General features: G+C 72.5%; 47 protein-coding genes. 33 read left to right on the top strand and 14 right to left on the bottom strand.

Annotated elements, in window-relative coordinates:
* Positions 1 to 374 precede the first annotated feature (374 nt).
* Entirely contained in the window at positions 375 to 3521 is a 3147-nt protein-coding gene (ileS, locus tag ABZU46_RS15030; protein WP_354857890.1) for an isoleucine--tRNA ligase, read from the top strand.
* Between the two features lie 98 nt (positions 3522 to 3619).
* Positions 3620 to 4309 (top strand): lysophospholipid acyltransferase family protein, encoded by a 690-nt coding sequence (locus tag ABZU46_RS15035; RefSeq protein ID WP_354857892.1) that lies wholly within the window; start codon positions 3620 to 3622, stop codon positions 4307 to 4309.
* Positions 4310 to 4730: 421 nt separating this feature from the next.
* Here the strand turns inward: ABZU46_RS15035 and ABZU46_RS15040 are convergent, their stop codons facing one another.
* Positions 4731 to 6140 carry a hypothetical protein gene (locus ABZU46_RS15040; protein ID WP_354857895.1) on the bottom strand — a complete coding sequence of 470 codons (1410 nt, stop codon included), beginning with the start codon at positions 6138 to 6140 and terminating at the stop codon, positions 4731 to 4733.
* A 155-nt stretch (positions 6141 to 6295) separates the two neighbouring features.
* Between ABZU46_RS15040 and ABZU46_RS15045 the strand changes: the two genes are divergently transcribed.
* The 8 genes from ABZU46_RS15045 to ABZU46_RS15080 all read left to right on the top strand — a co-directional run bounded on the left by ABZU46_RS15045 (position 6296) and on the right by ABZU46_RS15080 (position 15809).
* Entirely contained in the window at positions 6296 to 8272 is a 1977-nt protein-coding gene (locus ABZU46_RS15045; protein WP_354857897.1) for a TIGR03960 family B12-binding radical SAM protein, read from the top strand.
* 178 nt (positions 8273 to 8450) lie between these two features.
* On the top strand, positions 8451 to 9170 hold the full coding sequence (locus tag ABZU46_RS15050) for a TIGR03936 family radical SAM-associated protein (protein WP_354857991.1): 720 nt from the start codon (positions 8451 to 8453) through the stop codon (positions 9168 to 9170).
* Between the two features lie 131 nt (positions 9171 to 9301).
* Positions 9302 to 12340, top strand: coding sequence for an Rne/Rng family ribonuclease (locus ABZU46_RS15055; RefSeq protein WP_354857900.1), 3039 nt, complete (start codon positions 9302 to 9304; stop codon positions 12338 to 12340).
* Between the two features lie 118 nt (positions 12341 to 12458).
* On the top strand, positions 12459 to 12971 hold the full coding sequence (locus tag ABZU46_RS15060; RefSeq protein WP_354857902.1) for a hypothetical protein: 513 nt from the start codon (positions 12459 to 12461) through the stop codon (positions 12969 to 12971).
* Between the two features lie 166 nt (positions 12972 to 13137).
* The gene (rplU, locus tag ABZU46_RS15065) at positions 13138 to 13452 is read left to right on the top strand and encodes a 50S ribosomal protein L21 (RefSeq protein ID WP_007464063.1); all 315 of its coding nucleotides are present in this window, start codon (positions 13138 to 13140) and stop codon (positions 13450 to 13452) included.
* 11 nt (positions 13453 to 13463) lie between these two features.
* Positions 13464 to 13718 carry a 50S ribosomal protein L27 gene (gene rpmA, locus ABZU46_RS15070; protein WP_007464062.1) on the top strand — a complete coding sequence of 85 codons (255 nt, stop codon included), beginning with the start codon at positions 13464 to 13466 and terminating at the stop codon, positions 13716 to 13718.
* Positions 13719 to 13813: 95 nt separating this feature from the next.
* Positions 13814 to 15289 carry a GTPase ObgE gene (gene obgE, locus ABZU46_RS15075; protein ID WP_354857905.1) on the top strand — a complete coding sequence of 492 codons (1476 nt, stop codon included), beginning with the start codon at positions 13814 to 13816 and terminating at the stop codon, positions 15287 to 15289.
* Positions 15290 to 15359: 70 nt separating this feature from the next.
* Positions 15360 to 15809, top strand: coding sequence for a GNAT family N-acetyltransferase (locus tag ABZU46_RS15080; RefSeq protein ID WP_354857907.1), 450 nt, complete (start codon positions 15360 to 15362; stop codon positions 15807 to 15809).
* Between the two features lie 52 nt (positions 15810 to 15861).
* Here ABZU46_RS15080 and ABZU46_RS15085 read toward each other — a convergent pair whose 3' ends face one another.
* Positions 15862 to 16353, bottom strand: coding sequence for a DUF4383 domain-containing protein (locus ABZU46_RS15085; RefSeq protein ID WP_354857909.1), 492 nt, complete (start codon positions 16351 to 16353; stop codon positions 15862 to 15864).
* Positions 16354 to 16585: 232 nt separating this feature from the next.
* On the opposite strand from ABZU46_RS15085, the gene ABZU46_RS15090 reads away from it, so the two are divergent.
* From ABZU46_RS15090 to ABZU46_RS15100, 3 genes are read left to right on the top strand one after another with little or no spacing between them, the layout of a single operon-like run.
* Positions 16586 to 17410, top strand: a complete 825-nt coding sequence (locus ABZU46_RS15090) for a hypothetical protein (protein WP_354857912.1) — start codon at positions 16586 to 16588, stop codon at positions 17408 to 17410.
* Between the two features lie 31 nt (positions 17411 to 17441).
* Complete coding sequence (locus ABZU46_RS15095) at positions 17442 to 17909, top strand: phage holin family protein (RefSeq protein WP_354857914.1); 468 nt, start codon at positions 17442 to 17444, stop codon at positions 17907 to 17909.
* Positions 17906 to 18556, top strand: coding sequence for a DUF3618 domain-containing protein (locus ABZU46_RS15100; protein WP_354857917.1), 651 nt, complete (start codon positions 17906 to 17908; stop codon positions 18554 to 18556). Before ABZU46_RS15095 ends, ABZU46_RS15100 begins: the two co-directional genes overlap by 4 nt.
* A 108-nt stretch (positions 18557 to 18664) precedes the next feature.
* Here ABZU46_RS15100 and ABZU46_RS15105 read toward each other — a convergent pair whose 3' ends face one another.
* Both ABZU46_RS15105 and ABZU46_RS15110 read right to left on the bottom strand, forming a co-directional pair.
* Entirely contained in the window at positions 18665 to 19699 is a 1035-nt protein-coding gene (locus ABZU46_RS15105; RefSeq protein ID WP_354857920.1) for a glycosyltransferase family 2 protein, read from the bottom strand.
* Positions 19700 to 19791: 92 nt separating this feature from the next.
* The gene (locus ABZU46_RS15110; protein ID WP_354857922.1) at positions 19792 to 21036 is read right to left on the bottom strand and encodes a cytochrome P450; all 1245 of its coding nucleotides are present in this window, start codon (positions 21034 to 21036) and stop codon (positions 19792 to 19794) included.
* A gap of 218 nt (positions 21037 to 21254) precedes the next feature.
* Here ABZU46_RS15110 and ABZU46_RS15115 point away from each other — a divergent pair, with 218 nt between their 5' ends.
* Positions 21255 to 21644, top strand: coding sequence for a hypothetical protein (locus ABZU46_RS15115; protein ID WP_354857924.1), 390 nt, complete (start codon positions 21255 to 21257; stop codon positions 21642 to 21644).
* Between the two features lie 51 nt (positions 21645 to 21695).
* Here the strand turns inward: ABZU46_RS15115 and ABZU46_RS15120 are convergent, their stop codons facing one another.
* Positions 21696 to 21914, bottom strand: coding sequence for a DUF397 domain-containing protein (locus ABZU46_RS15120; protein ID WP_007464035.1), 219 nt, complete (start codon positions 21912 to 21914; stop codon positions 21696 to 21698).
* 68 nt (positions 21915 to 21982) lie between these two features.
* Here ABZU46_RS15120 and pepN point away from each other — a divergent pair, with 68 nt between their 5' ends.
* Positions 21983 to 24499 carry an aminopeptidase N gene (pepN, locus tag ABZU46_RS15125; protein WP_354857928.1) on the top strand — a complete coding sequence of 839 codons (2517 nt, stop codon included), beginning with the start codon at positions 21983 to 21985 and terminating at the stop codon, positions 24497 to 24499.
* Between the two features lie 92 nt (positions 24500 to 24591).
* Here the strand turns inward: pepN and ABZU46_RS15130 are convergent, their stop codons facing one another.
* On the bottom strand, positions 24592 to 25806 hold the full coding sequence (locus tag ABZU46_RS15130; protein ID WP_354857930.1) for an FAD-dependent monooxygenase: 1215 nt from the start codon (positions 25804 to 25806) through the stop codon (positions 24592 to 24594).
* A gap of 159 nt (positions 25807 to 25965) precedes the next feature.
* Positions 25966 to 26625 (bottom strand): PadR family transcriptional regulator, encoded by a 660-nt coding sequence (locus ABZU46_RS15135; RefSeq protein ID WP_354857933.1) that lies wholly within the window; start codon positions 26623 to 26625, stop codon positions 25966 to 25968.
* Positions 26626 to 26748: 123 nt separating this feature from the next.
* Between ABZU46_RS15135 and nadD the strand changes: the two genes are divergently transcribed.
* From nadD to ABZU46_RS15160, 5 genes are all read left to right on the top strand, one after another.
* Entirely contained in the window at positions 26749 to 27345 is a 597-nt protein-coding gene (gene nadD, locus ABZU46_RS15140) for a nicotinate-nucleotide adenylyltransferase (RefSeq protein ID WP_203178711.1), read from the top strand.
* A gap of 110 nt (positions 27346 to 27455) precedes the next feature.
* Entirely contained in the window at positions 27456 to 27863 is a 408-nt protein-coding gene (gene rsfS, locus ABZU46_RS15145; RefSeq protein ID WP_354857937.1) for a ribosome silencing factor, read from the top strand.
* A complete protein-coding gene (locus ABZU46_RS15150; RefSeq protein WP_354857940.1) occupies positions 27860 to 28489 on the top strand; it encodes a histidine phosphatase family protein in 630 nt (209 codons plus the stop codon). Before rsfS ends, ABZU46_RS15150 begins: the two co-directional genes overlap by 4 nt.
* Positions 28490 to 28561: 72 nt before the next feature.
* Complete coding sequence (locus ABZU46_RS15155) at positions 28562 to 29416, top strand: DegV family protein (protein WP_354857943.1); 855 nt, start codon at positions 28562 to 28564, stop codon at positions 29414 to 29416.
* Between the two features lie 4 nt (positions 29417 to 29420).
* Entirely contained in the window at positions 29421 to 30194 is a 774-nt protein-coding gene (locus ABZU46_RS15160) for an SDR family oxidoreductase (protein WP_354857946.1), read from the top strand.
* A 66-nt stretch (positions 30195 to 30260) separates the two neighbouring features.
* Here ABZU46_RS15160 and ABZU46_RS15165 read toward each other — a convergent pair whose 3' ends face one another.
* On the bottom strand, positions 30261 to 31739 hold the full coding sequence (locus tag ABZU46_RS15165; RefSeq protein ID WP_354857949.1) for an arabinofuranosidase catalytic domain-containing protein: 1479 nt from the start codon (positions 31737 to 31739) through the stop codon (positions 30261 to 30263).
* 395 nt (positions 31740 to 32134) lie between these two features.
* On the opposite strand from ABZU46_RS15165, the gene ABZU46_RS15170 reads away from it, so the two are divergent.
* From ABZU46_RS15170 to ABZU46_RS15185, 4 genes are all read left to right on the top strand, one after another.
* Positions 32135 to 32989 carry a helix-hairpin-helix domain-containing protein gene (locus tag ABZU46_RS15170; RefSeq protein ID WP_354857952.1) on the top strand — a complete coding sequence of 285 codons (855 nt, stop codon included), beginning with the start codon at positions 32135 to 32137 and terminating at the stop codon, positions 32987 to 32989.
* On the top strand, positions 32986 to 35394 hold the full coding sequence (locus tag ABZU46_RS15175; protein WP_354857955.1) for a ComEC/Rec2 family competence protein: 2409 nt from the start codon (positions 32986 to 32988) through the stop codon (positions 35392 to 35394). Before ABZU46_RS15170 ends, ABZU46_RS15175 begins: the two co-directional genes overlap by 4 nt.
* 201 nt (positions 35395 to 35595) lie before the next feature.
* Positions 35596 to 36576, top strand: a complete 981-nt coding sequence (gene holA / locus ABZU46_RS15180) for a DNA polymerase III subunit delta (protein ID WP_354857994.1) — start codon at positions 35596 to 35598, stop codon at positions 36574 to 36576.
* The gene (locus ABZU46_RS15185; RefSeq protein ID WP_354857958.1) at positions 36573 to 36986 is read left to right on the top strand and encodes a hypothetical protein; all 414 of its coding nucleotides are present in this window, start codon (positions 36573 to 36575) and stop codon (positions 36984 to 36986) included. Before holA ends, ABZU46_RS15185 begins: the two co-directional genes overlap by 4 nt.
* A gap of 128 nt (positions 36987 to 37114) precedes the next feature.
* On the opposite strand, the gene rpsT is transcribed toward ABZU46_RS15185, so the two are convergent.
* Positions 37115 to 37381, bottom strand: a complete 267-nt coding sequence (rpsT, locus tag ABZU46_RS15190; protein ID WP_007464006.1) for a 30S ribosomal protein S20 — start codon at positions 37379 to 37381, stop codon at positions 37115 to 37117.
* A gap of 206 nt (positions 37382 to 37587) precedes the next feature.
* On the bottom strand, positions 37588 to 38574 hold the full coding sequence (locus tag ABZU46_RS15195; RefSeq protein WP_354857961.1) for a phosphotransferase: 987 nt from the start codon (positions 38572 to 38574) through the stop codon (positions 37588 to 37590).
* A gap of 61 nt (positions 38575 to 38635) precedes the next feature.
* On the opposite strand from ABZU46_RS15195, the gene ABZU46_RS15200 reads away from it, so the two are divergent.
* The 8 genes from ABZU46_RS15200 (at position 38636) to ABZU46_RS15235 (ending at position 46547) form a co-directional block, all read left to right on the top strand.
* Positions 38636 to 39172, top strand: a complete 537-nt coding sequence (locus ABZU46_RS15200) for a DUF4240 domain-containing protein (protein WP_354857963.1) — start codon at positions 38636 to 38638, stop codon at positions 39170 to 39172.
* A gap of 117 nt (positions 39173 to 39289) precedes the next feature.
* Positions 39290 to 41164 (top strand): translation elongation factor 4, encoded by a 1875-nt coding sequence (lepA, locus tag ABZU46_RS15205; protein ID WP_354857966.1) that lies wholly within the window; start codon positions 39290 to 39292, stop codon positions 41162 to 41164.
* A 365-nt stretch (positions 41165 to 41529) separates the two neighbouring features.
* The gene (locus ABZU46_RS15210; protein ID WP_354857968.1) at positions 41530 to 41814 is read left to right on the top strand and encodes a GlsB/YeaQ/YmgE family stress response membrane protein; all 285 of its coding nucleotides are present in this window, start codon (positions 41530 to 41532) and stop codon (positions 41812 to 41814) included.
* Between the two features lie 394 nt (positions 41815 to 42208).
* The gene (locus ABZU46_RS15215; RefSeq protein ID WP_344360793.1) at positions 42209 to 42493 is read left to right on the top strand and encodes a GlsB/YeaQ/YmgE family stress response membrane protein; all 285 of its coding nucleotides are present in this window, start codon (positions 42209 to 42211) and stop codon (positions 42491 to 42493) included.
* 224 nt (positions 42494 to 42717) lie between these two features.
* Positions 42718 to 44004 carry a sugar ABC transporter substrate-binding protein gene (locus ABZU46_RS15220; protein WP_354857971.1) on the top strand — a complete coding sequence of 429 codons (1287 nt, stop codon included), beginning with the start codon at positions 42718 to 42720 and terminating at the stop codon, positions 44002 to 44004.
* Positions 44001 to 44987: a sugar ABC transporter permease gene (locus ABZU46_RS15225; protein ID WP_354857974.1), complete on the top strand. Its 987-nt coding sequence runs from the start codon at positions 44001 to 44003 to the stop codon at positions 44985 to 44987. Before ABZU46_RS15220 ends, ABZU46_RS15225 begins: the two co-directional genes overlap by 4 nt.
* The gene (locus ABZU46_RS15230; RefSeq protein WP_354857977.1) at positions 44984 to 45814 is read left to right on the top strand and encodes a carbohydrate ABC transporter permease; all 831 of its coding nucleotides are present in this window, start codon (positions 44984 to 44986) and stop codon (positions 45812 to 45814) included. Before ABZU46_RS15225 ends, ABZU46_RS15230 begins: the two co-directional genes overlap by 4 nt.
* A gap of 91 nt (positions 45815 to 45905) precedes the next feature.
* Positions 45906 to 46547 (top strand): MOSC domain-containing protein, encoded by a 642-nt coding sequence (locus ABZU46_RS15235; protein ID WP_354857980.1) that lies wholly within the window; start codon positions 45906 to 45908, stop codon positions 46545 to 46547.
* A gap of 168 nt (positions 46548 to 46715) precedes the next feature.
* On the opposite strand, the gene ABZU46_RS15240 is transcribed toward ABZU46_RS15235, so the two are convergent.
* The 3 genes from ABZU46_RS15240 to ABZU46_RS15250 all read right to left on the bottom strand — a co-directional run bounded on the left by ABZU46_RS15240 (position 46716) and on the right by ABZU46_RS15250 (position 49769).
* A complete protein-coding gene (locus tag ABZU46_RS15240; protein WP_354857982.1) occupies positions 46716 to 47618 on the bottom strand; it encodes a phytanoyl-CoA dioxygenase family protein in 903 nt (300 codons plus the stop codon).
* Between the two features lie 220 nt (positions 47619 to 47838).
* Complete coding sequence (locus tag ABZU46_RS15245; RefSeq protein WP_354857984.1) at positions 47839 to 48699, bottom strand: hypothetical protein; 861 nt, start codon at positions 48697 to 48699, stop codon at positions 47839 to 47841.
* Positions 48700 to 48959: 260 nt separating this feature from the next.
* Entirely contained in the window at positions 48960 to 49769 is an 810-nt protein-coding gene (locus tag ABZU46_RS15250; RefSeq protein WP_354857987.1) for an enoyl-CoA hydratase-related protein, read from the bottom strand.
* 19 nt (positions 49770 to 49788) lie between these two features.
* On the opposite strand from ABZU46_RS15250, the gene hemW reads away from it, so the two are divergent.
* Positions 49789 to 51012, top strand: coding sequence for a radical SAM family heme chaperone HemW (gene hemW / locus ABZU46_RS15255; protein ID WP_354857997.1), 1224 nt, complete (start codon positions 49789 to 49791; stop codon positions 51010 to 51012).
* A 112-nt stretch (positions 51013 to 51124) separates the two neighbouring features.
* Here the strand turns inward: hemW and ABZU46_RS15260 are convergent, their stop codons facing one another.
* The gene (locus ABZU46_RS15260; RefSeq protein WP_354857990.1) at positions 51125 to 51763 is read right to left on the bottom strand and encodes a DUF4870 domain-containing protein; all 639 of its coding nucleotides are present in this window, start codon (positions 51761 to 51763) and stop codon (positions 51125 to 51127) included.
* Between the last annotated feature and the right edge of the window lie 277 nt (positions 51764 to 52040).

The following is a 52040-nucleotide window of genomic DNA, read 5'->3' on the forward strand; positions in this document are numbered from 1 at the left end:
CGTTGACGCAAACCGGTTTGCGTCAGGATTTGGCGCGACGTTGACGCAAACCTCTTGATCAACGGAAGCATCCGCCGGGGTGGGGTGCACGCGGGATTACTCGGCGGCGGAGTGATGGGCGGGTCTTGTATCGTTGAGCACCGTAAGGCGATGACCCGGCCATCACCGGTGAGCCTCCGGAAGAACAGCCGGGCAACCGGCCCAGTAGAACCGGACGGGTGCGGCCCGTCACAGCCGGCAAATGAGCGGGCGGTCGATCCTGACCGCCAAGCGGGGTGGTACCGCGGGCCACCCGGGAGCGCCGTCGTCGGCGTACCCGGAAGGTTCGTCCTCGCAGACCCACGTTGAGTGAGCTGCGAGGAGAGCGACAGGCGATGGCCTATCCGTTGCACGACCCGACCGCCGCCGGTGTGCCGGCGAGCCCGGACCTGCCCGCGGTCGAGCGCCGGGTGCTGGAGCACTGGACGGCCGACAAGACCTTCGAGGCGTCCGTCGAGGCCCGCCCCGCCGGCACCGACGGCAAGAACGAGTACGTCTTCTACGACGGCCCGCCGTTCGCCAACGGCCTGCCGCACTACGGCCACCTCTTCACCGGCTACGTCAAGGACGTGGTGCCGCGCTACCAGACCATGCGCGGTCGGCACGTCGAGCGGCGCTTCGGCTGGGACTGCCACGGCCTGCCCGCCGAGGTGGTGGCCGAGAAGCAGCTCGGCATCACCAGCAAGGCGGAGATCATCGACCTGGGCGTGGCCCGGTTCAACGAGGCCTGCCGTACCTCGGTGCTGGAGTTCACCCAGGACTGGGAGCGGTACATCAACCGGCAGGCCCGCTGGGTCGACTTCGCCAACGACTACAAGACCCTCGACCTGGACTACATGGAAAGCGTCATGTGGGCCTTCAAGACCCTGCACGACAAGGGTCTGATCTACGAGGGTTTCCGGGTGCTGGCGTACTGCTGGCGCTGCGAGACGCCGCTGTCGAACACCGAGACCCGGATGGACGACGTCTACCGGGACCGGCACGACCCCACCCTGTCGGTGTGGTTCGGGCTGACCGCCGACGAGTCCGCGCCGGAACTGGTGCGCGGGCCCGTCAAGCTGGGCGTCTGGACCACCACGCCGTGGACCCTGCCGTCGAACCTGGCGCTCGCCGTCGGCCCCGACATCGAGTACGCGGTGCTGGAACGCGACGGCGAGCGGTTCGTGGTGGGTGCCGCGCGGCTCGGGGCGTACGCCAAGGAGCTGGAGGGGTACGAGCAGGTCGGCACGGTGTACGGCCGGGACCTGGTCGGGCGCCGCTACACACCGCTGTTCGACTTCCTCGTCGAGCAGGCGGGCGAGAACGCCTACCAGGTGCTCGGCGCGGAGTTCGTCACCACCGAGGACGGCACCGGGATCGTGCACCTCGCCCCGGCGTTCGGCGAGGACGACCAGAACGTCTGCAACGCCGCCGGCATCCCCACCATCGTCACGGTGGACGACCACACCCGGTTCACCGCGCTGGTCCCGCCGTACCAGGGTGAGCAGGTCTTCGACGTCAACAAGCCGGTGATCCGCGAGCTGAAGGACCGGGGGGTGGTGCTCAAGCAGGACACCTACACCCACTCGTACCCGCACTGCTGGCGCTGCGACACCCCGCTGGTCTACAAGGCGGTGTCGTCCTGGTTCGTCGCGGTGACGCAGTTCCGGGACCGGATGGTCGAGCTGAACCAGGAGATCAACTGGACGCCCGGCCACATCAAGGACGGCTCGTTCGGCAAGTGGCTGGCCAACGCACGGGACTGGTCGATCAGCCGGAACCGGTTCTGGGGCTCCCCGATCCCGGTGTGGAAGTCCGACGACCCGAACTACCCGCGCCTGGACGTCTACGGCTCCCTCGCGGACATCGAGCGGGACTTCGGCGTACGCCTCACCGACCTGCACCGGCCGGCGGTGGACGACCTGGTCCGCCCGAACCCGGACGACCCGACCGGTCAGTCGATGATGCGCCGGGTGCCGGAGGTGCTGGACTGCTGGTTCGAGTCCGGTTCGATGCCGTTCGCCCAGGTGCACTACCCGTTCGAGAACGCGGACTGGTTCGAGCACCACTACCCAGGTGACTTCATCGTCGAGTACATCGGGCAGACCCGCGGCTGGTTCTACACCATGCACGTGCTGGCCACCGCGCTGTTCGACCGGCCGGCGTTCCGCAACTGCCTGAGCCACGGCATCCTGCTCGGCTCGGACGGGCGCAAGATGTCCAAGAGCCTGCGCAACTACCCGGACGTCTACCACGTCTTCGACGCGTACGGCTCGGACGCGATGCGGTGGATGCTGATGTCCTCGCCGGTGCTGCGCGGCGGTGACATGGCGGTCACCGAGGCGGGCATCCGTGACGCCGTCCGGCAGGTGCTGCTGCCGTTGTGGAACGTCTGGTACTTCTTCTCGCTCTACGCCAACGCGGACGGGTACCAGGCGCGGCGGCGCACCGACTCGACGCACCTGCTCGACAGGTACGTGCTGGCGAAGACCAACGAGCTGGTGTCGACCGTCAGCGCGCAGATGGACGCGTACGACATCTCCGGCGCCTGCGCCACCGTGCGGTCCTACCTGGACGCGCTGACCAACTGGTACGTGCGCCGCTCGCGGGACCGGTTCTGGTCCGGCGATGCCAACGCGTTCGACACCCTGTCGACCGTGCTGGAGACGCTCTGCCGGGTGGTGGCGCCGCTGGCGCCGCTGACCGCGGAGGAGATCTGGCGCGGGCTGACCGGGGAGCGCTCGGTGCACCTGACCGACTGGCCGGAGGCGAGCGAGTTCCCGGCCGACCACGACCTGGTCGCCGCCATGGACAACGTGCGGGCCGTGGCCTCGGCGGCGCTGTCCCTGCGCAAGGCCAAGGGTCTGCGGGTACGGCTGCCGCTGTCGAAGCTGACCGTGGCCTCGCCGGCGGCGGAGCAGCTGCGACCGTTCGCCGATCTGATCGCCGACGAGGTCAACGTGAAGGCGGTGGAGTTCAGCGCCGAGCTGGCCGCGTACTGCGAGCAGGTGTTGACCGTGGTGCCCCGGGCGCTCGGCCCGCGCGTCGGCAAGCAGGTCCAGCAGGTGATCAAGGCGGTCAAGGCGGGCGAGTGGGAGCTGGTCGACGGCGCCCCGGTGGCCGCCGGCATCACCCTGGCCGAGGGCGAGTACGAGCTGCGCCTGGTCGCCGCCGACGCCGAGCACTCCGCGCCGCTGCCCGGCGGCGAGGGCGTGGTCGTGCTGGACACCGAAGTCACCCCGGAGTTGGCCGCCGAGGGCCTGGCCCGCGACGTGGTGCGGGTGGTGCAGCAGGCCCGCCGCGACGCCGACCTGGACGTCTCCGACCGGATCGTGGTGTCGGTGTCGGCGTCCGAGGAGGTGCGCGCGGCGGTGAGCGCGTACGTCGATTTCGTCGCCGGTGAGGTGCTGGCCGACTCGATCGACTTCGCCGAGGGCCTCGACGGTTTCGCCGGCGAGGTGGGCGAGGGCGAGCGGGTTACGGTCGTCGTCCGCCGGGTGTAACGCGCGGGTAGCGGACGCCTCCCCACCTCCGTCCGGGAGGTGTGGAGGCGTCCGCTACCGTGACACCGCCTGCTCGCACCTCATCTGCCGGAGGACCAGTGCCCCTGCTCTACACCATCGGCAAGCTCACCGTGGCGCCCACGCTGCGGTTGGCGTTCCGCCCGACCGTGGAGGGTCTGGAACACGTGCCGGAGACCGGCGGCGCGATCTTCGCCGGCAACCATCTCTCGGTGGCCGACGAGCTGTTCCTCGGCACGGTGGTGCCCCGGCACCTGGCGTTCTGGGCCAAGTCGGAGTACTTCAAGGGCACCGGCGTGAAGGGCGCGTTCTCGAAGTTCGTCCTCACGGGTCTGGGCGCGATCCCGGTCGAGCGGGCCGGTGGGCGGGCCGCGCTGTCCGCGTTCGACGCCGCTATCCCGGCGTTGCAGGGTGGTGACCTGGTGGTGGTCTACCCGGAGGGCACCCGCTCCCCGGACGGCAAGCTCTACCGGGGGCGGACCGGGGCGGCCCGGCTGGCCATCTCCGCCGGTGTGCCGATCATCCCGGTCGGCACGATCGGCACGGACAAGGCTCAGCCGATCGGCGCCCGGGTGCCCCGCCCCGGCAGCGCCAAGATCACCGTCCGGTTCGGCAAGCCGCTGGACTTCACCGGTCGCCCGGACGACCGCGCCTCGCTGCGCCAGATGACCGACGAGCTGATGAGCGAGATCCAGAAGCTCACCGGCCAGGAGTACGTCCCGCGCTACGCCCCGCCGCGCGCCCACCCGGACCCGACCGGCGACGTCTGACCGGCGACGCCTGATCCGCGGGCCGGGGTCGTGTTGCCCCGGGATCTGCGGCGCTTGGCCCGCGCTGACCACGCGATGTGTGGCGCGGCGCCGGGCCTGCGGCGTCTGATCCGCGCTGGGCCGTGGCCTCGGTTCCTTCCCGCGCGTCTGGCCGCGCACGGCGGACCCTTCGTCCGGGGCACTCGCTCCTCGAAGCGGCATTCCTGTGAGTCATAAAGATGACTCACAGGAATGCCGGTCTCCGGCCCGCTTCGTCCGCGTGACGTCACGGGGCGTAACGGGGCCGCCGGTGGTCGCGGTTCCGCTGACCCACTCGGGTCCGCGATCCGCCGCCCGGCCCGGCCCGGCCCCGCGATCCGCCGGCGGCCCGGCCCGCCCCGCCGTCGACGGTGCGGCGTCGCTCCTGTGGCCGGGGCGCGGCTCAGCCCCGCTCGGGCTGAACGATCTGGCCGCGCAAGGTTTTCAGCAGGTCGGCGCTGTCGACGACGGAGAGTCGGGTGAACACTCCGGTGGCGATGCTGCCGTGGTCGACCGAGGTGCACACCACCACGTCGCCGTCGGCCGGCCGGCCAATCGCGCAACGCTCGTGCCGACCCCGTACGCCGGTCTGCACCGTCTCGGGCGACTCCAGCGCGTAGCGCTCCTTGAGCCGCGTGATTTCCGCGTTCGCGTCCGCCTCCGGGTTCAGCCGGAAGCCGGTCCCGCCGAAGACCGTCACCCGCTTGCCGTCCGCCGTGGCGTACACGCCGGCGAAGGTGTCCTCGGCCAGCCAGTTCTCCTGGCGTACCTCGTTCTCCAGCTGTCGGGCCGCCGCGGCGCTGCCGTCGTCCTGACGCAGGCTCAGATCGGCGACCTGCTCGGGCAGCGCGGCGCGGGCCGGGTACTGCGACGAGATCGGCAGGCCGTAGTAGGCGGGACATCCGCAGCAGCAGGCCAGGGTGAGCAGCAGAAGCCACGGCCAGCGACGCCGACGGCGGACCGGGACCGGCACGTACCCCTTCGGGGCCTCCCAGCCCGGCGGTGGCGTCACAGGCGGTGGCGTGGCCGAGCGCCGGCCCCGCCGCTGCTTCGGCACCCGAGCGGGCGGCACCGGCCGCACCGGCGCGGCGGGTCGGCCCGTGCCGGGCTGCGCCGGCAGGGCGGGCCGGGCTGGCGGCGCCGGGTGGGCTGGCGGCGCCGGGTAGGTGGGTCGCGCCGGGTAGGCGGGCGACGTCGGGTGGGCGGGTGACGGCGACACCGGGTGCATCCCCACCGGCGGTGCGGGCGGCCCGGACCACTGCCGGGTCGACGGGGGCGCCGGGTAGTCCAACGTCGGGGGCAGCGGGGGCAGTTCGGCGGAGGGCAGGTCCCAGCCGCCGGTGTCCACCCCGGCCCACGGGTCGACCGGGGTGCGGTGCTCGGGTGGCTGCTCGGGCAGGGGCGGCGGCGGGGTCGGCTCGGCTGACTCACCCCAGGCACGCCTGCGCGGCAGCGGGGGAGGGACCGGCGCGGACCCACTCCACCGCGGCGCGGGGGAGTCCGCGGACGCGGCCGGCTGGGCCGCGGCTTCCTGGGCCGTTGGCTCCGGCTGGGCCGCGGGCTCCTGGGCCGTTGGCTCCGGCTGGGCCGCGGGCTCCTGGGCCGTCGGTTCCGGCTGGGCCGCGGCTTCCTGGGCCGCGGGCTCCTGGGCCGTTGGCTCCTGGGCCGTGGGTTCCGGCTGGTCGGGGGCGGCGGGGTGGTCCGGCGGTACGGGTGGGGAGGTCGACTCGTCGGCGACCGCCGGAGCGTCGTCCGGCTCCGGGCCCGGGGTGCGCCCGTCGGCCGGCCGTGCTCCCGGCTGGGGCTCCGGCATCGCGGCAATCTCCTCTCGCGCCGGTCCGAGGTTAGTACCGCGTCGCCACCGCCGCCGCCCGGGCATCGGGGCGGAGTGCGTGCACAGGTGGTTGGTCGGGCGGCATCGTGGCGTGCGCGCGGTCACCGGCGGGCGGGCGCGTACCCTTGGGCATCATGAGTGCCCCGTCCACGACGCCGCGCGCGGCCGCGACCAATTCCGTCTGGCCCCGGCTCGAGCCGCTGCTCCCTCAGGTCTCCAAGCCCATCCAGTACGTCGGCGGTGAGCTGGGCGCGGTGGTCAAGGACTGGGATGCCGCGACGGTGCGCTGGGCGCTCATGTATCCCGACGCGTACGAGGTGGGCCTGCCCAACCAGGGTGTGCAGATCCTCTACGAGGTGCTCAACGAGCTGCCCGACACCCTCGCCGAGCGGACGTACGCGGTCTGGCCCGACCTGGAGAACCTGATGCGCACGCACGGCGTGCCGCAGTTCACCGTCGACGCGCACCGGCCGGTGCGCGATTTCGACGTCTTCGGCATCTCCTTCTCCACCGAGCTGGGCTACACCAACATGCTCACCGCGATCGACCTGGCCGGCATCCCGATGCTGGCCGCCGACCGCACCGACGCCGACCCGGTGATCGTGGCCGGTGGGCATGCCGCCTTCAACCCGGAGCCGATCGCCGACTTCATCGACGCCGCCGTTCTCGGCGACGGCGAGGAGGCGGTCCTGGAGATCACCGCGATCGTCCGGGAGTGGAAGGCCGAGGGCTCCCCGGGTGGCCGCGACGAGCTGCTGCTGCGGCTGGCCCGCACCGAGAGCGTGTACGTCCCGCGTTTCTACGACGTGGACTACCTCCCGGACGGGCGGATCCAGCGGGTCGTGCCGAACCGGGCAGACGTGCCGTTCCGGGTGCACAAGCGCACAACGATGGACCTGGACGCGTGGCCGTACCCGAAGAAGCCCCTCGTCCCGCTCGCCGAGACGGTGCACGAGCGGTACGCGGTGGAGATCTTCCGGGGCTGCACCCGGGGCTGCCGGTTCTGCCAGGCGGGCATGATCACCCGTCCGGTGCGGGAGCGGTCGATCACCACCGTCGGGCAGATGGTGCGCGAGGGCCTGGAGTTCTCCGGCTTCTCCGAGGTGGGCCTGCTGTCGCTCTCCTCGGCCGACCACTCCGAGATCGGCGACATGTGCTCCGGCCTGGCCGAGCAGTACGCGGGCACCAACGTGTCGCTGTCGCTGCCGTCGACCCGGGTCGACGCGTTCAACATCGACCTCGCGCAGGAGTTGTCCCGCAACGGGCGGCGTACCGGCCTGACCTTCGCCCCGGAGGGCGGGTCGGAGCGGATCCGCAAGGTCATCAACAAGATGGTGTCGAAGGAAGACCTGATCCGGACGGTCGTCACCGCGTACAGCAACGGTTGGCGGCAGGTGAAGCTCTACTTCATGTGCGGCCTGCCCACCGAGACCGACGAGGACGTCCTCGAGATCGCCGACATGGCCCACGAGGTGATCAAGGCCGGTCGGGCCGCGACCGGCTCGAAGGACATCCGCTGCACGGTCTCCATCGGCGGGTTCGTGCCGAAGCCGCACACCCCGTTCCAGTGGGCCGCCATGGAGCGCCCGGAGGTCATCGACCACCGGCTCAAGATCCTCAAGCAGGCCATCAACTCGGACCGCTCGCTGGGCCGGGCCATCGGCTACCGCTACCACGACGGCGAGCCGTCGCTGATCGAGGGCCTGCTCTCCCGGGGTGACCGCCGGGTCGGCTCGGTGATCCGGAAGGTGTGGGAGGACGGCGGCCGGTTCGACGGGTGGAGCGAGCACTTCTCCTACCAGCGCTGGGTGGACGCGGCGGCCGAGACGCTGCCGGCGTTCGGGGTGGATCTCGACTGGTACACCACCCGCCAGCGCGACGAGCTGGAGGTCCTTCCCTGGGACCACCTGGACTCGGGCCTGGACAAGGACTGGCTCTGGCAGGACTGGCAGGATTCGCTGAGCGAGTTCGAGCAGGACGACTGCCGGTGGACCCCGTGCTTCGACTGCGGCGTCTGTCCCTCGATGGACACCGAGATCCAGATCGGCCCCACCGGCAAGAAGCTCCTGCCCCTGACGCCGATCAAGGGCCTGAAAACCCCCACGCCCTGACCCCCGGCCCTCCCGGCCCCGCCCGTCGCCCGCGTCGATCATGAAGTTGTTGCCCGGAACACCGCGTGTCGCCGACAATAACTTCATGATCAACCGGTGCTGAGTTCCGAGGAGCGAGACGATCAGTAAGAAAAACCAGCCGGAGGGTGGGCAGGCGCCGGTCGTTCAGCGCGCCCGCATCCGGTACGCCAAGCGCGGGCCGCTGCGGTTCACCTCGCACCGGGACTTCGCCCGGGCGTTCGAGCGTGCGCTGCGCCGTGCCGCCGTACCGATCGCGTTTTCCCAGGGCTTCACCCCGCACCCGAAGATCTCCTACGCCAGCGCCGCGCCCACCGGGGTGGCGAGCGAGGCGGAGTACCTGGAGATCGGCCTTCAGGCGCCGGTCGAGCCGGAGGCGCTGCGCGCCGCGCTCGACGCCGCGCTCTCACCCGGGCTGGACGTGCTGGAGGTGGTGATCGCCGAGGGCGGCAGCCTGGCGGACCGCATCGAGGCGTCGCACTGGCACATCGAGCTGCCCGAGGTCGACACGGAGACGCTGCGCGCCGCCGTGGACGCCTTCACCGCTGCCGACGAGGTGCTGGTCGAGCGGATGACCAAGCAGGGGCGACGCACCTTCGATGCCCGTGCAGCGGTTATGTCGATCGATGTCCTCTCCCCGACGCAGACGCCTTCCGGGGCGCCGGCCGTACCGTGTGCGATACTCGAACTGGTCGTGCGGCAGGTCACCCCGTCCGTACGGCCCGATGACGTCCTTTCCGGCCTCCGCGTGGTGGCCGACCTGGAGCCGCCGGTCTCGCCGAGGGTGACCCGGCTGGCTCAGGGCACGCTGACCGCGCAGGGTGCGATCGTGGATCCGTTGGATGCGGATCGCGGCGGGGCAGCCATCGTTGGGCACTGACCGACGGTCAGCGCTCTTGCAGGCAGACTTCGGCGGTCGCGCACCACGCGCGCCCGGCGGAAACACTTTTGCGGCGACCCTGCGTGGCAGCGCTCACCCGCGCCCGGGGCAGCCAGAACTGGAGAACGTCCATGCTCGAGAACGAGCCCGAGGGCGGCGAACGGACCGGTTCACAGCCGGCCGGCGACACCGCTGACCAGAGCACCACCACCGACGGCGCCGCCGGCGCCCAGCAGGCGGGCGCGGAGAGCGCCGAGGCTGCCGCACCGCCACGGCGGGCGCGGGCCACCCGGCGTCGGGCCGCCCCGCTCAACCAGCCGGAGCAGGCCGAGGCGCCCGTCGAGGCGTCCGCCAGCGGGTCCGGCGCCGTCGAGTCGCCGCAGGCGGAGGTCTTCGCCCCGGTCTCCGGTGACCTGGACGTCGCCCCGAAGACCCCCCGACGCCGGCGCAAGGCGGCCCCCGTCGAGACGACCGCCGAGGAGCCGCTGGTCGCCGCCAGCGCGGAGCTGGCCTCCCCCGAGGTCGTTCCTCCGGTCAAGGTGACCCGCACCCGGCGCAAGAAGGCAACGCCCGCCGTCGAGGAGCCGCCGGCCGTCGTGGAGCCCGCCGCCGCCGAGGAGCCCGCCGTCGAGGAGCCCTCCGCCGAGGGGGACGCCGCTGAGACGTCGGCGGAGTCCGACCTGCGTCAGGCGGAAGCCGAGCTGAACGAGGCGCAGACCCCGCCGGACGGAACCGGCGCCGAGCAGGCGTTCGGTGACGCGCGGGAGCGCTCCGGCGAGGTGGCGCCCGGTGTCGCCGTGGCGAACGTGGCCGATGAGCCGATCGAGCCTGCCGAGGTCGTCGAGGCCGAGCAGCCGCGCACCCGCCGTCGGCGGGCCGCGCTCTCCGCACCCACAGTGCTGTTCATGGCACCCCAGCCGGACGCCGTGCCGGTGACCCGGCCGGCGGAGCCCGCTCCGGTGGCCGAGGAGCCGGCCGTCGAGGCCGAGCCGTCCCGTCGACGGCGGCGCGGTCGCCGCGACCTCGAGCCGGTGGAGCCGGTCGAGGCCGAGGAGGAGCCGACCGAGGAGGCCGACGAGGCCATCGAGGCGGACGAGGACGACGAGGACAGCGCCGCCGCGCGTCGCCGCCGTCGGCGTGGCCGCCGGGGTCGGGGCCGGGGCAAGGGCGGTGCCGACGACGCCGAGGACGAGGAGTCCGACGAGGCGGCGCAGGCCGACGAGGAGGAGACCGCCGAGGCCGAGGCCGAGGGGGACGAGGACGAGGAGTCCGAGGGCGGGGACGGGTTGACCCGTCGTCGCCGTCGTCGCCGCCGTCGCGGCGCCGGTGACACCGAGGGAGCCGCCGACGACGGTGTGCCCACCGTGGTCAAGATCCGCGAGCCGCGTCGCACGGTCGACGAGGTCCAGGGCGTGTCCGGCTCGACCCGGCTGGAGGCCAAGCGCCAGCGTCGCCGGGACGGCCGGGAGCAGCGGCGTACGCGGCCGCCGATCCTCAGCGAGTCGGAGTTCCTGGCCCGCCGGGAGGCGGTCGATCGGGTCATGGCGGTCCGGCAGCGTGGTGACCGCACCCAGATCGCCGTCCTGGAGGACGGTGTGCTGGTCGAGCACTACGTCACCCGTAACTCCTCGGGCACCATGGCCGGCAACGTCTACCTGGGCAAGGTGCAGAACGTGCTGCCCAGCATGGAGGCGGCGTTCGTCGACGTCGGCCGGGGCCGCAACGCGGTGCTGTACGCCGGCGAGGTCAACTGGGACACCTCCGGCCTGGAGGGGCGTGCCCGCTCGATCGAGCAGGCGCTGCGCTCCGGCGACTCGGTGCTGGTCCAGGTCACCAAGGACCCGATCGGGCACAAGGGCGCCCGGCTGACCAGCCACATCGCCCTCTCCGGCCGGCACCTGGTCTACGTGCCCAACGGCAACGCGTCCGGGATCAGCCGCAAGCTGCCGGACACCGAGCGCAAGCGGCTGCGCGACGTGCTCAAGAAGCTGGTCCCGGACGGCGCGGGCGTGATCGTCCGCACCGCCGCCGAGGGCGCCAGCGAGGACGAGCTGGCCCGCGACGTCAAGCGGCTCCAGGCGCAGTGGGAGGACATCCAGGCCAAGGCCGCCGAGGGTGGCGCCCCGGCGCTGCTCTACGGGGAGCCGGACCTGGTCATCCGCGTGGTCCGGGACCTGTTCAACGAGGACTTCCGCGAGCTGGTGATCGAGGGCGAGCAGTCGTACGACATCGTCGAGTCGTACCTGTCGCACGTCTCTCCGGACCTGGTCGACCGGGTGCGCCGGCACGTCGGGACGAGCGACGTCTTCGCCGAGTACCGGATCGACGAGCAGATCATCAAGGGCCTGGACCGCAAGGTCTTCCTGCCCTCCGGCGGCTCGCTGGTGATCGACAAGACCGAGGCCATGACGGTCGTCGACGTCAACACCGGTAAGTACACCGGCTCCGGGGGCAACCTGGAGGAGACCGTCACCCGCAACAACCTGGAGGCGGCGGAGGAGATCGTCCGCCAGCTCCGGTTGCGCGACATCGGCGGCATCGTGGTGATCGACTTCATCGACATGGTGCTGGAGTCGAACCGGGAGCTGGTGCTGCGCCGACTCACCGAGTGCCTGGGCCGGGACCGGACCAAGCACCAGGTCACCGAGATCACCTCGCTCGGTCTGGTGCAGATGACCCGTAAGCGGATCGGCGCGGGCCTGCTGGAGGCGTTCAGCGAGACCTGCGAGTGCTGCAAGGGCCGGGGCGTCATCATCCACACCGAGCCGGTGCCGGAGAAGCCGCATACCGGTGGGGCCGCGGAGAAGGTCAAGGCGGTCGCCTCGTCGGCGCCGGCCGCTCCGGCCGTCGAGGCCGGCACCGCGTCGTCCCGCCGCCGGGCGCGCAAGAGCGCCCCGGCCGAGCGCGCGGTGGTCGAGGTCGTCGACACCGACACCAGCGTCGAACCGGACGCCGACTACCAGGACACCATGGGGTACGACCTGTCCCGCTACGAGGCGGAGACCGAGGCGGCGCCGGCGGTGTCCGACAGCCTGCAGGGCGAGTCGGCCCGGCTGGCCGCGGCGGACGACCCGGACGCGCTCGCCGACGGCGACACCGACGAGGAGGCCGGTGGCGCGGGGCGTCGCCGCTCCCGCCGCGGTGGCGCTCGTCGGCGGACCCGCCCCTGACGGCCTGACCGGCCCGGTGTTTGACGAGGTCCCTTTCCCGGCAATGTGACGGGGAGGGACCTCGCCGTTCCGGTCACCCCTGGGCCGGGAGCGGTCGCCCCCCGGTCAGGAGAAGAAGATGCCTCGCCTGCTCGCCGTCACCGTGCTGGGGGCCGTGCTCGCCGTCGGAGCCGCCTGCTCCGCCGACCGGTCGGTCGATGCGGGCCCGACCGGCGCGACCGCCGGGGCTTCCGGCCCGGCCGCCGGGTCCGGAGGCGCTCCCGGCGAATCGACCGGTACGCCGGTGGGTGGCGGTGTCGCGGGCGACAATCGGCAGGTGTGCGCCGAGGCGCAGCAGGCCGGCGCCACCGCCGTCCGGGAGTACGTGGCGGAGCTGGGCCGGATGGTCGCGGCGGTGGGTGCGGGGGACACCGCCACCGCCGATGCGGCCCGCACGAGGGCGCAGACGGCGCTGGCCGGCTGGCGGGCCGCGCTGCGGGAGCAGTCGGCGCGGTCCACCGATCCGCAGCTCAAGACGTTGCTCAGTGACCTCGGCACGGAGGTCGCCGCACTCGGCGCGGACGTCGAGTCGATCGACGAGACCGAGCTGGACCGGCTCCAGCAGCGCCTCGACCAGCTCTGCGCCCGCTGACCAGGGCGGGCCGGTTTGGGGTCCGGGCCGGCAATGGCGTACTCTTGCCTGCGGCCCACCTTTGGTGTGCCGAGTTCCCGTGTGCCCGCGCCGCCGTGCACTGCTACCCGGCGAGCCGCCGCGGGGACGACCGCCAGCAGCCTCAACGACAGGGAGTCCGCCTCCGATGTACGCGATCGTCAAGACCGGCGGCAAGCAGTACAAGGTCGCCGAGGGCGACGTGATCGAGGTCGAGAAGCTCACCGGTGCCCCCGGTGACGCGGTGAAGCTCACCGCGGTGCTCCTCGTCGACGGTGACGACCTGGTGACCGACGCGGCGAAGCTTGCCGAGGTCGCGGTGTCCGGCGAGATCGCCGCGCACACCAAGGGCCCGAAGATCCGGATCCACAAGTTCAAGAACAAGACCGGCTACCACAAGCGCCAGGGTCACCGCCAGCCGTTGACCCAGGTCAAGGTGACCGGCATCTCCAGCGGGAAGTAGGTCGTCCTCCAATGGCTCACAAAAAGGGTGCGTCCAGCTCGCGTAACGGTCGTGACTCCGCGGCCCAGCGACTCGGCGTGAAGCGCTTCGGTGGTCAGGTCGTCAGCGCCGGTGAGATCATCATCCGGCAGCGTGGCACCAAGTTCCACCCCGGTGACCTGGTCGGCCGTGGCGGCGACGACACGCTGTTCGCGCTGTCCGCCGGTGCGGTCCTGTTCGGCACCAAGCGCGGTCGCAAGACCGTCAGCATCGTTCCGCAGCAGTAGCTCTCGGGCTTAAGCGGGCCGCGGACCTCCGGGTCCCGGCCCGCTTAGCCTTTTTCACGAAGTGCGAGGTGGACCTCGCTGGAAGGATTGACGCCGTGGCGACGTTCGTTGACCGGGTCGTCCTGCATCTGCAGGCCGGCGATGGTGGGCACGGTTGTGTCTCGATCCACCGCGAGAAGTTCAAGCCCTTCGGCGGGCCGGACGGCGGCAACGGCGGGCACGGCGGCAGCGTGTCGCTGGTGGTCGACCCGCAGGTGACCACGCTGCTCGACTTCCACTTCCACCCGCACGTCAAGGCCGACAACGGCAAGGGCGGCGCCGGGTCGAACCGGGACGGGGCCAACGGCCACAACCTGGTGCTGAAGGTGCCCAACGGCACGGTGGTCCAGACCACCGACGGCACCGTGCTGGCCGACATGGTCGGCGCCGGCACCACCTTCGAGGTGGCCCGGGGCGGGCGCGGCGGGCGCGGCAACGCCTCGCTGGCCAACGCCAAGCGCAAGGCTCCCGGCTTCGCCGAGCTGGGCGAGCCCGGCGACCAGCTGGACATCGTGCTGGAGCTGAAGAGCGTCGCCGACGTGGGCCTGGTGGGCTTCCCGTCGGCCGGTAAGTCGTCGCTGATCTCGGTGATCTCCGCCGCGAAGCCGAAGATCGCCGACTACCCGTTCACCACCCTGGTGCCCAACCTCGGTGTGGTCCGGATGGACAACCACACCTTCACCGTCGCCGACGTGCCGGGCCTGATCCCGGGCGCGGCCACCGGCAAGGGCCTGGGCCTGGAGTTCCTGCGGCACATCGAGCGCTGCGCGGTGCTGGTGCACGTCATCGACTCGGCGACCCTGGAGCCCGGCCGCGACCCGGTCGCCGACATCGACGCCATCGAGGCCGAGCTGAGCCAGTACGGCGGGCTGACCGACCGCCCACGGCTGGTGGCCGTGAACAAGGTCGACGTGCCGGACGGCCGGGACCTCGCCGAGATCGTCCGCCCGGATCTGGAGGAGCGCGGCTACCGCGTGTTCGAGGTCTCCGCGGCCACCCGGGAGGGGCTCAAGGAGCTGACGTACGCGATGGCCGAGCTGGTCGAGGCGGAGCGCAAGGCGGCGCCGCCGGCCGAGCCGACCCGGATCGTGATCCGGCCGATGGCCGTGGACGACGCCGGCTTCACCATCACGGCCGAGGCCGACGGCTCGTTCACCGTCCGCGGCGTACGCCCGGAGCGGTGGGTCAAGCAGACCAACTTCGACAACGACGAGGCGGTCGGCTACCTCGCCGACCGGCTGGCCCGGCTCGGCGTGGAGGACAAGCTCGCCAAGGCCGGCGCCCAGCCCGGTGACCTGGTCCGGATCGGTGAGCGCGAGTTCGACTGGCAGCCGACGCTGTACGCGGGTGTGGAGTTCGCGCCCGGCAACCGGGGCACCGACGTCCGCCTGGAGGAGAAGTCGAACCGGGCCTCGGCGGCGGAGCGGCTCGCCGCCCGCAAGGCCCGCCGGGTGCGCTCGGCGGACGAGGTGGGCGCGGACTCGTCCGACGACGACGTCGAGGACATCGAGGACGAGGACGACGCCGAGTAGCCCGTTGCTCTCCGTGATCGGGACGACTGCCGGAAACCTGCGCGAAATCCACCCCGCCTAGCGTGGGGTGATGCTGATCGAGTCGCGGCCCGCCACCGATCCCGAGATCGCCGCCCTGGTCGTCGCCCAGCAGCGTGAGCTGCGCGAGGCCGACGGCGGGCTGGACGGGCAGGTCACCGTCGCCCACGACGACATCCGTTACCTGGCGGTGGTGGTGCACGGCCGGGCGGTCGCCTGCGGCGGGCTCCAGTCGCTCGACGCCGTCACCGGCGAGGTCAAGCGGATGTACGTCCGGCCCGCGTACCGGGGCCGGGGCATCGCCCGCCAACTGCTCGCCGCGTTGGAGGAGTGCGCGTTCCGGCAGGGGCACACGGTGGTCTGCCTGGAGACCGGCACGTACCTGCCGGCGGCCATCGGGCTGTACACCTCGTGCGGCTACGAGCCGGTCCCGGTGTACGGGGAGTACGTCGGCAACCCGTACAGCGTCTGTTTCGCCAAGCGGCTCCCGGTCGCGGCCTGACGGCGACGGGTCGCTCGCCCGCGGTGGCGGTCAGGCGCCGTGAATCGGCAGGTCAAGGCCGGTCGATCGGGGTGTCCAGGCGCCCACCGGTGCCCACCTGGTTGGACAGCAACAGCCCGAGCGCGAGCATGCCGAAGCCGAGGGCGAGGTGCAGCCAGTTGTCGGCGTCGTTGACCGGCAGGATGTTCGCTCCGGCCTCGGGGTCGACCGCCTCGATCCCCAGGCCGTACAGCCAGAGGGCCAGGTAGATCGCGCCGCCGCCGGCCAGGAAGAGCCGGGCGCCGGCGACGCTGCGGGCCAGCACCAGGCCCACCAGCCCGAACAGCAGGTGCACCGCGTTGTGCAGGATCGACACCTGGAACAGCCCGAGCAGCTTGGCGTCCGAGTGGTGCCCGGCGAAGGTCAGCTCGCCGTAGTCGGTGGTGATGCCGGGGATGTAGCCGAGGATTCCGATCAGCAGGAAGACCCCGGCCACGACCAGCGCGACCACCTGCACCCGGGGTCGGGAGGCTGCAGGTCGGCCACCTCGCGCGTCTCGTGCCATCCCTGCCCCCTTTTCGTGGATCTGCCGGTCCCGCGAACCTCGCTGTCCGCAGCGGCGACGTGACGCAGCCCGACGATCCTCCATTTTGAAGTCGATCCCACCGGCCGCGCAGAGAAATGCACGAACAGGTATGGAAGCCGAAACGGAGGGTAGGTGAGTTGTCAGCGGCCACTGCGTCACGGCCGCATCCCCCCAGCACAACCGCGACGACTTTCCGAGCGGAAGGGAAATCATGACTTACGAAGTGTCACCCACGTCTTCCACGTACGGGCACGAGTCCACCAACGGCGGCGGCGTCCGCGAGCAGGCCCGCCACGTCGGGTCCGAGGCGGCGCACGCCGGTGGGGCGGTCGCCCAGACCGCGAAGGAGCAGGGCACCGAGGTCGGCCGCGAGGCCGCCCGGCAGGCCCGCAACCTCTACGGCGAGGCCCGCACTCAGCTCGCCAGCCAGACCGGTGAGCAGCAGCGCCGGGCCGCCGGCGGACTGCGGTCGATCGCCGACGAGATGCGCACCATGGCCGAGCAGGGTGGCCAGGCCGGCCCGGTGAGCGAGCTGGCCCGCCAGGCCGCCGACCGGGTGCACGGTGTGGCCGGCTGGCTGGAGGAGCGCCAGCCCGGCGACCTGATCAACGAGGTACGCGACTACGCGCGGCGCAACCCGGGCACCTTCCTGGTCGGCGCGGCGGTGCTCGGCGTGCTGGCCGGCCGCCTGACCCGCGGCATCTCCGACTCCGGCGACCACTCCGGCAACGGCTCCGCGGGCTACCGCGGCAACGGGGCGTACGACCCGGAGCAGACCGCGGTGATCCCCACGCCGCCGCCGGCACCCCGCACGACCGCGGACACCACCCCGGCGGGCGGCTACCTCGACCCGACCCCCGGGACGTACACCGAGCCGACCTCCGGCGGCTACAGCGACCCGACGCCCGGCGGCTACAGCGACCCGACCCGTCCGGACGGCTACACCGAGCCGGCCAGCACCGGTCAGCCGCTGCCGCCGGTGACCCAGACCGACCCGCTGCCGGGCGTGCCGTCCAGCGGCAGCCCCCGCCCGTGAGGCGCCGAGTCATCCGAAGGGAGGCGACGGCATGACCATGCCGACGCAGGGGTCCGGCCTGGACTCCGGTTACCACCCCGACGCGGGTGCCCCGCACACCGCGGCGGAGGTGAAGGGCAGCTCGCTCGGTGACCTGATGCGTCAGGTCACCACCGACCTGTCGACGCTGATGCGCCAGGAGGTCGAGCTGGCCAAGGCCGAGATCCGCCAGGAGGGCAAGAAGGCCGGCAAGGCCGCAGGCCTCTTCGGCGGGGCCGGCTTCGGCGGCTACATGGTGGCGTTGTTCGTCTCCATCGCCGTGTGGCAGTTCCTGGACAACGTCATGGACTCCGGCCTGGCCGCGCTGATCGTGGCCGTCATCTGGGCCGTGGTCGCCGCCGTCCTCTACTCGATGGCCAAGAAGAACGCCCAGCACGTACGCGGGCTCAAGCAGACCAACGACAGCGTGCAGCGGATCCCCGACGCGCTCAAGCCCCACCCGGAGGGAGTCACCCGATGAGCACCGATCCCGACCAGATCCGCCGGGAGATCGAAGCCACCCGCAACAGCCTCAGCTCCGATGTGGACGCGCTGGCGTACAAGGTCAGCCCGAGCCGCATCGTCGACGACCGCAAGCAGCGGGCCCGTTCCGCGCTGCAGAATGTGAGGGACAAGGTCATGGGAACCGCGTCTGACCTCGGCCACGGCACCGGCCACGCCGCCCACTCGGTGGGTGACCGTGCCTCCTCGGCGGCTTCCAGCGTCAGCGACGCCGCGCACTCGGCGGCCTCCTCGGTCAGCGACGCCGCCCACAGCGCGCCCCGGGTCATCCGGCAGAAGTCGCAGGGCAACCCGCTGGCCGCCGGCCTGATCGCCTTCGGGGTCGGCTGGCTGGCCTCCTCGCTGATCCCGGCCTCCCGCCGGGAGCAGCAGGCCGCCGCTCAGGTCAAGGACAAGGTCAGCGAGCACAGCGGCGCCGTGAAGGAGAAGCTTGGCGAGGTGGCCAGCGAGCTCAAGGACGAGCTGCGCGAGCCGGCCCAGCACGCCGCCGAGTCGGTGAAGTCCACCGCCCAGGACGCCGTGCACGCGGTCAAGGACGACGGCCGGTCGGCCGCCCAGGACGTGAAGGACCAGGCCCAGCAGGCCCGCCAGCAGGTCAGTTCCTGAGCCCACCGCAGTCGGCGACAGCTCGCGGTCACCCCGGTGGCCGCGAGCTGTCGCATGTCCACCCGCGCCCCGACGCGGTCACGGTGCAGCGGTGGTGCGGACGCCTGATCAGCGCCCGCGTCGGCCCGGTCGGCGAGCGGCCTGGCGGATACGGGCGTTGCCGTAGCGGACTCCGCCGAGCAGGAGGCGCTGGGCGACCGCCAGCCAGCTGCAGATGCCACGTTCGAGCAGCCAGAGTGGGGCGGCCAGCGAGGTGCTCGGTGGAAAGACGGTCCCGCCGTCGGCGCGGCGGCGGCCCACCTCGGCCACGGCGACGACAGCTGCCGCCGTGCCGAGCAGCAGCCGGGGCCGCCGCGCCGCGACCGCCGCGGCCAGCGCCGGCAGGACCGCGAGCGCGGTCAGCAGGCGGGCCGGCTGGGCCAGATCGTCGTACGCCTGGCGGACCCGCTGGCCCCGGAAGTGCGTCGCGTCCGGCGGCAGCCGGCGTACGTACAGCCAGGGCGGCGCGACCTCGACACCGCCGTACGCGCGTACGGTGCGGATCAGCTCCAGGTTCTCGAAGAGCACGTCCGGGTCGTACCCGCCCATGGCGAGGAACGTGCTGCGGCGCACCGCGAGGGTGCCGGGGTAGTCGTCTCCGAGCGCCCGGTTGAGCAGCGTCCGGCCGGTGTCCCACCAGGCGTGCCAGGGCAGTGGGTCGAAGTAGTTCTGCGGCCGGACCAGGTCGACCCGGCCCAGCAGCCGGTGCACGGCGCGCAGCCCGGCCTCGTCGTACCGGACGTCGTCGTCGGCGATGACCACGTGTTCGTGGTGTGCCGCGTCGACGCCGGTGTGCACCCCGACCACCTTGCCGTTGCGCCCTCGCCCGGCGGGATCGGGCGGCAGGTGCCGGACCAGCCCCTGCCAGGCCGCCGCGTGCCGGGCGAAGAGCTCCGGCGGTGACCCGTCGACGACGAGCACCTCGACGAGGCCGCTCAGCCGGCGCAGGTAGCCGGTCAGCTCGTCCAGACCGCTGTCGGTGTGCCAGCGCAGCGGCAGCACGTACGCCATCGGCAGGACGGCCGGCGGCAGGGTGGTCGGCGGTGTGCCGGTGTTGTCGTGCCCGGCTCGCCGGGCGGCGTCACCGGCGGCCGGGAAGGGCATCGGCGCCTCCTGGGCAGGCGGTCCGCGGCCGGCGGTGGGCGGGCCGCCCGCTGCACGTGCCCGCCCTGCCTCGATCCAAACCGGCGACGGGGTCAGGCGCGGCGGATGTTGGTGAGGGTCAGGCCGCTGGGCGGCAGCGCGGGCATGCGCCGCAGGTCCAGGGTCAGGTCCTGCGGCGGGACCTCGTAGCGCATGCCGCCGGTCAGGTTCGTGACCGCCCGCTTCATCAGGTCGATGGTGATCCACTCGCCGGCGCAGCGGTGCCCGGTGGTGTGGTCGCCGCCGCCCTGCGGGACCAGCTCGAATGGGTCGACACGGCGGCCGGCGAACCGCTCGGGACGGAACAGCTCCGGTTCGGGCCAGAGCGCCGGGTGGTGGTTGGTGCCGTAGAGGTCGAGCAGCACCCGCCGTCCTCGGGGGAAGTGGTGGCCCTCCCAGTCGAACGAGCGCCGGACCCGGGCGGCGGCCATCGGGAAGAACGGGTAGTAGCGACGTACCTCCTGGACGAACTGCTCGGTGGCCTCGTCGTCACCGTGGACCCTCTCCCGCCAGCCGGGATGGTCGCGCAGGGCGAGCGCGGCGAAGACGATGTACCGGTCCACGGCGACCACCGGGCGCAGCAGGTTGAGCAGTTCGACGGCGGCGGCCCGGCGGGGGAGCAGCGCCCCGCGCGCGTCGCGGTGCTCGGCCACGATCTCAAGCGGGCTGCCGGCCGGCGGCGGGTGGATGCCGGTCCGGGCCCGTTCGACGAGGTCGCCGAGCCAGCGTTCGGCGCGACGGCGGGCGAGCAGGCCCCGCCAGTGCCGTGGGCCGACGACCGCCGGGCCCTCGATCATGGCGTGCAGTTCGACGGCGCGGCGGGTGACCTGCGACGTGGCCAGCGGCACCCCGGCCCAGGCGCAGACCGCCCGGGTCAGCAGGCGGCCCAGCTCGTCGTAGAGCGGCACCGGCCCGGCCGCCTCCCAGGCGGGGATCCGCGCCCGCCACTCGTCGTCGAAGAGCTGCCCGAGGCGCTGGATGGCCGTCGGCGTCATGATCGACATGAGCATGGCCTTGCGGTCGGAGTGCTCCGATCCGTCCAGCCCCTGCACGCCACCCCGGCCGGTGAGCGTCCGCTGCACCCGCAGGTGCATCGCGCTGTCGCGCTGGAAGCGCTCGTTGTCGTAGAAGAGCATCGCGGCTGGCCGGCCCCGCAGGCAGATGGTCGGTGCGAGCAGGATGCGAGCCTGGAAGACGTCGCTGCCGTACCGCTCGCAGCGCTCACCGATGAACCGGTAGCCGGCGCGGAGCAGCGCGAGGGTGCTGTCCGGCGTGCGGTCGGCCGGCATGGTCGCCATCGGGTCTCCTCGGGTGCGAGCGGTGGCCGGCGTCGCCGTCGCGCTGCGTCTACCCGTGTTGCCGCCGCTGAATCCCCGCGGCGACAGCGCGTCGGCTGGCCCCTCCCACGGGCGGCGGAACCTGGTTTGCTCAGCTGGTGGGGCCGCCGTGAGCCGGCAGCACCGGTCGGCCGGTGCGGCCCTCGGTGGGCCGATGGCCACGACCACGGGGAGGGCGAATGCACGACAACAGGTCGCCGCACTGGCGGCAACGGCGGGCGGTCGCGGCGACGGGCGCGGGTCGTGCCCTGCGCCCACTGATCGGCCCGCCCGGTCGGCCGTTGCGGCCGCGCCGGTTCTTCACCGTGCACCTGGGCTTCACCGCGCCGGGCGCGGCCGACGCCCGCGAGCAGGCGGTGGCGTACGCGGAGGCGCTGAGCCTGCTTCGCCCGGAGGTGGCCCTCGGTGCGGCGGCCCTGTCACCGGCCGACGCGTGGCACCGGGCCGAGCGGCTGTTCTGTGGCGCGGTCGGCCCGGACGGGGAGCGTTGCGTCGATGTCGCCGAGCATCCCGGCTTCCACCACGCGCCGGGTCCCGGCGGTCTCGGCTGGGGCGACGGTGATGCCTGACCTGGCGTCGCGGGTGGCGGTCGTTCCTCGCCACCCGCGACCGCCGGGCGATCAGTCCAGGTCGAACTCGCCGTCCTGCGCGCCCGCGACGAACGCGTCCCACTCGGCCTGGGTGAAGACGAGCACGGGGCCCTCCGGCTCGGCGGAGTTGCGCATCCCGATCAGATCGTCGACGAACGCGACCTCGACGGCGCTCTCCGAGGTGTCCCCCTCGGCCCGTTGCCAGACGGCCCGGGAGAGGTCGAAATCGCCCTTGGGGTGCTGCGCCATGGTTCTTTCCTCCAGTGCGGGGGCCGTCTGGGGACCGCGTGCCGATCCCCATCGGGCAGGATAAGCGGATGCCGAGCCTGACCCGTGTAGAGGCGACCGCGCGTGGCGCGGCGATTACTGTCGAGTCCTATCAGGTGGACCTCGACCTGACCGGCGACGGGGACCTGTTCCGTTCCCGCGTCGAGATCCGGTTCCGGGCGACCCCCGGCACCGCGACCTTCGCCGAGGTCAAGCCCGCCAACCTCCTCGCGGTACGCCTCAACGACCGCGACGTCGACCCCGGCACGTTGACCGACAACCGACTGCCGCTGGCCGACCTCGCCGAGACGAACACCCTGTTCGTCGAGGCGGAGATGGCGTACTCCAACGCCGGGGAGGGGCTGCACCGCTTCGTCGATCCGGCCGACGGCGAGACCTATCTCTACGCGATGTCGTTCCTCGACAACGCCCAGCGCATCTTCGCCGCGTTCGACCAGCCCGACCTCAAGGCCCCGTTCACCCTCACGGTCACCGCGCCGCCGCAGTGGACCGTCTCCGGCAACGCCGAGGTGGTCGCCAACCCGGCGCCGGGGCGCTGGGAGTTCGCCCCGACCGCGCCGCTGGCGACGTACTTCTTCTCGCTGATCGCCGGGCCGTACCACGTCCGGCGGGCCGAGCACGATGGTGTGCCGCTGGGCCTCTACTGTCGACGGTCGCTCGCCGAGCACCTCGACGCCGACGCCGAGGAGATCTTCACCGTCACCGGGCAGTGCCTGGACCGGTTCCACCAGCTCTTCACCGAGCGCTACCCGTTCGGCAAGTACGACCAGGCGTTCGTCCCCGAGTTCAACGCCGGCGCGATGGAAAATCCGGGCATCGTCACCTTCCGCGACGACTACGTGTTCCGCTCGGCGGTCACCGACACCCAGCGCGAGCTACGGGCCACCACCATCGCCCACGAGATGGCGCACATGTGGTTCGGTGACCTGGTCACCATGCGCTGGTGGGACGACCTGTGGCTCAACGAGTCGTTCGCCGAGTACCTGGGCACCCGGGTCACCGCCGAGGCGACCCGCTTCGACCAGTCGTGGACCACGTTCGCCATGCGCCGCAAGGCCTGGGGGTACGCGGCGGACCAGCGCCCCTCCACCCACCCGGTCGCCCCGCCGGAGGTGGCCGACGCCGACGAGGCCCTGCTCAACTTCGACGGCATCTCGTACGCCAAGGGCGCCTCCGTGCTGCGGCAGCTCGTGGCGTGGCTCGGCGACGAGGCGTTCCTCGCCGGCCTGAACGCGCACTTCGCCGCGCACCGCTTCGGCAACGCCACCCTCGCCGACCTGCTGGCCAGCCTGGGCACGGCCAGCGGCCGGGACCTGTCCGGATGGGCCGAGCTGTGGCTGCGCCAGCCGCAGGTCAACACGCTGCGCGCCGAGGTCGCCGTCGACGCCGACGGCCGCTACACCGAGGTCGCCGTGGTGCAGACCGCGCCCGAGTCGCATGCGGTGCTGCGTCCGCACCGCATCGGCGTGGGCCGGTACGCGGCGGACGGCACGGTGCGGCGCCACGAGGTGGATCTCGACCCGGCCGTTGACGGTGGTCGGACCGTGCTCGGCGCGTTGACCGGCGAGCCGGCGGCCCGGGTGCTGCTGCTCAACGACGGTGACCTCACCTTCGCCAAGGTGCGCCTCGACCCGGCGTCGGCGGACGCCGTCGCGCTGGTCCTGCCGGGCCTGGCCGACCCGCTCACCCGGGCGGTGCTCTGGAGCGAGGCACTGGACGCGGTGACCGACGGAGAGCGACCGGTCAGCGGCCTCGTCGACCTGATGGTCGCGGCGCTGCCGGCCGAGACCGAGGTGATCATCGCGGAGGACGTGCTGACCCTCAGCCGGTCCCTGGTGGACCGCTACCTCGACCCGCTGGCCCGTTCGGCGGCGCTGGCCCGGGTCGCCCTGGCCTGCCGACAGCTGCTGGACGGCGCCACGGCGGGGGAGTCGTTGCAGCTCGCCGCCGCGCGCGGCTGGATCGCCGCGACCACCGACACGGACCTGCTCGTCGGTTGGCTCGCCGGCCGGGACGTACCGCCGGGGCTGAAGGTCGACGCCGAGCTGCGGTGGGCGGTGCTGCGCCGGCTCGTGGTGCTGGGCGCGGCCGGGGAGGCGGAGATCGCCGCCGAGGCGGCCGCCGACGTCAGCTCCACCGGCGCGGAACGGGCCGCCCGCTGCCGGGCCGCTCTGCCCGACCCGGCCGCCAAGCAGGCGGCATGGGAGATCATCGTGCGCGACACCGAGCTGTCCAACCGGCTGCTGGAGGCGACGGCCGAGGGGTTCTGGCAGCCCGAGCAGGCCGACCTGACCGCCGCGTACGTCGAGCGGTACTTCACGGAGATGCCGGCCGCCGCGCGTCGGCGTACCGCGTGGACGGCCGACCGGGTGGCGAAGCTGGCGTTTCCCCACTACGCCGTGGCGCAGCCGACCCGGGAGGCGGCCGCGGCGCTGCTGGCCCGCGACGACCTGACCCCGGGCCTGCGCCGGGTGGTCACCGACACGGACGACGACCTGCGGCGCGCGCTCGTCGCCCGGACGGCGGTGGCCGCCGCCGCAGCCTGAGGCGGGGTCACGGCGGCAGCCTGAGGCTGGGCCGCCGAGACGATCCGGTGCCGGCAGGGCGCGGGGCGGCCTGGCCACCCCGCGCCCTGCGGTCAGCGCAGCGCGGGCTCCGCCGTCACCGGGGCGTCGAAGTCGATGACGTGGCGCTGCTCGTGGGCGATGGTCCGTTCCGGGTCCATCGCCGTGCGCACGAGCAGCGGCATCAGCAGCGGCATCAGCGTCCGCGCGACCGGCCCCGGGGCCTTGGTGTGGTTGATCCGCGCCGCGCGGGCGGCGACCTTCTCGACCCGGGTACGGCGCAGCCGCACGTACGCGTCGAACGCCGACGCCACGTCGGGCAGGTCCCGCAGGCAGCGGGCGAGCTGCACCCCGCTCTCGATGGCGAGCGAGGCGCCCTGCCCGGAGCTGTTCGACGGCGCGTGCGCCGCGTCGCCGACCAGCACCATCCGCCCCCGGTGCCAGTGCGGCACGGGCGGCATGATCTGCAACGACCCGACGACCTGGAGTTCGTCGGCGCTGCTGGTGGCCATCAGCTCCCCGCCCGGGTCGTCGTCGCCGTAGGTGGTGCGCAGCGTGTCCAGCCACTGCTCCGCCGGCACCGTGCGGGCCTCGACGAGGCTCATCGGCCGCTGCTGCGGCAGGTTGGCCCCCCAGCGGGTGCCGCCGCCGGGCTCCGGCCAGTACAGGTAGTAGCCGCGTCGCCCGAACGCGAACGTCATCGTGCCCGCCTCGGCGCTTACCTCGTGCCGGGCGACCGCCTCGAAGCCGAGCAGCCCGGTGAACCGGGGGCCGGGCGCGGCCGGGTCGATGAGCCCACGGACCGTGGACCGGATGCCGTCCGCGCCGACCAGGAGGTCGGCGGTGGCCGTGCTGCCGTCCTCGAAGCGCGCGGTCACGCCGCTGTCGGTCTGCTCGACGGCGACCAGCCGCCGGCCGTACGCGAAGGCGACGCCCTCGGCGACCGCCCGGTCGTGCAGAACCCGGTGTAGCTCGGCCCGGTGCACCACGCGCAGCGGCGGCACTCCGGCCAAGGTGGGCAGGTCGATGCGCCGACGGCCGACGGCCATGACGGTGCGGTCGATCGGGGTGGCGATCGCCGTCACCGCCTCGTCCGCGCCGACCGCCCGCAGGGCCGCCACGCCGTTGGGCGCGAGCGCGAGGGTGCCGCCGATGCCGCCCACCCCGGCGGCGGTCGCCGGGTACGCCTCGTGAACGGTGGCGGTGATGCCGGCGCGGTGTAGCGCGAGCGCCGTCACCGGGCCGGCGATGCCGCCGCCGATGACGATCGCGGTTCGTGCCGTGGTCATGCTCTCTCCCTGGGTGTCGTCGGGTGCGTGCGTGCGAACCGACCTGGGAGGGAACCCGGTTATCCTCATGACTGCCGCTTCGGGCCGGGTGCCTGCTCAGGTGTCGGTTCGAGGTAGGGCTCCGGCGGGGTGTTGGCGCACCCCGCCGGAGCTGTCTTCTCAGTCGGCGTTGTCGGGGTCGCTGCTGGTCCTCTCGGCCAGCTCGATCAGCTCGGCCGGCATCTCGCCGGTCTCGTGGAAGGCCCGCCACGTGTCCAGCCCCGGGTAGCTGCCCGAGGTCAGCTCGGCGAGCAGGGCCCGCAGCCAGGTCGCCTCCGCGGCTCGTATGGCCAGGTCGTACTCCGACTCCACCAGGAACAGCCGGGGGATCTCCCGCAGGTGGGCGTCGAGCGTCTCGCGGTCCCGGCGGAGCGCGTCGTCCAGCCGGTCGAGTCGCTGCCGGAGCAGGTCGGTGGCCTCGTCGGGATGCAGGGCGGCGAGGACGGACAGGCCGGCCCGGAAGCGGGGATGCTCCGGCATCGGCGTGGCGACCAGCTCGCGCGCCCAGTCGACCAGCTCGGCCCGCCCCGCGTCGGTGATCCGGTAGACGGTGCGTTCCGGGCGTCGGCCCTCGCGGACGCTCTCCACCGCGGCGATCAACTGGTGTTTGTCCAGGTTGCGGATGACCGTGTAGAAGGAGCCCCACTTGATCTCCATGTCCTGGTCCTTGCCCCAGGCGCGCAGGGTGCTTGCCATCTCGTAGGGGTGCATGGGCCGCTGGGTGAGGGCGGAGAGCACGGCCAGTGCCAGCAGGTTGCCGACCTTGCGCCGCTTCGGCATGACGTCCCCTTACTCGCCGACAATTACTCGTAGACGAGTATATGCGCGGGATCGGTCGCCTGGCGACCCCCTCGCGCGCCGGGCCGGAGCGGCCGGCCACGATGCCCGGCCTACGATCACGGGGTGGAGGAAGATATCCGGCGGATCGGGATCATGGGCGGCACCTTCGACCCGATCCACCACGGGCACCTCGTCGCGGCCAGTGAGGTGGCGGACCGGTTCGGCCTGGACGAGGTGGTGTTCGTCCCGACCGGGCAGCCATGGCAGAAGGCTGACGAACCGGTCAGCCCCGCCGAGGACCGGTACCTCATGACGGTCATCGCCACCGCCTCCAACCCCCGGTTCCAGGTCAGCCGGGTCGACATCGACCGCAGCGGGCCCACCTACACCGTCGACACCCTGCGCGACCTTCAGGCCGAGTACGGCCCCAAGGTGCAGCTGTTCTTCATCACCGGCGCGGACGCGCTGCAACGCATCCTGTCCTGGAAGGACCTGGACGAGATCTTCGAGCTGGCCCACTTCATCGGGGTGACCCGCCCCGGCTTCCCGCTTACCGACGAGCACCTTCCGGCGGACACGGTCAGCCTGATCCAGGTGCCCGCGATGTCCATCTCGTCGACCGACTGCCGCGCCCGGGTCGCCCGGGGCGAACCGGTCTGGTATCTGGTGCCCGACGGTGTGGTGCAGTACATCGCCAAGCGACGCCTCTATCAGCCCTGATCACGTCCGGTATGCACCGTTCCGTACGTCTAATCGACCAGAACTGACGGGTCGTGACCTCGCCGGGTGTGAGACGCTTGGTGGATCGCACGCCTGATCGAAGGAGAACGGTGACAGTTTCCGAACGCGCGCACGAGCTGGCAATGGCAGCCGCCCAGGCCGCCGCCGACAAGAAGGCGCAGGACATCGCGATCATCGACGTCGGCGACCAGCTCGCCATCACCGACGCGTTCCTGCTCGCCGCCGCCCCCAACGAGCGTCAGGTGCTCGCCATCGTCGACGCCATCGAGGAGCGCCTGCTGGAGCTTCCGGAGAAGGCCAAGCCGATCCGGCGCGAGGGTGAGCGGGGCGGCCGCTGGGTGCTGCTCGACTACGTCGACATCGTGGTGCACGTCCAGCACACCGAGGAGCGCGAGTTCTACGGGCTCGACCGCCTCTGGAAGGACTGCCCCACCATCCCGTTCGTCGACCGCGACCTGGTCGAGGCCGACGCCGGCGGGACCGCCGCAGCCGAATGACCCGGCTGATCGTCTGGCGGCACGGCAACACCGACTGGAACGCCGCCAACCGCGTCCAGGGGCAGACCGACGTACCCCTCAACGAGCTGGGCCGCGACCAGGCCCGCGTCGCCGCCCCGCTGCTCGCGTCGCTGCGTCCCGACGCCATCGTGTCCAGCGACCTGAGCCGCGCCGCGGAGACCGCGGCGGCCTTGGCCGCGCTGACCGGGCTGCCGGTCCGCACCGACGCCCGGTTGCGCGAGCGGCACTTCGGCCAGTGGCAGGGCCTGCACCTCACCGAGGTCGCCGAGCGTTTCCCCGCCGAGTACGCCCGCTGGCGGGCTGGCGACCCCGCCCCGGGGGCGGACCTGGAGCCGCTGGACGCCCTCGGCGAGCGGGTCGCCGCGGCGTTCCTGGCGGCGGCCGACGTGGCCCCCGGCGGGACCGTGGTCATCGCGACCCACGGCGGTGGCTCCCGCCAGGGCGTCGGCCACCTGCTCGGCTGGCCCTCCGGCGTGCTGCGCACCATCGGCTCGCTGGCCAACTGCCACTGGTCCGAGCTGCGGCACGACGACGTTCGAGGCTGGCAGCTACGGGGGCACAACGTCGGCCTGGTCACCGCCCCGGCCGTCGTCGACGCGGTCTGAGCGCCGTTCCCGCCCGCCGCCGGCGCGCTCGCGCCTCGGCGTATCCCGCCGTGATCGGCTAGCGTGCCGGGCATGCCCGTCGCGGTCGTCACCGACTCCACCGCCTACCTTCCGCCCGAGCTGGTGCGGCGGCACCGGCTGACCGTCGTTCCGCTGACCGTCGTGCTCAACGGCGCGGAGGGTCTGGAGGGGGTGGAGACCCAGCCCGCCGACGCCACCAGGGCGCTGCGCGAGCGGCGGGTCTCGGCCAGCACCTCCCGCCCGGCCCCCGAGCAGTTCGCACGGACGTACCGCCGCCTCTTGGACGACGGCGCCGACGGCGTCGTCTCGGTACACCTGTCCGCCGGCCTGTCCGGCACCGTCGAGGCGGCCCGGCTGGCCGCTGCCGACTTCGACGGTCGGGTCGAGGTCGTCGACAGCCGATCCGCCGGCATGGGGCTCGGCTTCCCGGCCATCGCGGCCGCCGCGGCCGCCGAGGCCGGGGCAGACCTCGCCGGTGTACGCGACGCGGCGCTCGCCTCCGTCGCCCGGACCACCGTCTGGTTCTACGTCGACACGTTGGAGTTCCTCCGCCGGGGTGGCCGGATCAACGCGGCCGAGGCGCTGTTCGGCACCGCCCTGTCGGTCAAGCCGATCATGCACATGCCGGACGGGGCGATCGTGCTGCGCGAGAAGGTGCGTACCGCCAGCCGGGGAGTGGCCCGTCTCGTCGACCTGGCCGTCGAGGCCGCCGGCGACGACGACGTGGACCTCGGCGTACACCACCTGGCCGCGCCGGAACGTGCCGAGGCGCTGCTCGCCGCGCTCACCGAGCGACTCGGTGCACGGCTGCACGACACGTACGTCTCCGAGGCCGGCGCGGTGGTCGCCGCGCACGCCGGGCCGGGGCTGGCGTGCGTGGTCGTGCACCGCCGATCGGACGGCTGAGCCGGTGGCCACCACGTGCGTGGTGACCGGTGGCGGCCGTGGCGTCGGCCGGGCCGTGGTGCAACGGCTGGTGACGACCGGCGTCACAGTCGTCGTCGTGGAGCGCGACGCCGAGGCGGTGGACTGGCTGGCCGGGCACCCGGCCGCCGACCGCCTGCTGCCGGTGGTCGGCGACGCCGGCGACGAGCGGGTGGCCGAGCACGCCGCCGAGGTGGCGGAGCGCGCCGGCCGTCTCACCGGCTGGGTGAACAACGCGGCGGTGTTCCGGGACGCGGCGCTGCACTCGGCGTCGGCCGACACCGTCCTGGACCTGATCGGGCTGAACCTGCGCCCGGCCGTGGTGGGCGCGGCGGTGGCGGTCCGCCGGTTCCTGGCCGCCGGCACGGGCGGGGCCATCGTGAACGTCTCGTCGCACCAGGCCCGCCGGCCGGTGTCGGGCGCCCTGCCGTACGCCACGGCGAAGGCCGCCGTGGAGGGGCTGACCCGGGCGCTGGCCGTCGAGTACGGGCGGCACGGTATCCGCGCCAACGCCGTCGCGCTCGGCTCGATCGCCACCGAGCGGCACGCCGAGTTCCTCGCCGCGCAGGAGCCGTCCCAGGCCGAGTGGATCGACGCCGAGCTGACCCGGCTGCATCCGGTGGGCCGGATCGGGCGCGCGGACGAGGTGGCGGAGGCGGTCGCGTACCTGCTGTCGCCGGCGGCGAGCTTCGTCAACGGGGTGACGCTGCCGGTCGACGGCGGACGAGCCGTACTCGGCCTCGACCCGGAGGCCCGCTGACCCGGCGCGAGCGTGCCGCCTCCGGGTCGTGGTGACGACCCGGAGACGGCCCGACAGGCGGCCTGATCAGCTACGCAGGGCCCACTGCTGGTTCTGCTGCCCGTTGCAGGCCCAGAGGATGACCTTCGTGCCGTTGGCGGTGGCGGCGCCGTTGGCGTCGAGGCAGAGCCCGGACTGGACGCCGGTGATGGAACCGTTCGCGTTGACGTTCCACTGCTGGTTGGCGCCGCCGTGGCAGTCCCAGATGATGACCTGGGTGCCGTTGGTGGTGCCCTGGCCGTTGGCGTCGAGGCACTTGTTGCCGTACACCTGGATCTGCTTTGCGGCGGTGTAGGTCCAGCGTTGGGCGGTGCTGTTGCTGATGCAGTCCCACAGTTGCACCTGGGTGCCGTTGGTGGTGGTGCCGTTCGGTACGTCGACGCAGCGGCCGGACTGCGCGCCCACGACCTGGACGTTCTGCTGCGGGTTGCCGCCGGTGGCGGGGGTGTAGGCGGCAGCGGCGATGTTGGCCTGCACGGCGTCCTCGGTGGCGGCCGACGGGTAGCCGGACGTCAACACACCCTCGAAGAAGGTGCCCCGGCCGGTGATGCTGTTGTCGCCGCCGATACCGAGCAGGATGGCCCCCTCCTTCTTCATGGGGTTGTAGCCGTTGGGGCGTCGACCGTCGAAGTAGGTGGTCAGGCCGCCCGACTGCGCGTTCCCACCCCGGATCGCCCAGTGGTTCGGCTCGCCCTTGACCATGGCGGTGACGAAGCGGTGGTTGATGGACGCGATGTTGTTGTAGCCCGCGTTCACCCCGGAGAAGAGCCCCCACTCCAGGTCGGCCATGATCCAGGGGCCCGCCCCTGCTCCGTAGCCCCACTGCTTGTTGGCGCCGAAGTAGACGGTCTCCATGATGGCGCGTTCGTCGGCCTGGACGTTGGTCTGCGCGTTGCCGTAGTCGAAACAGCACCACTGGTTGTAGTGCGTGCCGTCGACGACCGCGTAGATGCCCTCGGGCTGGTCGCCGGTCGCGACGCCGTTGGTGTTGTTGTTGCGGTAGCCGGTGCCGGGGGCGATGTAGACGCCGTACGCCTTCTGACCGCCGATGGTGACCGGTGCCGCCTTCGCGTCGGCGAGGTTGTCGTACCCGCCGGCGGCGGGGCCGGTGAAGCCGCCCGGAGGCGCCTGGGTCAGGCGGTTGTTGCGGCCGGACTGGTCGTAGATGACCGTGATGACGCAGTTCGTGTTGGCGCAGAACGTGTCCTGCGTGGCGGCGTTGGCGACGCCGCCGGCAGTGAGCACGCCGACGTCGCGGGTGGTGTTGTCCGACGAGCGGCGGACCTGGTAGAGCGGGCCGTTGTACGCCCCGTACAGGGCTCGGGTGGTGCTGTGCGCGGCCACGCACGGCGTGCCGCCGGAGGCGTAGATGTCGCACGGGCCGGTGCCGGCGGCCCGGGCGACGCCGGGCGTCTCGGAGACCACGTAGACGCCGGCCCCGGCGACGAGGACCAGCAGGGTCCCCGCGGCGGCCAGCGAACGGCTCAGCCTTCTCTTTACGTCCATGGATTCCTCTTCGGTGGTGGAGGGTGATGGGAATGGGTGGCGGTCAGGGATCCCACGGACGTCGACGGAGGGCGGGTGTCCGTCGTGTGGGCGCACTTCAGCGGGACGGGACGTGCCGCGTGGCCCGTCCTCGGTGGACGGGCGCGGTGCGGGATCGGTCCGCCGGGCGCCGGCCCATCGTGACGTCACACGTCATACCTGTAACATTAATAGTCGTCCATGCGTGTGCGCTACCTCCCGTGCCCAGCCGCGGGTGCGCCGCGACTGCTCGTCGCCCCGGGCGGCCCAATAGCAGATCGGGACATGATCAGGGCGTTGTCCACAGTGGCGCCGGTTGTCCACAGGTCGACGCCGGAGCGCCCCGGCGTGCCGCCCGTCGGCCCTAGCGTCGCGGTGTGTCGCAGGACGAGGAGACAGAGGTACGCCAGCGTCTGCGCCGGTTGACGGCCCCGACGGGTGGCGGCGTGCCGATCGCGGGGGCGCTCCCGTTCGGCGTGCCGCCACCCCGAGCTGGCGTGCCGCTCGCGGGGGCGCTCCCGTTCGGCGTGCCGCCACCCCGGGCCGGTGCGCCGTCGACCGACCCGGCGGCGCACGGGTCCCCCGATTCCGACGGCGGCGCCGCACGGCTGCCCGGCCCGGGGGCGTTCGATCCGGGGCGGCGCGGCGTGCGGGCGTTGGCGGTGGTCGCCCTCGTGGTGGTGCTGGCCGCCGCTGGTTGGGCCTGGCGGTCCCGGCCACACGCGGAACCGGTCGCCCCGTCGACCGGCGCGGCGGCCCCGGCCGTCTCGGCCGAGCAGGGGAGCGCGTCGCCGGCCGGCGAGCTGGTGGTGGCGGTCGCGGGCAAGGTGCGCCGGCCCGGGTTGGTGCGCCTGCCGGCCGGGGCCCGGCTCGCCGACGCCGTGCAGGCGGCCGGCGGCCCGCTGCCCGGGGTCGACGTGGCGCTGCTCAACCCCGCGCGCAAGGTCACCGACGGCGAGTTGATCGTGGTCGGGGTGACGCCACCACCGGTGCCGGGGGGTGGGGCCGACCCGGCGGCCGGCGGGGCACCGGCCGCCGGCGGGCCGCTGAACCTCAACACCGCGACGCTGGCCCAGCTCGACGCGCTGCCCGGGGTGGGGCCGGTGCTCGCCCAGCGGATCCTCGCCTACCGGGATCAGCACGGCGGGTTCAAGGGCGTCGGTGACCTGCGCCAGGTCGACGGGATCGGTGACGCGCGCTACGAACAGCTCAAGGATCTGGTGACGGTGTGAGCGGCGCTCATCCCACGCCGTCGAGCCACCCGGGCCTCGCCCAGCCCCGGACCCCGCCGCCGGATCTCCGGCTCGCCGGGCTGGCCGTGGCCGCGTGGCTCACCGCGCTCACCGGCCTGCACGTCGGCGTCCGCCCGCTCCTGCTGGTGGGCGGGACAGCGGCCGTGCTGTCGGCGTTCAGCGCCCTGCACCTGCTCGGCCGACTCGGCCACCCCCGGGCTCCCGCCCGTCGGCACGGCTGGATCGCCGTCGCGGTCGGCCTCGGCGTGCTCTGTGGCGCGGCGGCAACCGCTGGCCGCCTGGCTGTCCGGGACGCGCCGCCGATCCACGTCCTGGCCGAGCAGCGCGCTCCGGTCACCGCCGAGCTTGTCGTCCGGGACGATCCGCGCCCGATCCGATCCGCCGGCCGTCCCGGCATGCTGCTGGTGTCGAGCGAGCTGATCCGGCTGACCGGTCCGAACGGCCAGCGGGTTCGGGCGTCGGCGTGGCTGCTGGTCCTGGCCACCGACCCGGGCTGGCGAGGTCTGCTGCCCGGTCAGCGCGTGACCGCCGAGGGTCGCCTCGGCCTTCCGCGCGGCGGCGACCTCACCGCGGCGGTGCTCGGCGCCACCGGGCCCCCCGAGCGTCATGGTGCGCCGTCCTGGGCGCAGCGCGCAGCCGGCACGCTGCGTGCCGGCCTGCAACGGGCCTGTGTGCCCCTCCCCGACGATCCGGGTGGCCTGCTGCCGGGGCTGGTGGTGGGGGACACGAGCCGCCTGCCGCCCGCCGTCGAGGAAGACTTCCGGGCGACCGGAATGACACACCTCAACGCTGTTTCGGGCAGCAACGTCGCGATCGTGTTGGGCGCGGTGCTGCTGTTGGCCCGCTGGGCGCGCGCCGGCCCGTGGCTCGCCGGCCTGCTCTGCGGGGTGGCGCTGGTGGGGTTCGTCATCCTGGTCCGCCCGTCGCCGAGCGTCGTCCGGGCCGCCACGATGGGGGCGATCGGGCTCGTCGCGCTGGCCGCCGGTCGACCGCGGGCCGCGCTGCCCGCACTGGCCGCCGCCGTCACGGTGCTGGTGCTGGTCGACCCCGAGCTGGCCGGTGACGCCGGGTTCGCGCTGTCCGTGCTGGCCACCGGGGGTCTGCTGCTGCTCGCGCCGCGCTGGCGGGACGGGCTGCGCCGCAGGGGTGTCCCGGCCGGACTGGCCGAGGCGTTGGCGGTGCCGGCGGCCGCCCAGGTGGCCTGCGGGCCGGTCGTCGCCGGCATCTCCGGCACGGTCAGCCTGGTGGCCGTGCCCGCCAACCTGCTGGCGGTGCCGGCCATCGCCCCCGCGACAGTGCTGGGCGTGACGGCCGCCGTGCTGTCGCCGGTCTGGCCCGCCGGGGCCGGGTTCGTCGCGTGGCTGGCGAGCTGGCCGGCCTGGTGGCTGGTCGTCATCGCCCGCCAGGGCGCCCGCCTCCCCGCCGGCACCCTGCCCTGGCCGGGCGGCGCGTGGGGCGCACTGCTGCTGGCCGGGCTGACCGTGGCGCTGCTGGTCGCCGCGCGTCGACCGCTGGTGCGCCGAGTGGTGGCGGTCGTCGCCGTCGCCGCGCTGCTCGGCGCCCTCGGCGTCCGGCTGATCGCCACCGGCTGGCCGCCGCCCGGTTGGGTGGTGGTGGCCTGTGCGGTGGGGCAGGGTGACGCCCTGGTGCTGCCCGTCGCCCCCGGCCGGGCGGTGGTGGTCGACGCCGGCCCGGAGCCGGGCGCGGTGGACGCGTGCCTGCGACGGCTCGGCATCCGGGAGGTGCCGCTGTTCGTGGTCAGCCACTTCCACGCCGACCACGTGGGCGGGGTGGCCGGCGTGTTCCGGGGCCGGCGGGTGAGCGCCGTGCTGACCCCGCCATCGACGGATCCGGCGAGCGGCCGGGACGCGGTCCGCGCGGCGGCGACGAGCGGACGGGCCACGCTGCTCGGCACCACCGCCGGGGCGCTGCATCGGGTCGGCGGTGTCGACCTGCTCGTGCTCGGTCCGCCGTACCCGCTGGCCGGCACCAGATCCGACCCGAACAACAATTCGTTGATGCTGCGCGCCACGGTCGCCGGCGTGCAGATCCTGCTGCCCGGCGACGCCGAGACCGAGGAGCAGCACGCCGTGCTGACCCGGACGGCGTCGGGACAGCTGAGGGCGGACGTGCTGAAGGTCGCCCACCACGGCTCGGCGTATCAGGACGACGGCTTCCTGGCCGCCGTACGGCCGGCCATCGCGTTGGTGCCGGTCGGCGCGGGCAACACCTACGGGCACCCGAGCCCGGCGCTTCTGGCCCGGCTCAGCAGGGGCGGCGCCCGGGTCCTGCGGACCGACACCGATGGTGACCTGGCAGCGATCCGGACCGGCCACGGACTGGCGGTGGCCCGCCGAGGGGTGCAACCCGGACGACCACCGTGAGAGTCGACCGCGGGGCGGCCCGGCTCTGCCGTCGCGGGAAAGGCGGCTCTGCCGTGGAAATTGCAGCGTTATGGAGGAAATGGTGACCGTATTGCGGATTAGATGACGAACCGAGATAAATGTCTGGATTTGCGCTTAGTGCGGGCTGCACCGACCGGTCGGCGAATGAGCAGGCCCGTACCCGCCATGGGCCGTGCGAATATGGGCGACGTGACCCCCGCCAGCCTCGCCCCCATTCTGCTCGTCCTCGGCGACGAGGAGCTGCTCGCCACGCGCGCCGTGACCGAAGCTGTCGAGCGGGTCCGCAGCGTCGAGACCGAGGCGGACGTTCGCGAGTACCAGGCAGGTGCGCTCACCGTCGGTGAGATCGCCGAGATGCTCAGCCCATCGCTGTTCGGTGGGCGGCGGCTGCTCATCCTGCGCTCCGGTCAGGACGCCCGCAAGGACCTGGTCGCCGCGCTGCTGGCGTACGCGAAGAATCCCGATCCGGACGTCCAGTTGCTGGTGCTGCACCTGGGCGGGGCCAAGGGCAAGGCGTTCGCCGACGGGCTGCGGTCGGCAGGCGCGACGGTGATCTCGGCGGCCAAGCTCAAGGGGCACCGCGAGCGGGTCGCCTTCGTCCGCGACGAGATCCGCCGGGCCGGCGGCAGGTGCACCGACGACGCCGCCGAGGCGCTGATCGCGGCGGTCGGCAACGACCTGCGCGAGCTGGCGGCCGCCTGCTCCCAGCTCATCGCCGACACCGACGGGCGGATCAGCGCCGAGACGGTGGCCCGCTACTACCGGGGCCGGGTCGAGGTGACCGGCTTCACGGTGGCGGATGCCACAATGGTCGGCGATGTGCCGGCCGCCCTGGAGGCGCTGCGCTGGGCCCTGCACGTCGGTGTCGACCCGGTGCCCATCGCCGACGCCCTGGCCGACGGGGTGCGTACGGTGGCCCGGGTGGCGTCGGCCGGGCGGGGCAACCCGTACCAGCTCGCCAGCAGTCTCGGAATGCCGGCCTGGAAGATCGAGCGGGCGCAGCGGCAGGGGCGCGGCTGGACGCCGGAGGGGCTGGTCCGGGCCATGCAGGTCGCCGCCGAGTGCAACGCGGCCGTCAAGGGCGGCTCGGACGACCGGGCGTACGCCCTGGAGCGCGCGGTCTTCTCGGTGGCGGCCGCCCGGCAGGGCAGCGGCCGGTGACGGGGCCGAACCGTATGGCGTGGGCCACCATGCCCGCCGACGAGGAGCGGTACCGGCCGCTCTACGCCCGGCTCCTCGGCCTGCGGTTCGTCAACCCCGGCGGGGTGCTCTGCTTCCTCTTCTTCGAAGGCGCCATCGCCCTGGCGGTGCTGCTCGCCCTCGCGGAGCTGGTGACCTGGTGGGCGGTGCTGGTGCTGCCCGTGGTGGTGGCGGCGATGGTCAAGCTCAACGACATGGTGGCCGCCGTGGTGGTCCGTTCCGCCGCGCTCGTGCCCGAGCAGGAGCGGGACCGTTTCCGTCGGCAGATGGAGCCGGTCGTCGGCCGGGCCCGGGTCTCGAACAGCGTGACCGGGGTGGTGGTCACGACCGACCCGGTGCGGCCCACCCGCCGCACCGACCCGCTGGACTGACCGCAGCCGCGACACGGGTACGCCGTCCGGCCCGCCGACGCCACGCCGGCACGTCGACCCGTCCGTAAACACACGGAAGCCCCGGACCGGGGGTCCGGGGCTTTCCGAATCAGTCTGACGGTGAGTCGTCAGGCAGAGAGTGCCACCACGCGCTTCGCGATCGCGGACTTGCGGTTCGCGGCCTGGTTGGAGTGGATCACGCCCTTGCTGACGGCCTTGTCCAGCTTGCGAGAGGCGTCCAGCATGAGGGCGGTGGCCTTCTCGACGTCACCGGCCTCGGCAGCCTCGTTGAACTTCCGGACGGCGGTCTTCAGCGACGACTTGACCGACTTGTTGCGCAGCCGGGCCTTCTCGTTCTGCCGGTTGCGCTTGATCTGGGACTTGATGTTCGCCACGCGACAGCCTCGTCTTGATAGCTCGGGTTGGTCAGCTTATGCGCGTGATGACGAACATGCGTCATCGCTGCGCGAAGAGCCAGGTTACCAGGTCGCCCGGGACGAGCCAAAACGGCTCGGTCATCGCGCGGCCCATCCCGGCCCGACGACCACCAGACTACGCCCCCGGCAGACCGGCCCCGCCTCCCCGGCAGGCCGGGGCCGTGTCACCGCCAGCCCTGTCGGCGGGCGAGCCAGTCGAGGGCCTGTTCGCCGCTCCACCGCTGGTGCGCCGACCGGTGCGGTGAGGCCGTCGCCGGTGTCGCGTCCGCCCCGGTGAGGTAGTAGCCGGCCAGCGCGGCCAGGGTGGCGTCCAGCGCGTCCGGGGGAGCGCCCGCCGACGCCGGGTGTCCGGCGAAGAGTCGGTCGGTGTCCAGGCCGCTGGCGTACGCGGTGAGCAGCAGGCTCACGAGGTCGAACCAGGCCGGCCCGGAACAGGCCCAGGTCCAGTCGCAGAACCAGGCCCGACCGTCACCGCCGATGAGCACGTTGTCCACCCGCAGGTCGCCGTGGATCATGCCGGTCGCGCCGTCCGCGTACCGGGGGAGGCGGGACTCCAGCGCCACCAGCTCGGGCAGTCGGCCCCGGGCGGCGGCGGGCAGCGCCGGGAGCGGCTCCCGGCCGGCGGCGACCTCCTCCCACCACAGGATGTCCGAGCGGGCCAGCTCGGCGAGATGTGGCAGGCCGAGCGCGGTCAGCCCGGCCGGCGGGGCGGCCAGGGCGGCGGCGACCTCGGCGTACGCGGCGAGCGTGGCGTCCAGCTCGGTCCGCGTCCAGGGCAGGCGCGGGGTGTGGCCGTCGACCGCGTCGGTGCAGAGCGCGAACCAGCCGGCCTCGTCCAGCGTCCACCGCAGGCGGGGCGCCGGCAGGCCGGCCGGCAGCCGGTCGAGGATCGCGGCCTCCCGCGCGTACCCCTGCACGAGGCGCGGTTGCTCGACGGCGGGTGCCGCCTTGACGAAGGCCCGACCACCGTCGGCGGTGTCGAGCACGGCGGCGAACCCCCGGGTGAAGCCGGCGGCGGCGACCCGGGCGGTGACCACCGGCGCGCCGAGGCGCCCGGCGATGGCGGCCCGCAGCGCCGCCGGCAGGGCCGGCCACGACGGGCGCAGCGCACCCGCGTGGTACGGCACCGGGGGCAGCGGCGGGGAGGACACCCCACCATGCTGCCCCGGGGTACGTGCGCGGCGCGCGGCGACACTGCCAGACTGCCAAGCCATGAGGACCGAGGACTTCTGGCAGCTGATCGACCAGGCCCGCGCCGGGGGCGGGGGAGAGCCCGGGCCGGTCGCCGCGCGGGCCGTCGCCCTGCTCGCCGAGCGCGACCCGGAGGACATCGTCGGGTACGCCCACCACCAGCGCAGGGTGCTGGCGGCCTCGCACAAGGCGGACCTGTGGGGCGCGGCGTACCTGATCAACGGCGGAGCCTCCGCGGACGGCTTCGAGCACTTCCGGGGCTGGCTGATGACCCAGGGGCGGGCGGTCTTCGCCCGCGCGGTCAGCGACCCCGACTCGCTGGCCGAACTGCCCCAGGTGCGGGCCGCCTCGCTCAGCGGAGAGGAGTTCTCCGCCGAGCAGATGCTCACGGTGCCCTGGGACGCGTACCGCAAGGCCACCGCGTCGGAGCTGCCGGAGGACCGCGAGCCGGTGCGTACGCCCGACCTCAACGACTTCTGGGACTTCGACGACGAGGAGGAGGCCCGCCGCCGCCTGCCCCGGCTGGCCGCGCTGTTCGTCGAGCCGCCCATGGAGTGAGAGGTCGCCGGGGCCGATCCGTCGCCCGCGCAGCGGGCGTACCCCGGCGGCGTGGGAACATGGAGGGGGTCGGCGGCGCGCCGGCCTGTTCACGTCAGCCGACCAGAACGGACCGCTGTGCCACCGAAGCTCGATCCCGGCGCGAACGCCCCTGGTGCCACCGACCCCGGTCGCATCCGGAACTTCGGCATTATCGCCCACATCGACCACGGGAAGTCGACCCTGGCCGACCGGATGTTGCAGCTCACCGGCGTGGTCGACCCCCGGCAGATGCGCGCGCAGTACCTGGACCGGATGGACATCGAGCGCGAGCGCGGCATCACCATCAAGAGCCAGGCCGTCCGGATGCCGTGGACCATCCGCGACGGCGAGCGGGCCGGTGAGCACGCGGTGCTCAACATGATCGACACCCCGGGGCACGTCGACTTCACCTACGAGGTGTCCCGGTCGCTGGCCGCCTGCGAGGGCGCCGTGCTGCTGGTCGACGCCGCGCAGGGCATCGAGGCGCAGACCCTGGCCAACCTCTACCTGGCGCTCGAGAACGACCTGCGCATCATCCCGGTGCTCAACAAGATCGACCTGCCGGCTGCCCAGCCGGAGAAGTACGCCGAGGAGTTGGCCCACCTCATCGGCGGGGACCCCGCCGACTGCATCCGGGTCTCCGGCAAGACCGGCGAGGGCGTGCCGTACCTGCTCGACGAGATCGTCCGGCAGTTCATCCCGCCGGTCGGCGACGCCGAGGCGCCCGCCCGGGCGATGATCTTCGACTCGGTGTACGACGTCTACCGCGGCGTCGTCACGTACGTCCGGGTCATCGACGGCCGGATCAGCGCCCGCGACCGGATCAAGATGATGTCCACCGGGGCGGTGCACGAGCTGCTGGAGATCGGCGTCATCTCACCGGAGATGGTGAAGGCCGAGGCGCTCGGCGTCGGCGAGGTCGGCTACCTGATCACCGGTGTGAAGGACGTCCGGCAGTCCCGGGTCGGTGACACGGTCACCATCAACGCCCGGCCGGCGGCCGAGGCGCTGGGTGGCTACAAGGACCCGAAGCCGATGGTCTACTCCGGCCTCTACCCGATCGACGGGTCCGACTACCCGAACCTGCGTGAGGCCCTGGACAAGCTCAAGCTCAACGACGCAGCCCTGGACTACGAGCCGGAGACCTCCGGCGCGCTCGGGTTCGGCTTCCGCTGCGGCTTCCTCGGCCTGCTCCACCTGGAGATCATCCGAGAGCGGCTGGAGCGCGAGTACAACCTCGACCTGATCTCCACCGCGCCCAACGTGGTGTACCGGGCGATCACCGACGACGGCGCCGAGATCGTCGTCACCAACCCCAGCGAGTACCCCACCGGCAAGATCGCCGAGGTGTACGAGCCGGTGGTGCGGGCCACCGTGCTGACGCCCAACGACTACGTGGGCGCGGTGATGGAGCTCTGCCAGGGCCGGCGCGGCAGCCTGCTCGGAATGGACTACCTCTCCGCCGACCGGGTGGAGCTGCGCTACACCCTGCCCCTCGCCGAGATCATCTACGACTTCTTCGACCAGTTGAAGAGCCGGACCAAGGGCTACGCCTCACTCGACTACGAGCCGTCCGGCGAGCAGGCGTCCGACCTGGTGAAGGTGGACATCCTGCTGCACGGCGAGCCGGTGGACGCGTTCAGCGCCATCGTGCACAAGGACAAGGCGTACAACTACGGCGTCACGATCGCCGCCAAGCTGCGCACCCTCATTCCGCGCCAGCAGTTCGAGGTGCCGATCCAGGCGGCCATCGGCAGCCGGGTCATCGCCCGGGAGACCATCCGCGCGATCCGCAAGGACGTCCTCGCCAAGTGCTACGGCGGTGACATCAGCCGTAAGCGCAAGCTGCTGGAGAAGCAGAAGGAAGGCAAGAAGCGGATGAAGATGGTCGGCCGCGTCGAGGTGCCGCAGGAAGCCTTCATCGCCGCCCTGTCCTCCGACTCCGGCGACGCCAAGGCCACCAAGAAGTAACCCCCCGGCCCGCCCCCTGCCTCCGGGCCCCCGGGGTCACCCGTGTTGATCAAGAGGTTTGCGTCAGTGGAGGCCCTGATCCTGACGCAAACCTCTTGATCACCGACGTGGGGCGAGGGTCTGGGCCTGGTCGGGTGCGGCTGAGGGAGAAAATTTTTGGCCGCGTGGGCGGGGTCGTCGCCCTGGGCAACATGTTGCCTGACCTGTGTGGACGCGCTCCCACCCCAATCGACGCAGCCGTCCGGCATCGACGCCGACAACTTCTCTGCGGTTGAGTCGGTTTGGTTTTTCGGTGGGTCGGGAACTTAGTCGTCACGACAGGAAGCACACATTGTGTGTCAGACATTCTTAGAAGGAGGGCGACCGTGGAGCTCACCGTGTGGGGCATCATCACTGCCATCGTTGTTGGTCTCATTGTCGGGGCGCTCGGCCGCCTGGTTGTCCCGGGCCGGCAGAACATGCCGATCTGGCTGCACATGCTCATCGGTATCGGCGCGGCCCTGCTGGGCACCGTGCTGGCGCGGGCCATCGGCATCGCGACCGAGACGAACGGCGTTGACTGGGGCGAGCTGCTGGTCCAGGTCGTGCTGGCCGCGATCGCGGTCGCACTGGTGGCCGGCGTGGGTGGCCGCCGCCGCGTCACCCGATGACACCAGCACACCCGTAACACCGCACCACTTCCGAGGGGCGCCCGGCCGACAGGTCGGGTGCCCCTCGGCGTTTCGCCGCCGCGCGGACCGGTTGGCCTCCGCAGTGATCGACTCCACTGCGCCGATGTGGCGGCATTCGGTTCGCCAGACACCGCCACATCGGTGCAGTGGAGTCGATCATGCTCCTGCACGGCCAGCGCACCCCGGCCAAGCCCAGTCGATCGCCGTGTCCCGGTCCGCGTCGCCCGAGTGGCCCGGTGGAACGTTCCGGTGTTGACCAAATCGTGATCGTCTGAGCCGTGAAGTCGGTTTGGTTTTTCGGTGGGTCGGGAACTTAGTCGTCACGACAGGAAGCACACATTGTGTGTCAGACATTCTTAGAAGGAGGGCGACCGTGGAGCTCACCGTGTGGGGCATCATCACTGCCATCGTTGTTGGTCTCATCGTCGGGGCGCTCGGCCGCCTGGTTGTCCCGGGCCGGCAGAACATGCCGATGTGGCTGCACCTGCTGATCGGTGTGGGCGCGGCTCTGCTGGGTACGGTGCTGGCGCGGGCGATGGGTATCGCGACCGAGACGGCCGGTATCGACTGGACGGAGCTGCTGGTGCAGGTCGTGGTGGCCGCGATCGCGGTCGCGCTGGTGGCCGGCGTGGGTCGCCGCCGCAGCGTCACCCGGTAACAACCTGGCATCACCGCACCACGGAAAAGAGCGCCCGACCACTGGTCGGGCGCTCTTTCGTGGTGAAGTGCCCGGATTCGGCCCGATGCCACGGGCCCGTCGGGTCGGTTCCCTGCGGTACGGTCGCGACGCTTCGGCCTGCCCGCCCACTGTCGTAAAGGATTTCTTCGTACTAAGGTGCGGCGGAGAAGGTAAGTTCCAGGCGGCGCGAGGGGAGAAGTGGCGTGAACAGGTGGAAGCGGCTGGCCCCGGTCACCGCCGTGGTGGCCTCGGCCGCGATGGTGCTGACCGGCTGCGGAGGCTCCGACGACAAGGCGGGCGACGACAGCAAGCTCACGGTCTGGATGATGGGCGAGGGCGGCGACGCGCAGAACAAGTTCCTCGACGGCGTCGAGGCGGAGTTCCGCCAGAAGCACCCCGACACCGATGTGGTCGTGCAGTACATCCCCTGGCTGGAGGCGCCCAAGAAGTTCCAGGCCGCGCTCGCCGGTGGTGAGGGACCGGACATCACCGAGCTGGGCAACACCGAGACCCAGGGCTGGGCCGCGCAGGAGGCGCTCGCCGACGTCAGCGGCCGGATGGGCGGCTGGGCCGACGGCAAGGACCTGCTGCCCGACCTGGTCCGCAACGCGCAGCTCGACGGCAAGCAGTACGGCGTCCCCTGGTACGCGGGCGTGCGGGCGATCTACTACCGCACCGACTGGTTCGCCGAGGCGGGCGTCCAGCCGCCGAAGACCTGGGACGACCTGGTCACGGTGGCCAAGACCGTGCAGGCGAAGAAGCCGGGCACCTACGGCATCGCGCTGCCGGGCAACTCCGAGCTGCCCTTCTACTCCTTCCTCTGGGGCGCTGGCGCGGAGATCGCGACCAACCAGGGCGGCGCCTGGAAGTCCGGCTACACGACGCCGGAGGCGCAGCGGGCCGTCAAGTACTGGACCGACCTCGTGACCGTCCACAAGGTGGCCCCGCCGGCCGCCGCCGGGTGGAACGAGATCGACGCGCGCACCCAGTTCGCCACCGGCAAGGCCGCCATGGCGTTCGCCGGTAGCTGGCAGCAGGCCGCCATCAAGAAGGACAACCCCGAGATCGAGAAGGTCTGGGGTACGTTCCCGATCCCCGGCCCGGACGGCAAGGCCGCGCCCGGCTTCGCGGGCGGTTCGGACGTGGCGATCTGGAAGGACAGCGAGCGCCAGGATCTGGCCTGGGACTACCTGACGGTGCTGCTGAACAAGAAGAACTCGCAGAGCTTCGCGAGCAGCCTCGGCTTCTTCCCGGTCTACCAGGATCTGGTCGCCGGTGACACGTACGCCAACGACAAGGTGATGGCGGCGTTCGCCACCACCATGCAGAACACCAAGCTCACGCCGCTCACCCCGAAGTGGGTGGAGGTCAGCCGGACGAAGACGGTGACCCAGGCGATGAACAGCTCGGTCATGAAGGGTCAGAAGACGGTCGAGAAGGCCACCGCCGACGCGGCCGCCGAGATGGAAGGCATCTTGAACAGCAAGTGAGCTTACTGACCAAGAGCGCCGAGACGTCCGCCGCGCGGGAGACCCCCGCGCGGCGGCGTCGCCCGGTGGACCGCCTGCCGTACCTGCTGCTCCTGCCCGCACTCGTCATCATCGGGGTGCTGCTGCTCTGGCCGCTCGGCCAGGTGGTGGCGATGTCCTTCTACCGGCTCAACAGCGTCCGGCAGTTGCGCGGCGACCGGGAGTGGCCGTGGGTGGGGCTCGGCAACTACACCGACATCCTCTCGGATCCGTTCTTCCTGACGGTGCTGCGCAACACGGTGCTGTTCGCCGCGGCGAACGTGCTGCTCACGATGGTGCTCGGCACCCTGGTCGGGCTGCTGCTCAACCGGCTCGGCCGCAAGATGGCCACCTTCGTCGCCAGTTGCGTGATGCTCGCCTGGGCCACCCCGGCGCTCACCGGCACGATCGTCTGGAAGTGGATCTTCGACGACACCAGCGGCCTGGTCACCTGGCTGTTCAACGCGCTGCCGGACGGGTTCTCCAACGCCGTGTTCGGCCGCAGCGACTGGACCGGCTACGGCTGGTTCAACTCGCCGCTGCTCTTCTTCGCCATCCTCACCCTGGTGGTCGTGTGGCACTCGTTCCCGTTCATCGCGGTGAGCGTGCTCGCCGGCCTGAAGAGCGTGCCGAGTGAGTTGCACGAGGCGGCCCGGGTGGACGGCGCCAGCCCGTGGCGGGTCTTCTGGAAGATCACGTTCCCGCTGCTGCGCCCGGTCTTCGGGATCCTGATCGTGCTCTCCACCATCTGGGACTTCAAGGTCTTCACCCAGCAGTTCGTCCTGGCCGGCGGCACCCAGGACCGGCCGACGTTCATGCTCTCCATCTACTCGTACGCCGAAGCCTTCTCTCCGCCACCGAAGTATGGCCTCGGCGCGGCCATCGCGGTGATCCTCACGTTGATCCTGCTCGTGGTGACCGGCTTCTACGTACGGATGGTGCTCAGGCAGGAGGACGAGTCGTGAAGAAGGTGGCCCTCAACGCCGCCGGGCTGCTGGTCGCGCTCTTCGCGGCGTTCCCGGTCTACTGGATGATCTCGACCTCGTTGAAGCCGAGCAGCGAGATCTTCTCGTCCACCCCGCAGCCGGTGCCGGCCCGCCCGACGCTGGCGCACTACCGGGAGATCCTGACCGGCAACCTGATCCCCGGCGTCAGCTTCCTGGACTTCTTCCTCAACAGCGCGATCGTCGCCGTCTCCACTGTGGTGCTCAGCGGCCTGGTCGCCCTGCTCGCCGCGACGGCGGTGGCCCGGTTCCGCTTCACGCTGCGGACCAGCTTCCTGATCATGCTGCTCGTGGTGCAGATGATCCCGCTGGAGGCGTTGGTCATCCCGCTGTTCCTGATGATCCAGCGGCTCGGGCTCTACAACACCCTGCCCAGCCTGATCCTCACGTACCTCGGCTTCTCGCTGCCGTTCGCGGTCTGGATGCTGCGCGGTTTCGTCGCCGCCGTGCCCAAGGAGCTGGAGGAGGCGGCGGCCATCGACGGCGCGAGCCGGGCCCAGACGTTCCGTCGGGTGCTGTTCCCGCTCGTCGCGCCCGGCCTGGTCGCCACCAGCATCTTCTCCTTCATCACCGCGTGGAACGAGCTGATCTTCGCGTTGACGTTCATCAACGACCAGGGTCGCTACACGCTGCCGGTGGCGATGACGTTCTTCTTCGGCCGCGACGACACCAACTGGGGTCCGGTCATGGCCGCCTCCACCCTGTTCACCCTGCCGGTCATCATCTTCTTCCTGCTGGTGCAGCGGCGGATGGTCTCCGGCCTGGTGGCCGGCGCCGTCAAGGGCTGACAGGTCGGACCCGACGACCGGCGGTCAGTCGGGGGGGTTGACGCAGCGTCAAGGTCAAGCCCGTACCGCGGATTCACCTAGGCTGTCCGTCATGACGGGCAGGGTGGCAGCGGTGAACCTCGGCATCGTGACCGAGGCGGCGTGGGCGGGCGACGCGAGCGGTCGCAGCGGCATCGACAAGCGACCGGTCGACGGGCCCGTGGCGGTGCTCACCGGTGGCCTGGCCGGTGACTTCATCGGCGAGCGGGCCGTGCACGGCGGGCCGGACAAGGCCGTCTACGCGTACGCCGAGGAGGACGCCGCGTGGTGGTCGGCCGAGATCGGCCGGTCGGTCCGCCCGGGCGGCTTCGGGGAGAACCTGACCACCTACGCCGTCGACGTGACCGGCGCGGTCATCGGCGAACAGTGGGCGGTGGGCACAGCGGTGCTCCAGGTGACGATGCCGCGTACTCCCTGCACGACGTTCGCGGGCTTCTGGGGTGTGCCCGACCTGATCCGGCGCTTCACCGTGCGGGCCTCCCCGGGGGCGTACCTGCGGGTGCTGCGCGAGGGCGAGGTGGGTGCCGGCGACCCGGTCGAGGTGGTGGAGCGGCCCGCGCACGGGGTGACCATCGGCGAGGTGTTCCGAGCGACCAGCCTGGAGCCGGAGCTGCTGCCCCGCCTGCTCGACGCGGACGACCTGCCGGAGCCGATCCGGGAGAAGGCCCGCCGCCGCCTGGCCTCGCGCGGCTGACCGCGCCGCCGCGAGGAACGCACGGCTGAGCGCGGTGCCGAGACGACACGCCAGCGTTGGGTAGCCGGCCGTCACGCTACCGACAGCGCGGCACCGGGTGGCCCGGAAGCGGATACGAGAACGGCCCCCCGCCGACGGTGGCGGGGGGCCGTTCGCAGACGCAGGTGATCAGCGCAGCCAGGGGATGTTGCGGTCCAGCAGCCCGCGCTCCTTGAGCTCCTTGCGCAGCGGGATCTCGTCGTCGACGTACCCGTCCCAGTTGATGCCCCAGTAGTTGGCGGTGTGGGTGCCCTCACCGATCAGCTGGCGCTGCACGGGGGTGCGGTTGCGGTACCACTCGCCGTTCAGGTCCGGGTGCAGCTCGTCGAGCGGCCGGATCCAGCGGTAGGTGTAGCCGACGAAGAGCATCTTGCGGGTGATGGTCGACAGGTTCGTCGAGCGGGAGTGCCACTGCCGACGGTCGAAGATGAACGCGTCGCCCGGGTTCGCGGTGATCTCCACCGTGCCCTCCGGGTCCGGGTTGTGCACGCTGAGGTCCTTGGGCCGGTCCAGCGAGTTCCACAGGTGGCTGCCCGGGATGACCTTGGTGGCGCCACGGCCGGTCTGCGACAGGTCGGACAGCACGTACGCGACCTTCAGCGAGAACATCGGCCGGGGCAGGTTCGGGTCCATCGTCTCCGGGTCGGAGTTCTGCCGGTACCCGTCCTGGTGCCAGCCCCAGTACGGCTTCTCCGGCTCGGCGGCCGGCGGGGTGACGTCCAGGTGGTTGTGGTGGGTGTAGATGTTCCAGCCGGCCAGCCCCCACATGTACGGGAAGGCGATCGGGTGGGTGAGCAGCTCGCCGAAGAGCTCGTCACGCTCCAGGAAGCCCAGCAGGTGCAGCGTGCCGTCCTTCTTGGTGTTGCCCTTGGCCTGCTCCTCCGCGTAGACGCGGTCGACAGCCGCCTCCAGCGCCGCCCGGTGGTCCTCCGTCAGGACGTTGCGCAGCAGGAGGAAGCCCTGCTCGTGGAACTCCTTGCGGTCAGTGTCGCTGATCGGTTCGTAGCCGGTCCGGTCGCCGTAATCGAACACCGCGTCGTACCCCTCCCCATGAGGTGAAACCATTTCTGGCACAGGCCGCCGATCGTAACGCGACTGTCCAGACATCGGGGAGGGCGTGCGGCGCGGGCGGACCCGGACCAGACCATGTGCAGCGGTACTGCTGCGGACAGTGAGATTTCTGTGGTGAATTGGGCATCATGTGGTGCAGTGCCCGATTGTGCGGTGACTGCCGGTTAAGAGATCCGGGTCGTCAGCCCTCGGCGAAGACCTCGGCCACCACCTGACCCGCGGGGCCCTGCTCGCCGGCGACCCGGCCCCAGGTGCCGTTGCGGGCGGTCCACTCCAGGTCGCCGAAGCGGACCCGCTTCACCCCGTGGTCCTGGGCGTGCGAGACCAGCCAGTGCGCGTACCGCCAACCGTCGCGCTGGTCGTCCGCCGTCACCGCCAGCCCGGTCTGGCTGGCCGGGCCGGCGCTCGACACGCCCCAGTCCAGCACCAGGTTGCGGGTCAGTTGGGCGGTCGCCGCCGCGCCGTGCATCACCGGGGTACGCCCCACCGTGCAGGCCACCGCGCCGGTGACGTCGCCGAGCAGGGCCTTGCTGAGCACCTCGGAGTCGTCGGCCCACTTCTCGTACGCCTCGGGGAACGCCGAGCGCTGCACCCGCTGGGCGGCATCGGTGACCCGCATCTTCTCCCAGCCGCGCACCTTCTTCAGCGCCGCGTAGAACCTGTTCGCCGCGTAGCGGGAGTCGCGGATCTGCGCCGACGTGCCCCAGCCCTGACTCGGGCGCTGCTGGAACAGGCCGACCGAGTCCCGGTCGCCGTCGGCGAGGTTGCGCAGCCCCGACTCCTGGTAGGCGGTGGCGAGCGCGATCACCACGGCCCGCTCCGGCATTCCGCGCTGGGCGCCGATCGCCGCGATGGTCGCCGCGTTGGCCATCTGCTCGACGTCCAGCGCGACCCGGCCGTCGGCCTGGACCGTGCAGGTGCGTCCCGCCCGCGGCAGTCGCAGTTGATCCCCGACCTGCCGGACGACGAGCCAGATCGCGATCACAGCGACGAGGATGAGCACCACTCCACCCGCCACGGCTGCCCGAGTTCGCACCCACACCCCCTGATCGACAGTTCGACAAGCGTACGTCCCCGGTGGCGTCGTCCGGGTCGTCCGACCGGTTCGGGGTCCGCGCTGCCGCCGCGTACCGATCGGGACGTTCCCGCTCCGGCGCCGAACTCACCTGCCGCGCCGACCGGGCTCTGGGTTGTCTGCCACGTCACCCGACCTGGACGCCGGGAAGCGATTGACCGGTCAAGGACTTGACCGATTGACACGTCCCGGCCCTACCCGGCAACGTTCAGCGGCGCGTCCCGCCCCTACCCGGCATGATCAGCGGAACCACCGTCCAGAGCGGCCACCCATCGAGCCAATCTCTTTTCCCGGAAGGCCAGGACCCCCTCGCGCCCCTCGTCGGAGAGGAAGTAACCGGTCGAGAGGGCGGACAGCCGCGCCAGGTCAGCCCGCAGCTCGGTGGTGCCCGGTCGGCGCAGCAGCTCCTTCGCGCCGGCCAGCGCGCCGGGCGCGCCGCGCACCAGCGAGTCGCAGTAGCGCCGTACCGCGTCGTCCAGCCCGTCCGCCGGCACGGCGGCCGTGACCAGGCCGATCTCGGCCGCCCGTCGGCCGTCGAAGGTGTCGCCGGTCAGGTACAGCTCGGCGGCGGCACGCGGGTGCAGGCGGGGCAGCACGGTTGCCGAGATCACCGCCGGGATCACCCCGATCCGCACCTCGGTGAAGGCGAACGTCGCCTCGTCGGCGCAGACCGCCAGGTCGGCGGCCGCGATCAGGCCCAGCCCGCCGGCCCGAGCCGGCCCGGCGACCCGCGCGAGCACCGGCTTCGGGCAGTCCCAGAGCGCCGCCAGCACGTCCCCCAGCATCCCGGCCGGCACCGTGCCGCTGGCGTACGCCGCGGCGGTCTCCTTCAGGTCCGCGCCCGCGCAGAAGACCGGGCCCGTGTGGTCCAGCACGATCACCCGGACCGCGTCGTCGGCCGCCGCGTCGGCCAGTCCGGCCAGCAACTGGGTCATCAGGGCGGTGGAGAGCGCATTGCGGTTGTGTGGGCTGTCCAGGGTGAGGGTGGTCACCCCACGGGCCGTGGCGACCCGCACGAGGACGTCGGGAGAGGTCATGCGGGGCACACTAGTGGCCATGCCCGGCGTCCTTCCAGATGGTGAGACCGTCCCCGTCGACGGATCGCTGCCCGCCACCGCCACCTCGGCGGTCGGCGCGCGCGGCTTCGGCGTGTACGTCCACGTGCCGTTCTGCGCCAGTCGCTGCGGCTACTGCGACTTCAACACCTACACGGCCGCCGAGCTGGGCGGGGGCGCCAGCCGCGAGGCGTACGCCGACACCGTGCTGGCCGAGCTGTCGCTCGCCGCCCGGGTGCTCGGCGACAGTCCGCCGCCCCGGGTCGACACGGTCTTCGTCGGCGGCGGCACCCCGACCCTGCTCCCCGCCGACGACCTGGCCCGCATCCTCGACGGCATCGACCGCACCTGGGGGCTCGCCGCCGACGTCGAGGTGACCACCGAGGCCAACCCGGAGTCGGTCACCCCGGAGTCGTTGCGGCGGCTGCGGGCGGCCGGCTACACCCGGATCTCGCTGGGCATGCAGTCCGCTTCCCCGGGGGTGCTGGCGATCCTGGACCGCAAACACAGCGCCGGTCGGGCCACCGCCGCCGCCCTGGAGGCACGCGACGCCGGGTTCGAGCACGTCAACCTGGACCTGATCTACGGCACGCCGGGGGAGCGGGCCGAGGACTTCGCCGCCACGCTGGAGCAGGTCGTCGCCGCCGGGGTCGATCACGTCAGCGCGTACGCCCTCATCGTCGAGGACGGCACCCGGCTCGCCGCCCGGATGCGGCGCGGCGAGCTGGCGTACCCCAGTGACGACGTCGCCGCGGACCGCTACCTGGCCGCGGAGGCCGCCCTCGACGCGGCCGGCCTGTCCTGGTACGAGGTGTCCAACTGGGCGCGCACCGACGCGGCCCGGTGCCGGCACAACCTGCTCTACTGGACCGGCGCGGACTGGTGGGGGCTCGGCCCGGGGGCGCACAGCCACGTCGGCGGGGTGCGCTGGTGGAACGTGAAGCACCCCACGACGTACGCCCAGCGGCTGGCCTCCGGCGCGTCACCCGGCCTGGCCCGCGAGGTGCTCACCGTCGACGAGGCCCACATGGAGGACGTGATGCTCCGGCTGCGGCTCGCCGGCGGGCTGCCGCTGGCGGTGCTCGACGCGGCCGGCCGGGCCGGCGCCGAGCGGGCCCTCGCCGACGGCCTGCTGGCCGCCGGGGACTACGCCGCCGGCCGAGCGGTGCTCACCCTGCGCGGCCGGCTGCTCGCCGACGCGGTCGTCCGCGACCTGCTGCCCTGACCCGGACGCGCCGCCCCGGCCGGCCGTGCGACCGACCGTCGACGGTCAGCCCTCGCCCCGGCCGGCCGTGCGGGCGGTGCGCCGGACCGGCCGGGGGAGCGGCCGGCCCGGATCACTTGACGAGGTTGGCCGAGAGTGGGTAGCGGTAGAGGCTGCCCTCGTTGGCCTTGATGCCGGCGAGGATGCCGAACACGGCACCGAGGATGATGGCCGCCCCGACGCCGATGAAGCCGATCAGGATGCACGAGAGCACCCAGCCGACCAGGCCGACGATCGACCAGATGAGCTGGAAGTTGAGCGCGGCGACGGCGTGCGCCCGGACCGTCGGGGACTGGCTGCCCCGGGCCAGCATCGCCACCAGCGGGGCGACCCAGCCGAGCACGCCCCCACTGATGATCATGCCGGCCGCGCCGCCGAAGTGCGCGACCAGCGCCCAGGTCTTGTCCTCGTTGTTGGCGTAGCCGCCGCCGGGGCCGCCGAAGGCGCCGCCGGTCGGATACCCGCCAGTCGGGCCGCCCGGGGGGTAACCGCCCGGCGGGGGGTAACCACCTGGCGGAGGGTAGCCGCCCGACGGCGGTTGGTCACCGGTGGGCGGCGGATAGCCACCGGCCGGGGGATAGCCGGCCGGGTCGGGTGCCCCGGACAGTGGTGCGGTGGGCGGCTCGGCCGCGGAAGGCGAGCCCGGGAGAGTCGGCTCCGGCGGGTAACTGCCGGGGTCTCCCGCGCCGGGAGGGCGAGGTGGTTCAGTCATGACTGTCACGGTAGGTGTCGGCGGCAACGTCGCACCAGAGCGATACCGCCCGGCCGCGCGGGCCGATCGGCCCGCGCAAGGTGGCGCGGGCCGCACCCACGGCCTGTCGTTGATCATCGCGTCGGCGGGGGTGCCGACGTAGACTGGCACTCGTTACAGTCGAGTGCCAGGACGGGGGGGGGGCCCCCGGGGGGGGGCCGCCCCCGGGGGGCGGGCGGGGGGGGGGCTGGGGGGGGTCGCCCCCCACCTCCCCCGGCTCCCCCCCAACCACGAGGTC

Origin of the sequence: Micromonospora sp. NPDC005197 (genome assembly GCF_040608295.1) — a bacterium.
Classification (GTDB): Bacteria; Actinomycetota; Actinomycetes; order Mycobacteriales; family Micromonosporaceae; genus Micromonospora.

Coding starts and splice junctions, on each gene's coding strand:
- ABZU46_RS15110 (WP_354857922.1), bottom strand. CDS start 21,036: ATGGCGACCATGCCGGCCGACCGCACGCCGGACAGCACCCTCGCGCTG.
- ABZU46_RS15095 (WP_354857914.1), top strand. CDS start 17,442: ATGACCATGCCGACGCAGGGGTCCGGCCTGGACTCCGGTTACCACCCC.
- ABZU46_RS15200 (WP_354857963.1), top strand. CDS start 38,636: ATGAGGACCGAGGACTTCTGGCAGCTGATCGACCAGGCCCGCGCCGGG.
- ABZU46_RS15080 (WP_354857907.1), top strand. CDS start 15,360: ATGCTGATCGAGTCGCGGCCCGCCACCGATCCCGAGATCGCCGCCCTG.
- ABZU46_RS15115 (WP_354857924.1), top strand. CDS start 21,255: ATGCACGACAACAGGTCGCCGCACTGGCGGCAACGGCGGGCGGTCGCG.
- ABZU46_RS15100 (WP_354857917.1), top strand. CDS start 17,906: ATGAGCACCGATCCCGACCAGATCCGCCGGGAGATCGAAGCCACCCGC.
- rplU (WP_007464063.1), top strand. CDS start 13,138: ATGTACGCGATCGTCAAGACCGGCGGCAAGCAGTACAAGGTCGCCGAG.
- pepN (WP_354857928.1), top strand. CDS start 21,983: ATGCCGAGCCTGACCCGTGTAGAGGCGACCGCGCGTGGCGCGGCGATT.
- ABZU46_RS15135 (WP_354857933.1), bottom strand. CDS start 26,625: ATGCCGAAGCGGCGCAAGGTCGGCAACCTGCTGGCACTGGCCGTGCTC.
- ABZU46_RS15055 (WP_354857900.1), top strand. CDS start 9,302: ATGCTCGAGAACGAGCCCGAGGGCGGCGAACGGACCGGTTCACAGCCG.
- ABZU46_RS15060 (WP_354857902.1), top strand. CDS start 12,459: ATGCCTCGCCTGCTCGCCGTCACCGTGCTGGGGGCCGTGCTCGCCGTC.
- ABZU46_RS15165 (WP_354857949.1), bottom strand. CDS start 31,739: ATGGACGTAAAGAGAAGGCTGAGCCGTTCGCTGGCCGCCGCGGGGACC.
- ABZU46_RS15250 (WP_354857987.1), bottom strand. CDS start 49,769: ATGACCTCTCCCGACGTCCTCGTGCGGGTCGCCACGGCCCGTGGGGTG.
- ABZU46_RS15105 (WP_354857920.1), bottom strand. CDS start 19,699: ATGCCCTTCCCGGCCGCCGGTGACGCCGCCCGGCGAGCCGGGCACGAC.
- ABZU46_RS15045 (WP_354857897.1), top strand. CDS start 6,296: ATGAGTGCCCCGTCCACGACGCCGCGCGCGGCCGCGACCAATTCCGTC.
- ABZU46_RS15120 (WP_007464035.1), bottom strand. CDS start 21,914: ATGGCGCAGCACCCCAAGGGCGATTTCGACCTCTCCCGGGCCGTCTGG.
- ABZU46_RS15085 (WP_354857909.1), bottom strand. CDS start 16,353: ATGGCACGAGACGCGCGAGGTGGCCGACCTGCAGCCTCCCGACCCCGG.
- ABZU46_RS15150 (WP_354857940.1), top strand. CDS start 27,860: ATGACCCGGCTGATCGTCTGGCGGCACGGCAACACCGACTGGAACGCC.
- hemW (WP_354857997.1), top strand. CDS start 49,789: ATGCCCGGCGTCCTTCCAGATGGTGAGACCGTCCCCGTCGACGGATCG.
- ABZU46_RS15260 (WP_354857990.1), bottom strand. CDS start 51,763: ATGACTGAACCACCTCGCCCTCCCGGCGCGGGAGACCCCGGCAGTTAC.
- rpmA (WP_007464062.1), top strand. CDS start 13,464: ATGGCTCACAAAAAGGGTGCGTCCAGCTCGCGTAACGGTCGTGACTCC.
- ABZU46_RS15235 (WP_354857980.1), top strand. CDS start 45,906: ATGACGGGCAGGGTGGCAGCGGTGAACCTCGGCATCGTGACCGAGGCG.
- ABZU46_RS15155 (WP_354857943.1), top strand. CDS start 28,562: ATGCCCGTCGCGGTCGTCACCGACTCCACCGCCTACCTTCCGCCCGAG.
- holA (WP_354857994.1), top strand. CDS start 35,596: ATGGGCGACGTGACCCCCGCCAGCCTCGCCCCCATTCTGCTCGTCCTC.
- ileS (WP_354857890.1), top strand. CDS start 375: ATGGCCTATCCGTTGCACGACCCGACCGCCGCCGGTGTGCCGGCGAGC.
- ABZU46_RS15090 (WP_354857912.1), top strand. CDS start 16,586: ATGACTTACGAAGTGTCACCCACGTCTTCCACGTACGGGCACGAGTCC.
- ABZU46_RS15130 (WP_354857930.1), bottom strand. CDS start 25,806: ATGACCACGGCACGAACCGCGATCGTCATCGGCGGCGGCATCGCCGGC.
- ABZU46_RS15040 (WP_354857895.1), bottom strand. CDS start 6,140: ATGCCGGAGCCCCAGCCGGGAGCACGGCCGGCCGACGGGCGCACCCCG.